Below are 55,786 nucleotides of genomic sequence, written 5' to 3'. Positions count from 1 at the left end.
GATTGCGAGCCTTGTCCAACTGTTTGTCGCTGACGGGAAACCAGCGTCGTGTCTTGAAGTGCTCAACCCAGCGCCCCAGCCACCAGTTCACCACCGAGCCCAGCACATTGCCCAGCGTGGCAATGCCCAGCAACAGCCACAGGCTGTAATGCCCGCTGAGCAGCAAGCCCACCAGCACGGCTTCCGATTGCAGTGGCAGCAGTGTCGCGGCGCCAAAGGCGGCGAAGAATAACCCCAGATAGCCCGCGATCATTGCGCCGGGTATTCAGCCACCACCACGTCTTTGCCCTCGCGGGTCAGGCCGATGACTTGATAGGCCTCGCTGCGGCCTTCGACTTCCATGCCGGGTGAGCCCATGGGCATGCCCGGCGCGGCGACGCCCAGCAGGTCGTCACGTTTGCGCAAGGCCAGCACCTGTTCGGCAGGCACATGGCCTTCGACGAACTTGCCGTCGATCACGGCCGTGTGGCACGAACCCAGGCGCGGCGCCACGCCCAGGCGTTGCTTGACGGCGCTCATGTCGGCTTCGACGTGGTCATTGACCTTAAAGCCATTGCTTTGCAGGTGGCTGATCCATTTTTTGCAGCAACCGCAGTTGGCGTCGCGGTGCACGTCGATGGGGATCAGCTCGGCAGCTTGGGCCAGGGTAGTGGTGAAGAGGGCTGACAGCAGGGCCAGGCGCAATGTGGTTTTCATAGAAACTCGCGTGTAGGAGATGGCCGTTGGGATGGCGGCGATCATGACGCTGTCATCGCAGGCAAGCCAGCGCCTGGCCGGTGGGAATGTTTCCAAATTATACGAAGGGTGGGTTTTCCAACCGGTGTTTGAGCTGATCGAGGGCGACGGCCGACAACTCGATCATGCGCTCATGCAAGGTGGCCAATTGCAGCTCGGTCTCGTAGGTCAGCACCCGCTTGAACAGCGTGCCGCCCTGATGGGGCAGCAGGAAGTAGTGGATGGAACCATCAACGGCCAGGGAGGTGAACACCGTCTTGAATTCGCGAGGGCGCCGGGCGATCTGCACACGGTAACTCATGGGGACGCGGACCCCCAGCAAGTCGATGAACTCGGTGAAGCGCGCACCCGCAGGCAGTGAGCCGGTGGTGCCGGTATCGGCACTGAGGGATGTGGGATGCCATTCGTGCCAGCGATCCGGTTGGGTCACATAGTCATAGACAGCATCGATGGGGGCCTTGATAAAGCGTTCCTGACTGATCCGCTCCAAACGGACCGCCTGCTCGGCAGCTCGCATGGCACACCTCCTGTGTTGCGACTAGGAGCTGTCAGAATAGTCCCACTCCCGCACATTGCACGGGAGTGTTTCAGCCGTTTATCAGCGCACTTTGAATCGACCCATCAGCGCGATTACCCGACCATTCGCATCCAACAGGCTTTGCGTGTTGGTTTCGGTGGCATGGCCGCTCTGCACCAGCTCTTCGACCATTTGTCGGATCTGCACCATGCTTCGGTTGATCTCCTCGGTTACCGCGCTTTGCTGCTCGGCCGCCGTGGCGATCTGGGTGCTGAGGTTGTTGATGTGGCTGACAGAGCCGGCCATTTCATCCAGGCCGGTGTTCACCCGCGCCGTGGCATCCGCCGCCGACTGGCAGCTGGCCTGGGTGTTTTCCATGGCCGCTACCGAGGAGCTGACGCCGGCAGTCAGGCGCGTGAGCATTTCGTTGATCTGCGAGGTGCTGGCCTGAGTGCGTGCGGCGAGCGCGCGGACCTCGTCGGCCACTACTGCAAATCCACGACCCTGCTCGCCTGCGCGCGCAGCTTCGATGGCGGCGTTAAGGGCGAGCAGGTTGGTCTGGCCGGCGATCGCACCGATTACGCCAAGGGTTTCGGTAATGCGCGCCGCGTCCTGGCGCATGTTTTCCACGCTGTGGGTGGCGCTGGACACTTCGCCAATCAAGGCGCTGACGCTGTTGGACGCTTCACCCACGACGACGCGGGAACGGTCGGCATGCTCATTGGCACGCTGGGTGAACGCGGCGGTTTCGGCGGCGTTTTGCGCGACGGTGTCAGCAGTGGAGCTCATCTCGGTGATGGCCGTGACCGTCTGGTCGGTCTCCGAGGCATGCCGCACCAGGATCTGGTTGGTGTGCGCCGAGGTCCGCTGCAGTTGTTCAAGGCTCGACGACATGGCGCCGGTTGCTTGGGTGACTTCGCCAATCATGTTCTGCAGGTAGACGATAAAGCGGTTTACCGAGTGGCCGATGGCACCCAGTTCGTCTTCAGCGCGAATGGTGATGCGTCGCGTAAGGTCGGCATCGCCGGTGGACAGTGCGTCGATATTGGTTTTCAGCGACTTCATGCGCTGCACCAGTTGACGGATCGCATACACGGCGAGCAGCACCAACAACAGCACCATGGGGATTTGCAACAGGGCCAGGGTGCCGAGAACGTCATCGCGCTGGGCGGTAATCAACGCGGTAGGCAGGGCGGTGGCAAGGAACCACGGTGTGCCTGCGATCGGGCGCATATAAAAGGTGCTGGCCACGCCCTGGTTGTCGAACTCGCTGCGTTGCAGCGCCTGGTCGCGTTGGGCCAGGGCTTTGCTGACCTGGGCGGCGAACGCGGAGGTGCCGGTGAGTTCGCTGATGTTCTTGAGCACCACCGGGCTGCTGATACGCGTGCTGTTGCTGATGATCTTGCCGTCGCCTTCGACGATCAGCATTTGCCCGCCGATGTCTTTCTCTTTGCTGGCCACCAGGTCATTGAAAAAGCCCAGGGTCACGTCGATGGTGGCGACGCCATAGGGCACGCCGTCGCGCTGGATGGCCATGGCGCAGTTGGTGCGCGGCTCCTGGCTGGCGTCGTCCTTGTAGGCGGCGGCCCAGGCGCACTGGCCGCGTGGCGAGGCCAGGCCGCCTTTGTACCAGCTCTGGTCGTAGTAGTTGGGGGCGGGGTCGCTGTTCCAGAAGGTATTCACCGCCAATTTGCCCGAGGCGTCGCGGTGCCAGAAGGTGCTGTGTTTGTTGCGCCCCGGTGTGCGCTGGTTAGGCAGCGGCCAGATCCCGCCACCGAAGACTTTCAGCTCGCCATACTGGTCGACCAGGCCAGGCAGGACCTTGTCGATGGCATCGCTGTCGAGCAAAGGAACGGTCTGGGTAATGCTGCGTTGCTGGGACTGAACCTTGTTCAGCTCGCCCTGGATCTGTTCAGCCACCTCGGCGATGCGGTTGAGCACCACCTGCTCTTCGGTGTGACGCAGCGTGGGGGCGACCAACTGGCCGATGCCCACGACGGTCAACACAAATAACACCAGGACGAACAGCACCAGGAACAGGGTATAGCGGGCTTGGATGGAGCGCAGTGGGGGCATGGGGTCGTCCTTACGAAGCGTTTATTATCGACGCGGCTTTGTTAGAGCTTCGTAGGGCTATCGGCCTGGGTGGAAAGAGCTTGAGGTACGATCGTGCAAGAAAAGCGAGCGCCTGTTGAGGGCGCTCCTTCGTTCAGATATCCAGCATGGCCATCACCGCTTCCGGGTAGCGCAGGCCGGCGGTCGCTTCAACGGGGAAGATCGCCTCCAGCGTTGCCAATTCGGCCGGGCTGAGGCTGATCGCGAGGGCTGCCACATTCTCTTCCAGATACTTACGCTGCTTGGTGCCGGGAGTCGGAATGATGAAGTCACCCTGGGCCAATACCCAGGCCAGCGCGAGTTGCCCGGCGCTCACACCTTTGTCGGCTGCCAAGGCCTGTACCTGCTTCACCAACTGCAGGTTTCTGCCGAAGTTTTCGCCCTGGAAGCGCGGGCTGAAGCGACGGTAGTCATCGGCGCCGAAGTCGTCCGGGCTTTGCAGTGCGCCGGTCAGAAAACCACGGCCCAGCGGGCTGTAGGGCACAAACGCAATGCCTAAGCGTTGGCAGGCGGCGAGGCAGCCGTTGTGTTCCTGGTCGCGGCTCCACAGCGAATACTCGCTTTGCAGGGCGCTGATCGGGTGCACCTTGTGGGCGCGCTCCAGGGTGGCGGCCGAGGCTTCGCTCAAGCCCAGGTAGCGCACTTTGCCCTGTTGCACCAGCTCGGCCATGGCACCAACGGTTTCTTCGATAGCAACCTGTGGGTCGATACGGTGTTGGTAGTACAAATCCAGCGTCTCCACACCGAGCCGCTGCAGGGTGCCGTTGATGGCTTCGCGGATGTACTCCGGCCGGCCATCCACGCCACGCGCTGCCGGGTGTGCCGGGTCGCGCACGATGCCGAACTTGCTGGCCAGGAACACTTGGTCACGCTTGCCGGCGATGGCTTTGCCGATTAATTGTTCATTGGTGTGAGGGCCGTACATATCGGCGGTATCGAGAAAGCTGACGCCCAGTTCCAAGGCGCGGTGCAGCGTTGCAGTGGCTTCCCGCGTGTCGCTGCCGGGGGTATAGAAATCGCTCATGCCCATGCAGCCGAGGCCGATGGCGGAGACGAGGGGACCGTTGTTACCGAGTTGGCGAGTGTGCATGGGGGAACTCCTTGTTGAGAAGGCCTGCATTGTCACGCTGGACAAAATCGGGATAAACCGGCTAAAAGCGCTAACACTGTTCGTAATTTCTAAATAATCAGCTCAAGGAGCCGGCGTTTGGACCGTTTCAACGCGATGCGCGTGTTCACCCGGATCGTCGAACTGCGTGGCTTTGCCAAGGCTGCCGACAGCCTGCAACTGCCCCGCGCCTCGGTGACGGTGCTGATCAAGCAATTGGAGGCGCACCTTGGCGTACAGCTGTTGCAACGCACCACGCGGCAGGTCAGCCCTACACTGGATGGGGCCGCGTATTACCAGCGCTGCGTGCAATTGCTGTCGGACCTTGAGGAAACTGAAGCGGTGTTTTCCACCAGCCGCCAGAGTCCACGTGGGACTTTGAGCGTGGATATGCCCTCGGGCATCGGCCGTTTGATCGTGATCCCGGCATTGCCGGACTTCACCGCGCGGTATCCGCAGATCGAGTTGGAGATTGGCCTCAATGACCGCCCCGTGGACCTGATCCGCGAGGGTGTGGACTGCGTGCTGCGCGGTGGCCTGGCCCTGGATGAATCGCTGGTGGCGCGGCCTCTGGCAATGATGGATCAACTGACCCTGGCAAGTCCCTGCTACCTGCAGCGCAGGGGTGTTCCCACGTCTTTTGAAGACCTGGCCAACCATCAGATGGTCGAGTACGTCTCCAGCGCCAGTGGCAAACGGTTTGGCCTGGAGTTCGAGGTGGGTGGCGAATGGCAGACCGTCAACCTGCCAAAGGGCCTGGCGGTGAACAGTTCCGATGGCTACTTCGCGGCCTGCGAGGCTGGGTTCGGCTTGATCCAGGCGCCGCATTATCACGCCATGCGCCAACTGGCCGCGGGGACGTTAGTGGAGGTGTTGCCACGGTTGGCGGTACCGAAAATGGCGCTCTCGGCCCTCTACCCGCCGCATCGTCAACTGTCCCTGCGCGTACGGGTGTTCGTGGACTGGCTGGTCGAACTCTGCGCCACGCCCGGCACCGGGTTGCGGCGCTAAGCCTGTGCCTTGCGATAAGCGCCAGGCTGTTGCCCAGTCACTTTGTGAAACGCCCGGGTAAACGCCGCCACCGACTGATAACCCACCGCCACTGCAACATCCGCCACCGTCTGGTTCTGCTTGAACAACTGGCAGGCATGGCGCATGCGCATCATCAACAGCACCTGCCCCGGCGATTGTCCGCACAGTTCATTGAAGCGCTTGAAAAACGCCGAGCGCGACAACCCGGTGCAGGCGGCCATGCTTTCCAGGGTCCAGGCATCGGCCGGGCGGGCGATCAACTGTTCCAGCAGGTCGGCAAACGCCGGCTGCCGCGCCAGCGCGGCCAGGCCACCCAGTGCGCTGTTGTCCAGCACCTGTTGCCGCAGGACGTACAGAAACAGCAGGTGGCAAAGCCGTTCAAGCAACGCGGAAGAGGGCGCAGGCAAGCGCTCGCATTCTTGCAGGATCAGTTCGAACAGGTTGCGCGCGGCGGTCAGAGAGGGATCGCCCGCACGCAAGATGATCCACGCGGGCAGGGTGTCGACGATCATCGCTGACAAACCGGACTGGAAGTGAAAAAAACCACACACCAGGCCGACGCCATCGTTGGCGGCGCTGTCCAGGGGCACCATTGGCACGCGGGGACATTCCTGCGCGCCCGCCGCCGTGGGTTCGCCGGAGAGGCGATATTCCAAGTCGCGCAACAGGAACACCGCATCGCCGTTGTCCAGCCGATGGGCTGTGGTGTCGCCGTCGATATGCAGCCAGCACCGGCCCTGTACGATCAGGTGGAAACTCGCGCTCGCCAGGCCATGGGTGCTCGCATGCCAATCGCCGCAGTAGCGACCCACATGGAACAGGCTGGTGTCGAGTTCAAGGCTGTCTAATAACCAATCGACAAGTGCACTGGACGAATTCATCTAAGGGAAAGACTCAAGAGCAAGTAATCGCTACTTTAGACTATTGAGGCGATTTTTTATAACCAACAGACTTAGTACACGAACCCATCAGGAGACACCTCCATGTCCCGTGTACCCTTGCTCACCCTTGAAACTGCGCCTGAAGCGGCCAAGCCTTTTCTGGAAAATGCACTTAAGGGCTCCGGCTTCATTCCTAATTTGCTTGCGGTGTTGGCCAATGCCCCGGCTGCATTGGAAACCTACATTACCGTTTCCGGCTTGAACGCCAAGGCCGAATTGAGCCTGGCCGATCGCGAAGTGGTGCAACTGATTGCCGCCACCACCCACGGCTGCGATTTCTGCGTGGCCGGCCACACTGCGGTGGCGCGTAACAAAGCCAGACTGCCTGAAGAGGTCATCGACGCCCTGCGCCAGCGCGGCGAACTGCCCAACGCCCGCTATGAGACACTCGCCGCGTTCACCCGTGAAGTGATCGCCACCCGTGGCGATGTCAGTGACGCAGGCTTCGAAGCGTTCCGCGCCGCCGGTTACACCGAAGGCCAGGCCCTGGAGGTTATCCTGGGTGTGAGCCTGGCCACCCTGTGCAACTTCGCTAACGTGTTTGCGCGTACCCCGTTGAACCCGGAGCTGGCGCAATACCGTTGGGAAAAACCGGCAAGCTGAAGTGGGTCCACCTGCTGCAAAAGGAGAAACAGGAATGCTTGACCCAATCTTGAGCCGTTGGCTCGATGTCCAGGCGCAAGCCTTGGACGTGGGCAGTTGCGATCCACAGGAAGTGCTGCCACGGCTGGCAGAGGCCAACGTATTGCGTATCGGCGTGCCGACTCAACTGGGCGGCCTGGGCGGCGATGTGACGGGGGCGGTGGAAGCCATTGCCAACGTTGCCAGTCATTCCCTGGCGGCGGCATTCGTGTGCTGGGGCCAGCGCTCGTTTATCGAATATTTGCTCCACAGTCCGAATGCGCGGCTGCGTGAACAGCTGCTGCCGGATTTGCTCAGCGGCAAGCTGGCGGGGGCGACGGGGCTATCCAACGCGATGAAGTTCTTGTCGGGCATCGAGACCTTGCAGATCAGCGCCGAACCGTCCAACGATGGCTGGACCCTCAACGGCCGCCTGCATTGGGTGACCAACCTGCGCAGGAGCGGTTTTGTCGCGGCGGCCGCCGTCGAGCTGGCGGAGGGTGGCGCGCCGTTTATCCTGGCGATCCCTGACTCGGTGGCGGGCTTGCAGCGTTCTGGCGACCTGGATCTGCTCGGCTTGCAGTCAAGCAACACGGCCGCACTGGATCTGGAAGGCGTGGAGCTGAGCCGCGACTGGTTGCTGCATGAAGACGCACGCAAATTCCTGCCAGCGGTGCGTCCGGCGTTTCTGGGCTTGCAGTGCGGGATGTCCATCGGATTGACGCGCCGTTCCCTGGCGGAAGTCGCCAACCATTTGGGCGCGACTCGCACGGTGCTTCGCGAAGAGCTGGAAACCCTGCGCGCGACCCTGGATCAGTTGGTCAGCGATTTGAAAAGCGGTCTGCTCGCCGGACGTTTTGCCGCCGAACCGGTGCCGTTGTTCAAGCTGCGCATCGCCCTGGCGGAGACCGCCGCCAGCGCCGTGCAATTGGAGTTGCAAGCCAGCGGCGGCAAGGCCTACCTCACGGCGCACGGCAGTGGTTTTGCGCGGCGGTGGCGCGAGTCGGCGTTTGTGCCGATCGTGACCCCAAGCCTGGTGCAATTGCGTACTGAGCTGCAGCGTCAGGCCAACCTATGACACATGCCGTATTAAGCGCCCAGGGGATTTGCCTGGGGTATGCCAGTGGGCCGGTGTTGCAGGGCTTTGACCTGCACTTGCAGCCAGGCGAAGTGGTGTCGATCCTCGGCCCCAGCGGTGTGGGCAAGTCCAGCCTGTTGCGGGTACTTGCCGGTCTGCAGGCACCCCAGGGCGGCAGTGTGCGCGTGTTGGGCGAGCCCTTGAATGGCCCTCATCCGCGCGTAACGGTAGCGTTCCAGGACCCGAGCCTGCTGCCCTGGCTGAACCTGGAAAAGAACGTCGCCTTCGGCCTGGATTTCGCCCGTCAGCCGCATCTGGATCATGACGAGCGCCGCCGCCGAATCGACCATGCCATCGCGGCTGTCGGCCTGGAACACGCGCGCCAGCAGTTCCCGGCGCAACTGTCCGGCGGCATGGCCCAACGCACTGCATTGGCCCGTTGCCTGGCGCGCCAGCCCCAGGTGCTGTTGCTGGATGAGCCCTTTGGCGCCCTGGATGAAGTGACCCGCGCCGACATGCAGCATCTGTTGCTCAAGGTCAACCGCGAGCAAGGCTCGGCGGCCGTGCTGATCACCCATGACATTGACGAAGCGCTGCTGCTGTCCGATCGCATCCTGTTACTGGGTAACCGCCCGGCGCGGACGTTAGGCGAGTGGCTGATCGACCTGCCGCAACCACGGGAAGAACAGGTGGAGGCCATTGGCGCGCTGCGTATCGACATCCTTAAAACCTTACGGCAGGCGAGCCGCCCTCAATCCAACCCCCTTGATCTGCTGGAGCCTGTCCATGTGCCTGGATGACCTGACTCACTCGCGCCGCGATTTTCTCAAACTCTCCGCCGTGCTCAGCGCAGCCGGCGCCTTACCGCTGCTCAGCAGCTTGCAAGCCCGCGCAGCCAGTGAGCCGGACGCGCCGGTACGCATCGGCTACCTGCCGATCACCGACGCCACGCCGCTGTTGGTGGCGCACAACAACGGCCTGTTCGAAGCCGAGGGCATCAAGGCCGAGCGCCCGGTGCTGCTGCGCAGTTGGGCGCAGGTGATCGAGGCGTTCATCTCGGGCCAGGTCAATGTGATTCACCTGCTGTCGCCGATGACCGTGTGGGCGCGCTACGGCAGCAAGGTTCCGGCCAAGGTCGTGGCGTGGAACCATGTGGGTGGTTCAGGTTTGACCGTGGCGCCGGGCATTACCGACGTGAAACAACTGGGCGGCAAATCGGTGGCGATTCCGTTCTGGTATTCGATCCATAACGTGGTGGTGCAGCAGCTGTTCCGCGACAACGGCCTCACGCCCGTGGCGCGGGCGGCGGGCAGTGTGATTGCGGCCAATGAGGTCAACCTGATTGTGTTGCCGCCTTCGGACATGCCACCGGCCCTGGCCAGCCAGCGTATCGACGGCTATATCGTCGCCGAGCCGTTTAATGCCCTGGCGGAAAACCTCAAGGTCGGCCGTGTGCAGCGCTTTACCGGCGATGTGTGGCGCAACCATGCGTGCTGCGTGGTGTTCATGCACGAACACGACTTGGCCAATCGTCCGCAGTGGTCGCAGAAAGTCGTGAACGCCATCGTCAAGGCGCAGGTCTGGACCCGCGACAACCGCGAAGAGGCGGTGAAGCTGCTGTCCAAGGACGGCCCGAACCGCTACACCCCGCATGCCGAGCCGGTATTGAGCAAGGTGCTGGCGCCGGCCGCCGGCGACCGCGCAGCTTACCTGGCCGACGGTGCTATCCAGCACGGGAATTGGGATGAACACCGCATCGATTTCCAACCTTACCCATTCCCCAGCTACACCGAGGAGCTGGTACGTCGCCTGAAGGACACGCTGATCGAGGGCGACAAGAAATTCCTCGCCGACCTGGACCCGGCATTCGTCGCCAAGGACTTGGTGGACGACCGCTTCGTGCGTAACGCTATCGAGGCTGTGGGCGGCATGAAGACCTTTGGTTTGCCGGACGGCTACGAGCGGCATGAGGAGATCGGCGCTTGAACAACCGTGAACTCCCGGGCTGGTTGCTCGGGCTGAGTGGCCTGGCGGGGTTGTTGTTGCTCTGGTGGCTGGGGGTGAAGGTGTTTGGCGCGACTGACGGGTTGTCTGCGCGTTTTTCCGTGGCCGCGACCTTCACGAGCTTGTGGGAATTGCTGGGGCGCGGTGAGCTGTATCTGCACATAGCGGTGAGCCTCAAGCGTATCTTCGTCGGGCTGTTCCTGGCGTTGCTGGTGGGTGTTCCGCTGGGGTTGGTGGTCGGCAGTTCGCGCAAGCTGGAAGCGGCGACCACGCCGGCCTTTCAATTCCTGCGCATGATTTCGCCGCTGTCATGGATGCCCATCGTGGTGATGCTGATGGGGGTAGGGGACCAGCCGATCTATTTCCTGCTGGCGTTTGCCGCCGTCTGGCCGATCATGCTCAACACCGCTGCCGGCGTGCGCCAGTTGGACCCGCGTTGGCTGCAACTGAGCAGCAGCTTGAGTGCGACGCGCTGGGAAACCTTGCGCCGGGTGATCATTCCCGGTGTGGTCGGGCACGTGCTGACCGGCGTACGCCTGGCCATCGGCATTTTGTGGATCGTGCTGGTGCCCTGCGAAATGCTTGGGGTCAGTGCCGGGCTGGGCTATTACATTCTCGATACCCGTGATCGGCTGGCTTACTCGGAGCTGATGGCGATGGTGTTGCTGATCGGGCTGTTGGGTTTTGCGCTGGATGCCTTGGCGCGCTGGCTGCACCAGCGTTGGGTGCACACTGGCTGATTGCCCGAGCCAAAGTTTTTCATCGCCTGTAACATGAGCGCCTGTCGGACCTGTTTACCCTGGGGTGCAGGGCAGGTTCGGCGCTTCATTTTTCAGGTTCAGGAACCCGTCATGACACAAAAGCAACGTTTGAAATATTCGATTCTGATTGCCCTGGCCGTATTGGCGACGATGTTTGGCCTGTCCTATTTGCAGAACACCGGGGTCATCAGTGAGAAGACGTTCCAGACTATCGCCATTGCCGTTGCAGTGGTCGTGGTGGTGATCAACGGCATCATGCGCCGCAAGGTCAAGCTCTAAAGGGGGTCAGGCCCGGCCTTCGAGCACCTTGGCAGCCTCTTCATGGAGCGTGTAGGTTTTATCCGCATTGAGGGTGATCACGCCCTCGCTGCACAGGCGCTTGAGCACCTCGCGCACGCTGAGAAACGACAATGGGATGCCCAGCTCAAGCAGATGGCTGTGCACACCGCGTACCCCAAGGGTGCGCTGGTTGTCGGCGGCGGTGAGCAGGGCGTCGATGACCTTCAGCCGGATCAGGCTGGTGCGCAAGCCAAAACACTTGAGCAGGTGGCGGATACGCTGGTTGCCTTGCTGTTCGGGCGATTTGTCGAATGCTTGTGCGCCGTTGCCAAAACGGGTCTCGGCAGCCGGTGAATGTCCATCCGTGGGCACTTGCGGGTTATACATGCAAAAACTCCTTATCAGAGCCTGATCAGGAAAAAATGAGCGCTCTTGGTTAATAAGACGAACGAGCGAGCAAAATCATGAAGTCCCGAATGTAGAAATTTTGTCGGTATCGGTTTTGTCACATTCGCGCCGCCTTAAATAAACGCCCCCTCGCGCTAAATTATCCCCGCTGGTTTGCGTTCTTACGGTGGGGTTATTACCCCTTGTGAGACGGTTAAATCTGACGGTGGAGTCTGCGTGATTATTTCCAATGGGTTGTCCAGGGTAGGTATGGTCGGAGTGTTGCTGGGGTTGAGCCTGGCTGCTTCGGCGCGGGAACAGGTGACGCAAGCCTCGGCGGATATCCGTCGCACCAGTTACGGCGTGCCGCATATCCGCGCCAACGATGAGCGTGGCCTGGGCTTCGGCATTGGCTACGCCTACGCCCAGGACAACCTGTGCCTGCTGGCCAATGAAGTGGTCACGGTAAATGGCGAGCGCGCCATGTTCTTCGGCGCCGAGCAGGTGACCCTCGAAGCGCGCAACAACCTGGCCAGTGACGTCTTCTTCACGTGGCTGAATACGCCGGAATCGGTCGCCGCGTTCTGGAAGGCGCAGAGCCCGCAGATCCAGCAGCGCATCGAAGGTTACGTGGCCGGCTACAACCGCTACCTGAAAGAGCAGGGCGCTCCGGCACAGTGCCAGGCCGCGTGGGTGCGGCCACTGGTGCCTGAAGACTTGGTCAAGCTGACCCGTAGGCTATTGGTGGAAGGTGGTGTCGGCCAATTCGCTGAAGCCCTGGTCGGCGCGACGCCGCCCCAAACCACCACCGGTGTAGCGACCAACGCCCAGGCCTTTGAACTGGCCGTCGCCAATCAGCAACGCTTCGCCTTCGATCGCGGCAGTAACGCCGTGGCGGTGGGCCGTGATCGCTCGTTCAATGGACGCGGCATGCTGCTGGCCAACCCGCACTTCCCGTGGGTGGGCGGCATGCGCTTTTATGAAATGCACCTGACCATCCCCGGCCAACTGGATGTTATGGGCGCCGCGCTGCCGGGTTTGCCGGTGATCAATATCGGCTTCAATCAGCATGTGGCGTGGACCCACACCGTGGACACGTCCAAACACTTCACCTTGTATCGACTGACCCTGGACCCGAAGGATTCCACGCGCTATATGCTCGATGGCAAATCCGTTGCCATGGATAAAACCACGGTGACGGTGCAGGTCAAACAAGCTGATGGCAGCCTCAAGGGGCAGTCGCACACCGTCTATAGCTCGCAATTCGGCCCGGTGGTGCAATGGCCGGGCAAACTCGACTGGGACAACCGCTACGCCTTCAGCCTGCGTGACGCCAACCTCGGCAACGACCGCGTGCTGCAACAGTGGTACGCGATGAACCGCGCCGGCAGCCTCGACCAATTGAAAACCTCGGTTCACACCCTGCAAGGCATACCATGGGTCAACACCGTGGCCGCCGACGACCAGGGCCAGAGCCTGTACATGAACCAGTCGGTGGTGCCCAACGTCAGCGCGGCCAAGCTCGCGCAATGCAGCGACCCACGTGCCGGCCTGCAGATGATCATGCTCGACGGCGCCCACAGCGCCTGCGCCTGGGACGTCGACCCGCGCGCCGCGCAGGCCGGCATCTTCCCGGCCGACCAACTGCCGCAGCTGCAACGCACCGACTTCGTGCAGCACTCCAACGACTCGGCCTGGCTGGCCAACCCCAAGGCGCCGCTCACCGGGTTCTCCCCAGTGATCAGCCAGGACCACATCGGCCTCGGCCCGCGTGCGCGTTTTGCCCTGCAGCGCCTGCAGTCCCTGGATAAACCGATCAGCGTCACCGACCTGCAAAACATGGTGATGGACAACGAGGTGTACCTGGCCGGCCAAGTCATGCCGGACCTGCTCGCCTTCTGCGCCACACACCTCGATGCCGACGCCACCACCCTGCAGCCCTTGTGCGCCCGCCTGAAAAGCTGGGACCAACGCGCCAACCTCGACAGCGGCATCGGCCTGGTGCACTTCATTAACCTGGTGGAGCATCTGCAGCAGATCCCCGACGCCTGGCGTGTCGCCTTCGACCCGGCTCAGCCCCTCACCACCCCACGCGGCCTCGCCATCGACCGCACGGATGTCGCCAAAGCCCTGCGCGAAGCCATGCTGGCGTCCACCGCCGACGTCGCCAAACTCGGCCTGACTGCCAACAGCACTTGGGGCGACCTCCAAGTCTCCGGCCAAACCCCGATCCACGGCGGGCCGCAGGAACTGGGGATCTACAACGCCATGCAAACCGTACCCCGCGACGACGGCAAGCGCGAAGTCGTCAGCGGCACCAGCTACCTGCAAATCGTCACCTTCGACGACCAGGGGCCCCATGCCCAAGGCGTACTCGCGTTCTCCGAGTCGAGCAACCCAGCGTCCAAACACGCCAAGGACCAGACCCAAGCCTTTTCCCAGAAAAAACTCAGCCCGCTGCCCTTCACCGAAGCCCAAATCAAGGCCGACCCGCAGTACCAACACCTGCACATCAAAGAGTAGGGCAGCCACGCAACCCCTTGATGCCAATACGAAATATTTTTGAAATCAAGGGGTTGCACGCATTGGCAAATACGTACATAATGGCGCCCATCGAACGCATCGAAGCATTAAAAACTTCAATGTATTCAATGAGTTAGAGTAGAGGCAGGGCTTTACCGTCCACTCAAGTTTTTACGCGGTGAGTGTCAGCAGTCAGGACATTGATCGTTTGAGGCCGAGTAGCAAAATGGTTATGCAGCGGATTGCAAATCCGCCTACGCCGGTTCGATTCCGACCTCGGCCTCCACTCTTAGAAACCCCGTAGATTAACGTCTACGGGGTTTTTTATTGGCTGCGATTTGGGCATCGCTTCCGCAATTTTTCGGATCGCTTCCGTAGCCCTACCTTTTTGTCGGGAAATCTGAGACGCGCTATCGGTATGCCTCTCCTCGATTGGACGTGGGATTGTGCTTGAGACTAAAGAACCTGAGCGTCCACTAACGGCCAGAAGCGGACGTTCACCAAGGCTCTATTTTGAGATTTAGAGGCGCCTACAGAGCCGGGGATAACTCATATAGATATGGCGATTATCAGACCGAGGCAGAAGCTCTTGAACCGGCGTACCACCAAGCACGCCAGCTCATGATCAAGCGACTCAGAATGGGATATCAGTATCCGAACCATCGGCCCCAGCTGAGAATGGCTTAGGAGACTGCGCTACAATGGGGATCACCAAGGACGCAGCAGTGCGCAATGGCTCGACAGCGCCTACGTTACCAGACTCCCCGGAAACAACGATAAGTGCATCCTCCCCAACTGCAGTGCCGCCAGTAATTCCGAACAACTTCTCATCTTCTGGCTCATCCTCTACAGGATCTAAATCAACAAAGTCTCGTCCCATCATCATTTTATAATGAGGCATATGTTCCATAGCCTTAAAGACCTTGAAGAAGATCTTCATATAGCTGTGTGCCATACCATCGCTTATTGCCACGTATAGATCATCTGGCGAATAGTGGGATCCGTCGTTAACCCAACTAATTAATGATTGACACTGAACCTTCTCCTGGCCTTCGAACTTGTCGATGATGATATGCGTATCTATGTTTCCTAAAATTTTGAAGTAGTTCTCCAAAATCCTACGCATGGTATTTTGAATGGTAAGCGCCGGCAATGGTTTTTTCGTCAACTCTGCCCATAGCAACTGATAGGACGTCTTAATCGGATTGTTCTCAAAGCCTTCAATCTTCGAGAAATGATCGGGCTTGCGTACTACCCAAAACGTCTCATCCTTAATAGAAGCATCTCCAGCCCTCTGGGGGTTAAAGGTAATTTCTTTATGAAAGTGGACGTTATGGGTCAGGACAAAGACCTGTTTTAGGTTGTTCCCCTTCTGGCGAACCTCGTGAAAGAGCTTTTTGATCAAGCTGCTCACGATGAACAACACATCGCTATCCAAGCTTGAAACCGGGTCATCAATGACGACTATTCGATCAGTACTGATACCTGAGGTCGAGATACTTCCCCTAAGCAAATGATAGAAGTACAGGAAAGTAACGAAGGTCTTTTCGCCTTCGCTGAGCGTTGCTTTAGCATCAGTTCCATCGCTTCTGATCAGGCGATATGAATTATCGGCACACGCAGGATCTAGGGAGAAGCTCCGAAACCCAAAGTCTTTCAGGATTTTATTGATCGCAATGACAGTAGGTCTCACACTTGTCAGCAAAGTTTCAATCTTTGCAATTTCTGCGTCAACTGTGGATATATCTACCGTTGCCTTATCAACGCTTGCAGTGATGCCATCAATTGCTTTGCCCACGCGACCCACATCTTTAGTGTAATCAGCAAGAGTGTCCTTAAGCTCAACATCCAGAAGATACCGCCACACCGCATCTGTTAACTTATGCTGCTCAACGGAGAACCCGGAAACAAGACGATTATGTTCAGATACCTTGAGGTTAGCTGAATTGATCAGCTCAGAAACTCTAAGCGGAATTTCTGCAAGACCTTCCAACTCCACGTCAATACTAGGGCTAGCCACCTTGTGTTCGATGCGTTGCCTGTTCAGCAACATGATTGCATTCAGGGCCTGCAATTCAAGATCAAGTTTCTCTTTATCTAGATGCGAACAATCCGTGGCCAGGACTGATTGAGCCTGGGCTAACAGACCATCTGCTATTGCGTTATAAGTATCCCGAAACTGCGAAAGAGCTCTAGTTTCAGCTTCGAATGTTTCGTCGAAATAATCCTCAAGGCTTTTTTCGAACTCATGCGGCAATTTCTGTTGACAGAAAGGACAGTCATCGTCGGTATGGCCCAAGTACTTCATACCTTGTCTAATCCAGTCACTGTTCCCCAAGTGCTGGATCATCGCAGATACATTGACATCTTCTTTGCCGACGATTTTCTTACCTAGGACAGGGTTTTGCTCAAGCGCGACCAAGCGAGACAGGTCAAGATCGGAGACAGCATTCATGGGTAATGGTGCGTCACCATAAAGTACGTTTGCGCGTTTGCGCAGGTCTTCGATATCAACCAACGGGGAGGTGTTGCTTTTGCTCTCCTGCAGAACCCTATTTTTGAAGGCCTCCCTGTTATTTCTTAGGCCTTTAAAAGCCCCGTGAAACTCATCATCGTGCTTCTGCTTTTGTTCCCAACACCGTCCTACCAGTTTTTCTTCCAGGGCATTTTTTTCGGCGATCTTCCCGCTCTTACCGTCTGGACCATTCAGGTTTTCTTGCGCTCTGGTTTTGAATAGCGCGTGGCGGTCTCTTTCCTTCTTGAGCTCTTCCAGGTGATCAAGTTGCGACTGCTCGGCCTGGCCCAGCGTGAACACACCTTTGAACTGCTTCGAGTCAGTGAAATTCGAAGCGATGAAATCGTTGTTGTAGACCATTGCCGGAATCGGATCGCCCTTCGCCCACGTGACCCTGGAGGTAGCTGATAGCGCTGGGTTGTTTATCAGCCTGCTGATCGTTGTCTTGCCTGCTCCGTTTGCACCGTAGAAGTAGTTCACAGCCTTCAGGTTTTGAATCGTTTCGGAGGTTACAGGGCTGTAGGTTGCTATGCCGGAAAGGGTGATCGATTCAATCATGTCTCGCATCCGTGGAGAGGAAACGTTAGGGAACAAGCCAAGGGGCGGCCTTAGATATGGCGCACGTCATCCTTGAACTCTGAGTAGGTAGTGGCCTTTTGCTTCCTCAACGTAGACCAATACACCAGCTTGTGAAGACGGTAGCAATCGAAAACTACCATCGCGAACCCAACTGTAGTGATCTACTCCTGTTTTTTGGCAATCTGGGGAGTGGTCAAGCGCGTCCTACGCAACTCGACAACAGCTAGCCACTCTGCATCTTCAACATGCGCATCATCTAAAAGAAACCAGCTCAGATTTATTTTTCTATCGTTGTCCGCTTTTGGCCGATTCCTGCCCGTCACAAACGGCAAAAGTCGGCCGACTGCAGCTATTCGCGACAGGCAGCAGTCGGCCAGAGGCAGACACTTGCGATGAGTCTAGGAATCCTAGGGCGATTCAGCTCGTCGGAACCCGCTCATCAAGTCCCGCGTTAACAATAAGCACTGCACTCTCCGCTATCTGCGCCACGCCGAACGTGCTCTCACGACTTTTTCGCTAGCTCCACCGCCGACGTTATCGCCGCTCGCGCCTGCGGACTGTTTTTCCAACATGTCGACCCTGATGCCGCCGATGCCTGCGCCAGGATGTCACTGACATCCGCTTTCCCCAGGACATCCATCGAATCGATTCCCATCTGCTCCAAACGAGTCACAACGGTGGGGCCTACGCCCTTGAGGGCAAGCAGCGCTGTTCTTTCTTCCAATGAAAATGGCATTCGCACATTCCTTTTTTTAACGCTGTTAATCAGCGTATTTAACCGACCTCGGCCCTGACGATCCTCTGGTCTTTAACCTCTGCTGCATACGCCCCAATTTTCTCCTGCTGCGCCGCCAGCAACGCGCAGACTTTCATCAATGCTGCCGCCTCATCCGGCGTCTTGCCGCTGGCGGCCAAGGTGGTCAGCTCAACCACCGACCACCCAATCACCGCCGCTGCATCCTCCAGGTCGTAAAACAATTCCTGCTGAGCAGTCCTGGGCCCGTCGAGGCCTTTTATCAATTCATCCATTTATGCTGCCTGCCGTTTCAGTTCAAGCGCCCGCTTACGGAACGAGATTGTCGTCGAAGTCTTCACGCTCGAGGGTTGTGTAAGCCTGCTGGCGAATCCCGCCTTCGGAAGAGGTACAGAGTCGACGTGTGGCTTTCTTTCCCTGCGGACGCACGACTATTCCCTCGCTCATCTCGGGGTCGTTGGGTTCTCCGGGGGTAAAGTTTGTGCGCACCATACGGTCGAAAACCGCGTAGGTTACCCCATGATTGGTAAAGCGCAGATGTGCCTCGCCGCCACCTGAGTAGCTCGTGGAGCTGAGCCAGAAGTGACCCTTCGGTGGGCTGGGTGTTTCGGGGTAGGTCAATTCGATTTTGTCGGGCGTGCCAAAGCGGTATTGCACATAGCCGGTTGTCGCTGAGAACCCTTGCGATGCGCAAATCGAGATCATCTTCGACCCGGAGTCGCATCCGAATAATAGTGTTTCTTGCGCCTTACACAGATAGCGCTGTTCCGACGTCCCGGCAAGCGCGTCGAATCCTGTGGCCGCCATCGTCAGCAAGCAAATTCCCTTTAGCGTCGCGACTTTAATTCCCATCAGGGTTCCCGTTTTTTTACTTGGAAAATTGATCAGCAGTTATTCTGACTGGCTGCTTGGCGAGGCAGTGTGGCTTCCCGGTCACGCGTGTGTAAATGCCTTACTTGCCCCCAGTTACATCCAGAAAAGTCCCGGTAATAAACGACGCCTCCGCGCCCGCCAACCACAGCACAGCCCGCGCGACTTCTTCGGGCTCGCCGCCGCGGCCCATTGGGATGCTGTCCTTGACGCGGTCCACGCGACCCGGTTCTCCGCCGCTGGCGTGCATTTCGGTGTAGATATGCCCTGGGCGAACGCAATTGACGCGGATGCCTTCGCGCGCGACTTCCTTGGACAGCCCGATGGTGAAGGTTTCCAGTGCTCCCTTCGACGCTGCATAGTCGACGTACTCGTTGGGGCTGCCCAACCGCGCGGCGCCCGAGGAGACGTTAATCACGCTGCCGCCGTTGCCGCTGTGTCGAAACGACATGCGCTTCACGGCTTGTTGCGCGCAGAGCATCGGGCCGATGGCATTGATCGCGAAGATGCGTTGCATGCGCGCAACGTCGAGGTCTTCAAAACGCGATTGAAGCGCGATGATTGCGGCGTTGTTGACCAGAACGTCGATGCGGCCGAACGTCTCGTCGATGGCTCGGAACAGATGCGCGACCTGTTCCGGGTCGGCACTGTCGGCGCGTATGGCCAAGGCGCGTCGTCCGAGCGCTTGCACGTCAGCCACCACGCCGAGTGCGGCGGCCTCATTGTTGATGTAGCTGATGGCGACGTCGTAGCCTTGCGCCGCCGCGAGCCGCGCCGTTGCCGCGCCTACACCCCGGCTTCCGCCGGTGATCAGAATCAGGGGAGCTGAAGAGCCGGTAGCCATGTCTTGAACCTTTTTGTGAGGGAGGTGAATCTAGCCGATGAGCATCGTGCCGGCGGCAATTACCGCGCACGCCAGGACTTTGCGGACAGTCAGTGCCTCGCCCAGGAAGAAATAACCGATTAATGCCGCAAACAGTACGCTGGTCTCGCGCAAGGCGGAAACCGAGCCCATCGGCGATTCAGACATGGCGTAGATCACAATGCCGTAGGCCAGCAGTGAGACCAGCCCACCCATCAAGGCGGGGATGAGCCCCGGGCGCGGGGCAAACAGGCTGCGGGCACCGCGCAGGCCCATGTAAACCAGTGGCATCAGTACGCCCCAGAGGGCGCACATCCACGCGGTATAGGCCATCGGTGCACCGGAGAGTCGTGCGCCTACGCCGTCGGTCACGCTGTAGGCTGCGATGAAAAATCCCGTGCCCAAGGCGTAAGGCAAGCTGGGGACCGCGAGCCTGCGTTGCCTGAAGGCCAGTGAAATAATGCCGCCCGACACCAGCGCAATGCCGAACAGGGCGCTGGTGCTGAGGGTTTCGCCAGCAAATGCCAAGGCGAACAATGTGATCAAAATGGGCGAGGAGCCGCGGGCGATCGGGTAGGTTTGCCCGAGATCACCCACTTTGTAGCTGCGCACCAGGAACAGGTTATAACCGACGTGCAAGACACCCGAGAGTGCGGCGTAAGGCCAACTGGCGGCGGCGGGCGCTGGAAGGTACAGCGCAACGCCAATGCTGACGAGGGCAACCGACAGACACATCACGGTCATCGACCAAAGCCTGTCGGCGCCGACACGCAACAGCGCGTTCCAGCTGGCGTGCAAGAGGGCGGCGAAGAGGACGAGTATTACGATAGGAAAGGGCATGCGTCATGTTAAGCAAGCTGGCGGTTGGACAACAGCGAAGTCCCTTCATCGTGGCATGAGTCATTGCTCATGCTGTCAACGATAGTGTTGTTGGGCCTGAGTCGACTCCGCCAGCAGCCAGTTGCGAAAGCTGACGATGTGAGGCTGGGTTTCGATCCCTTTGGGGCAGACAAAGAAATAGGCGACCGGTGAGGCAAACGGCACATCGAACAACCTCACGAGGCTGCCATCGTTGATTTCGGCCTCCACGTGGCCGCTACGCGCCAAGGCGATGCCCTGACCCAGCAAGGCCGCTTCTATGGTCATGTTGGTGTCAGCAAACCTGACGCTTTCCTTGAGTGCCGCAACGCTCACGCCGACGTGCTCGAACCAGGCTTCCCACTTGGGCACCAGGTCTGCGCCGTCACGCATCAGTAGCGGGTAACGCAACAATTCGGCGGGCTCGTGCGGGGCGCCAAAACGGTTAAGCAGGTCAGGGCTGGCCACCGGGAAAATTTGCTCCCTGAGCATGAACTCCGAATGCAAGGCCGGGTAATGACCGTTGCCCAGACGAATTGCCACATCTGAATCCGCGCTGGAAAAGTTGATCGCTTTGTCACTGGTTTCCAGCGTGATCAGAATTTCCGGGTGCTGCTGCGACAGGCCTGGCAACCGGGGCAGCAACCATTTCAGAGCGAAAGAATAGGTGGTGCTGACCTTGAGCCGAACCCGGCCTTTTTGTTCTCTAAGGTCCGTCAATGTGGTTTCCAGGTTCACGAAAAACTCGCGCACGATGGGCGCCAGTGCGGCGCCGGCTGGGGTCAACCGCAAAGATTTGCCGCGCTGGAAGAGTTGTAACCCCCAGAGGTCCTCAAGGTGTTTGAGTTGATGGCTGACGGCGCTCTGGGTCACATGCAACTCTTCTGAGGCTGAAGTGAACGTCGCATGTCGGGTCGCGACTTCGAACGCGCGAAGCGTGGCAGTGGGGGGGAGATCTCTCATTGGTGGGTCCCGGCGAGCCTTCTGGCAATCAGTTTTTCCATGAGTGGACGCTCATGCTAATTGAAAGGTGTGCTCTCATTAAAGCCGGACAGCCTGGCAGCGGCCGCAGAACTGACGGCACCTTGTACCGCCGGGCTTACAAACCCTACCATCAGGTTACACGATAGCCATGACGCACTTGAGTTGGCGCTGTCTTACCCAGCGAGAAGTCAATCTCGTCACGTAAGAGAGTGTGGTTATGAAGTTGAGTTATCTAACCAAAGCGGCGGTCGTGGTCGCGCTATTGTCGACCCTGTCAGGCTGCTGGATATTCATGCCACCGGGGGGTGGCGGCGGGCATGGTGGCGGACATGGTCAGGGCGGTGGCCCTGGCCCAGGAGGCGGTCCGCGCTAAGGAACCGAAGCCGGAGGCAAGCCATGCGCAATGGCTTGCCTCTTTTTTTTGCCGTGAGAAATCCCAGGCAAAGAAAAGCCCGCGTGGGGAGCGCGGGCTAAAAGGATGTTTGTTAGGAGCTGGGTTCACCATAGGCCCCCGTCTGTGAAAGGTTTGTGAAAGCTTTGGCAAAAAAAAGTGTATGCCTCAATCGTGAGGTGGCTGTACGGGGCAGGGCAGGCCATAACCCTCTACTGTCGCTGGCATACCCCTGCGTTTGGATGCCGCGTTATGTTCATGTCTACCAGCCTGTTATCAGCCTTTGTGCTGTTTGCCTTCGTGTCCTCGATCACACCGGGGCCCAATAACACCATGTTACTTGCCTCGGGCGTGAACTTTGGGTTTCGCCGATCGATGCCCCATGCCCTGGGGATCAGCATTGGTTTCATGCTGCTGGTGATTTCGGTGGGCCTGGGGCTGGGCGAAGTGTTCAAGGTATTTCCGTGGGCCTACAGTGTGTTGCGCTACGTGGGCGCGGCTTATCTGTTGTACCTGGCGTGGAAGATTGCGACGGCGGGCGGCATGTCCGACAGTTCTGATGAGCAGGGCAAGCCGATGACGTTCCTCGGTGCAGCGGCGTTCCAGTGGGTGAACCCCAAGGCCTGGATCATGGCGCTGGGGGCAATCACGACCTATACGCCGGCCGAAGGTTATGTGACCAATGTGCTGGTGATCGCCCTGGTGTTCGCCGTCGTCAACCTACCCAGCGTCTGTGTGTGGGTCGGATGCGGCAGCAGCTTGCGCAATGTGTTGCGTGAGCCGCGCTGGTTGCGGGTGTTCAATGGGGCGATGGCGGGGTTGCTGGTGCTGTCGTTGTACCCGATGCTGTTTGCCGGCTGAATGTCAGACCGGCGAGATGGTTGCCAGCAGGCCGATGCCGATGGTCAACACCAAAAAGCCGAACAGGAAAAGTGCCATCTTGGTCATAAGGCCTCCAGAGGGAAGGGAGTTGGGATGGCGCTATTGTCCGCCCAGGTGGCGTTTCGATACAGATGCAGATAGTAAAGAAAAAACCGTATCAGATACCTTTGGCCCCGTTAAGCCGGGGGCTTTGATCGTTTGGGTTATTTTCAAGATCAGTGCCTGAGACAGCCAACGCATTTGCCCCTAAGATGGCGCCCATTGCATCAACAATAAGAGTGGGCCAACCCTCGATGGAAAGACGTCAATTCAGCGGTGGCATGAAAGGCAAGAACCTGCGCTACCTCAACGAAACCTCACAGCCGGCGTCGGTTGCCCGCGTTGGCTTCCTGTTGCTCGAACATTTTTCCCTGCCCGCATTCACCCAGACCCTCGACACCTTTGTCACCGCCAACCTGCTGCGTCCCGACCTGTTTGCCTCGCGTACCTTCGGCTGTGACGATGGCGAAGTCATCAGCGACCTTGGCCTGGTGATCCGCCCCGATGCGCGTATCGACGTGGCGGCCCTGCAAGACCTTGAGCTGCTGGTGATCTGCGGCGGCTTTCGCACGGAACTCAAGGCCAGCGAAGACTTCATCCATCTGCTGCGCGGCGCCGCCGAGCAGGGTATCAGCCTCGCCGGCCTGTGGAACGGTGCCTGGTTCCTCGGGCGTGCCGGGTTGTTGCAAGGCTACCGCTGCGCCATCCACCCGGAACATCGCCCAGCGCTGGCTGAAGTGTCCAAGGCGACCCACGTCACCAGCGAACCCTACGTGATTGACCGCGACCGCCTCACCGCCTCAAGCCCGTCCGGTGCCTTCCATATGGCGCTGGATTGGATCAAAGGTTTGCATGGCAAGGCATTGGTCGAAGGCATCGAAGACATCCTGGCCTTTGAAGAATCCCGCTACCGGCGCATCAAACCCACGGAAAACGTCAGCGTCAGCGCGCCCCTGCGTGAAGTGGTGAAACTGATGGACGCCAACCTGGAAGAACCCCTGGAACTGGATCAGCTCGCCGTCTACGCGGGCCGGTCCCGGCGCCAGTTGGAGCGGTTGTTCAAGGAACAACTGGGCACCACGCCGCAGCGCTACTACATGGAACTGCGCGTGACCGAAGCGCGGCGCCTGTTGCAGCATACCGAGCTGTCACAGGTTGAAGTGCTGGTGGCCTGTGGATTTGTCTCGCCGAGTCATTTCAGCAAGTGCTATAGCTCATACTTCGGCTATCGCCCCTCGAAGGAGAAACGGTTGGTCAAATAGCCTGCTCGCTACAAGCGATGTCAGAATCGATCCAGGCGATAAGGCGCCACTGACGGTGCTTGGCCCGTCCTCGCCAACGCCCCAACCCACTCGGCCGTCACCGCCGCCTGGGTCAAACCCAAATGCTGATGCCCAAACGCAAGCAGCACCTTGCCGTCACACACCCGGTCAATCACCGGCAGTGAATCCGGTAGCGACGGCCGAAACCCCATCCATGGTGTTGCACCTTCTGCACTCAACTCCTCGCGAAACAACCCCTTGCTCAACCGATGCAACTGCCAGGCGCGCGCCATATTCGCCGGGCGATCAAGGCCGGCGAATTCCACCGTGCCAGCCAGGCGCAGCCCGTCGGCCATGGGCGTCATGATGAATTTGCGCTCCAGGGAGGTGACGGCAAACGGCAGGCGATTGTGTTCATGGGGCAGCATCAGGTGGTAGCCGCGCTCGGTGTCCAGTGGGACTTTTTTGCCGGTCAGGGCGGCGGTCAGTCTGGCCGAGTGGGCGCCACAGGCGATCAACACCTGGCGCGCGCTCAGCGGTCCCTGATCGGTGGTGAGTGAGACGCCGTGCGCGTCGACGCGGCCATCCAGCACCTGGCGTTTAAGAAATTGCACACCACTGGCCTTGGCCGCGTGCACCAGTTCGCAGACCACGTGGTAGGGATCTAGAAAGTGCCCGGTACCTGGGAAAAACAGCCCGCCCTGGAGGTTGTCGCTCAACTGCGGTGCGGCTTGGCGAATGGCGTCGCCAGACCAGAAATCCACCGGCACCTGCTGCTGTTGCATGCGCTGCTGCAAGGCATTAAGGGCGTCCCGTGAATCCGCGCGCTCAAATACCAGCAGCGAGCCGTCCTCACGTAGCAACTGCGGATGCCCGATGCTGTGCAGCAGGCGCTGCCACGCCCCCAGGCTGCCTTCATTGAGCGTGCGAATTCCCGCCACGGTGCGCTGATAGCTCGCCGGGCGCAGGTTCAACAGCAGGCGCAAGAACCAGGGCAGGGCGTGCGGCAGGTATTTCCAATCCAGGCGCAGCGGGCCCATGGGGTCCAGCAGCATGCCGGGCAACCGCTTGAGGATCGACAGGTCGGCGATGGGGAACACCTGTTCGGTCGCCAGGTGCCCGGCGTTGCCATACGACGCGCCCATGCCGGGTTCCTGTTGGTCGACCACCCACACTTGCTGGCCTTGGCGCGCCAGTTGCAGGGCGCAGGCGACGCCGATGATACCGGCGCCGACCACTACGATATCGGGATCGGACATGGCCTACGCCTCCCTCTGGCCATCAAGCAGGCGCCGCAGCAGCAAAGGGTTACCGTGCTGGAGCGCGTCAGGCAGCAGTGCATCGGGGAAGTCCTGATAACACACCGGTCGCAAAAACCGCTGGATCGCCGCCGTGCCCACCGACGTGCTACGTGAGTCCGACGTGGCGGGGAATGGGCCGCCATGAACCATGGCATCACAGACTTCCACACCCGTCGGCCAGCCGTTGACCAACAGGCGGCCGGCCTTGCGCTCAAGCACCGGCAGCAGGGCTTTGGCGCTTGGCAAATCGTCGTCATCCAGATGCAGGGTGGCGGTGAGTTGACCTTCCAGGTGTTCGGAAACCTGATACATCTCTTCGTTGCTGGCGCAAACGACTATCAATGAGGCTGCGCCGAACACTTCAGCCTGCAACTGTTCATTGGCTAAAAAATCCTTCGCCGGGGTCACAAAAAGGTGAGCCTGGCCCTGGTTGGGACCTTCTGCTGCCAACCCTTTCGCCGACACCCTGGCGTGTTCAGTCAGTGCTGTCACGCCTGAATCGAAGGCCTTGAAAATACCGGGGGTCAGCATGGTCTGCGCCGCACAGGTGGGCAGCAGCTCACTGGCCGTGCTGATGAAGCGATCCAGCGCAGGCCCTTGTACGCCAATCACCAGGCCTGGGTTGGTGCAGAACTGCCCGGCACCCTGGGTCAACGACCCCACGAAGCCTTTCGCCAACCCTTCGCCGCGCGCCGCCAACGCGGCTGGAAACAGGTACACCGGGTTGATCGAGCTCATTTCTGCATACACCGGAATCGGTTCGGGCCGTGCCTGCGCCGCCTGTGTCAACGCCACGCCACCGCTGCGCGAGCCGGTAAAGCCAACCGCCTTGATCCGCGGATCGGTGACCAGTGCAATCCCCACTTCGCGGCCCGAACCGTAAAGCAACGAAAACACACCCTCGGGTAAACCACAGGCCTGGATGGCCTGCGCCACCGCCCGGCCCACCAGTTCACTGGTGCCCGGATGCGCGCCATGGGCCTTGACCACCACCGGGCAACCGGCGGCGAGTGCGGAGGCGGTATCGCCCCCCGCTACGGAAAAGGCCAGGGGGAAGTTGCTCGCACCAAACACGGCCACCGGGCCCAGTGCAATATGGCGCTGGCGCAGGTCTGGACGAGGCAGAGGCTGGCGCTGCGGCTGTGCAGGATCCACCCGCACATCCAGCCATTCCCCGGCGCGTACGGTGCGGGCGAAGGTGCGCAGTTGGCCGCAAGTGCGCCCGCGCTCGCCTTGGATACGCGCACGTGGCAGGCCGGTTTCGGCGACGGCGCGCTCGATCAGTTCATCACCCAGGGCTTCAATGTGCGCGGCGATGGCTTCAAGGAAGGCGGCCCGAGCTTCCAGCGAGGTTTCGCGGTACCCATCAAACGCCGCCCACGCCAAGGCGCAAGCCTGGGCGACATGTTCGCGGTCGCCGCCCGGATAGGCCGGTTCCATGGGGGTATCGGTTGCGGGGTTAACCGCCCGGATCGCCTCGCGATTGCCGGTAGTGGCGTGCTGACCGATCAGCATCTTGCCCGTCAGAGTCATGGGATCGTCCTGGTAGAAAAGAGGGTGGCCGCTGCGAGAACCGCAGCGGCGCGCAAGGGAGTCAGGCGACGTTCTGTTCCGCCGACCAGTTGGCGTACCACTGGCGGAACAGCGCGTACTGGTGTTCGGCGTAACGGCGTTGCGCCTCGCTGAGTACGTCGGTCTCGTTGAAGTGCAGGGCATAGCCCTGGTCGCCGTTCAGCACCATCAAATGCTTGTAATACAGCACCAGGTCGCAGCCTTCATCGAAGGACGACAGCACCGCCAGCGCAGCCTCCAGCTCACGGGCCTGGCGACGGGCCTTGGCATCGCCCTTGGCGGCCTTTTTGCTCAATGCCACCAGTTGCAGCACTTCCCGTGGCAAGGCGTTACCGATGCCGGTGATGGCGCCGGTGGCGTTGCAGTTGACGAAACCGTGTACCACCTGGGTGTCCACGCCGACCATCAAGGTCACATTATCGTCCTGGGAGGTGATGTGTTCGGCGGCGTAGCGCAGGTCGGCACCGCCGCCGAACTCCTTGAAACCGATCAGGTTCGGGTGTTCGCGGCGCAGTTCGAAGAACAGGTCGGCGCGGGTGGCGAAGCCGTAGTAGGGGCTGTTGTAGATCACTGCCGGCAGGTCTGGCGCGGCCTTGAGGATCGCCGAGAAGTGCGCCTTTTGTGCGGTGGCGGATGCACCACGGGACAGCACGCGAGGAATCACCATCAGGCCATGGGCGCCGACCTTGGCGGCGTGGGCGGCATGGGCCACGGCTTCGCGGCTGTTGACTGCACCGGTGCCGACGATGGTCGGTACACCGGCGGCCACCAGACGTGCCACGCCTTCCTGACGTTCGGCCTCGGTGAGCAACGGCCAGTCGCCCATGGAACCGCAGTACACCACGGCGCTCATGCCGATATCGATCAACTCGCGGCCCTTGGCGACCAGGGCGTCGAAGTCCGGCTTGCGCTCAGCGGTGCACGGGGTCATCAGGGCGGGGATGCAGCCGGTGAAGATGTTGTCGCTCATTGTTCTAGCTCCTTGGAACGTTCAGTACAAACAGGGGAGGGCTCAGATGCCCCAGGCAAAAGGGTCGCGCTCGTCGATCAGCAAGGTGCTGTCGGCGGTCATGTACGCGTTGCCAGTGATGAAGGGGCGTACGCGCTCGCCGTCCCATTCATAGTGGCCGTCGAATTGGCTGCCGGTGATGCTGGCTTGGGTCCAGGTTTCGCCGGGCTTGAGTGTGCCATCGGCGGCCAGGCAGGCCAGTTTGGCGCTGGTACCGGTGCCACAGGGCGAGCGGTCGTAGGCCTTGCCGGGGCACATGACGAAGTTGCGGCTGTCGGCCCGGTCGTCATCGGCGAACAACTCGATGTGGTCGATCAGTGCGCCGTCTGCACCGTGAATGCCTTGATCTTCCAGGGCCTTGAGCATCGCCCAGGTGTAGTCGGTGAGCGCATCCACGTTGTCCATCTGCAGGCGTTGACCATGGTCCGACACCAGGAAAAACCAGTTGCCGCCCCAGGCGATATCGCCGTAGACCACGCCGTGGCCGGGCACCTCCACCGGCACCTGTTGGTGCAAGCGATAGGCGGGCACATTGCGCAGGGTCACGGCGCCGTCTTCGTGCAGCGTTGCGGCAACCGGGCCGACGGGTGTGTCGATGGTGTGCACGCCGGGCTGGATGCGTCCCAAGTGGTGCAGCGACGCGACCAGGCCGATGGTGCCGTGGCCGCACATGCCGAGGTAACCGGCGTTGTTGAAGAAGATCACACCGCAGATCGCGCCCGGCGTGACGGGTTCGCAATACAGCGCGCCGACCAGTACGTCATTGCCACGCGGCTCAAGCAGGCAGGCGCGGCGCCATTGATCATGCTCGGTGCGCAGGCTGTGCAATTGATCGGCAATCGTGGCGCCGCTCAGCGCCGGGAAACCGCTCATGACCAGGCGCGTCGGTTCGCCGCCGGTGTGGGAGTCGATCACATGCAGTCGCTTCATAAAATGCTCCTGAATCAGTAGGTCGCGGGCGTCAGCGGGGCGTGAGGCTCGTCAACTGCTTCGCTTTCATCGGCTTCGTGTTCCAGCCGTATCAGGTGAGCCGGTACGCCCGTCGCGGCGCCCCAGTAATAAATGCCCAGTGCGCAAGCCGCGACGACTATTGTGTCGAGCGGATGGCCGATCACGCCGATGCCGCCGAAACTGCCGAGCTTGGAGAGCAGGATGGTCACCGCGTAGAAGCCGATCAGCCAGGCAGACGAGCGCACTTGTTGCTTGATGTTGAGGTGTGCGGTTGGCACCCAGCGGGCACACAGCAGGTACACCACGAACATCAGGATCTGCAGGCCGAGCAGCCAGGAAACCGTGTTCCAGCCGGACCAGTACACAATCAGCGCGGCGATGATGAACGACAGCGGACCCAGCACCGCCATGCCCTTGACCCGGAACGGCCGCGCCATCTGTGGCGCATTGCGACGCAGTGCAGCGACGGTGACCGGCGCCACGGCGTAGCTGAGGATCAAGGCTGCGGACACCACGTTGATCAGCGCTTCCCAGGACGGAAACGGCAGGGTCCAGAACACTGACAAGGCGAAGGTGAGCCATAGCGCCGGGCGGGGAATGCCGGATTTCTCATCGATACGCGTGAAAATCTTGAAGAACGTCCCGGTCTGCGCCCAGCCATACACCACACGGGGGGTCGCGTTCATGTAGATATTGCCGCAGCCGCTGGGGGAGATCACCGCGTCGGCCACCACCAGGTAGGCCAGCCAACCGACGCCCAACGCCAGGGCAATGTCCCGATAAGGCAGCGCCAGTTCCTTGCTGATCCCGGCCCAGCCGTTGGCGAGCATTTCCGTGGGCACGCCACCAAGGAAGGCGGTTTGCAACAACACGTAGATCGCTGTCGACAGCAGCACGGAAAGGATCAAAGCAATCGGAATCGTGCGTTGTGGGTTCTTCACTTCACTGGCCACCGAGATGATCGGCGTCAGCCCCAAGTAGGCAAAAATCACCCCGCCGGCCGACACCGCCATCTCGATGCCCGACAGCCCAAACGGCGCGAAACCCTGGACCTGGAAGTTCGCCGGTTTGAAGAAGGTGAACAGCACACCAATCACCAGCAACGGCACGATGAATTTGAATACGCTTACCAGATTGTTGGCGATGGCGAAGGTCTTCACGCTGCGGTAGTTGAGCACGAAGAACAGGCACAGCAGGGCGAATTGCACCAGCCAGCCAAGGGGCGTCGGGGCGCTGGAACCGGCCTTGGTCAGCTCTGGAAACCACGCCGCGGCGTATTGGCGCGAGGCGACGACTTCGATGGCCACCAGGCTGGAAAACGCGATCAGGGTGATGAAGCCCATCAGATAGCCCAGCAGCGGGCCGTGTGAGTAAACCGGGTAGCGCACAACGCCGCCGGCGCGCGGTAATGCCGCGCCCAACTCACAGTACACAATGCCCAGCAGCAGCACCGCGAACCCGCCGATGAGCCAGGAAATGATGCCCGCAGGACCCGCAATTGCAGACACGTGACTGGCTGCGAACAACCAGCCCGAACCAAAGATGGCACCCAACCCGATAAAGGTCAGGTCCATCAGGGAAAGCTGTTTCTTGAACTTGCCTTGAGCTGACATAGCGTCGCCTTCTTGTGAGTTATTGGATAGGCATGCAGTGGCCATACAGTGAACTTCCAGACGGCGGCGCGATTGATGTTTTTTGCCGGCATCGATGACGAAATCAGCACAGTTTTGCTTTCTCGACAGGGGGGCGAGCATCGGGCAATCTGCTACCCGTGAAGGCAACCAGTGGGGATCAACCGTCATGATGCAGAGCGCGTTTGCGACCCTTTGCCAAGGGAGCAGCCCCCAAGACATCGAACAGTTATTGGGCAGTGTCGCGCAGCTATTGCCGATGCTGGACGTGATCCCCAATGCCGCGATTTTCATCAAGGACACCCACGCCCGATACGTGCTCGCCAACCGCACCCTGGTGCAGCGCTGTGGCCTCAAGCAGTTGCAACCGCTGTTGGGCAAGACCAGTGCCGAAGTCTTTCCCGCGCAATTGGGGCCGGGCTACACCGAGCAGGACCGACGCGTGCTGGAGCAGGGATTTGTGCTGGAAGATCAGCTGGAACTGCACCTGTACGGCACCCGCGAACCCGGCTGGTGCCTGACCCACAAGTGGCCGCTGTACAACCACACGGGCGCGATCATTGGCCTGGCCGGTATCTCGGTCGACCTGCAAACCGCCAGCGAAAGTCACCCGGCGTACCAGCGCCTGGCCGCCGTGGACGCGCACATCCGCGCGCACTTCAACCGTCGCGTGACCCTGGGTGAATTGACGCGGATCGCCGGCATTTCAGTGGCGCAGTTGGAGCGCTACTGCAAGCGCGTGTTCCACCTCACGCCTCGGCAGATGATCCAGAAAGTGCGGCTCGAGCACGCGCACCGGCTGTTGCACACCGACCTGCCGATCACGGAAGTCGCGTTGCAGTGCGGGTATACCGACCACAGCGCCTTTACCCGCCAGTTCAAGGCGTCGACGGGGTTTACGCCGAGGCAGTATCGGGATACCCGTTAGTATCCGGTGGGCGCTTTGCTGTGGGAGCTGGCTTGCCTGCGATGCAGACGCCCAGAGGGATCAGGTACATCCGGTAGACGCCTTCGCAGGCAAGCCAGCGCCCACATTTGATTGCGCCCAGTCTGTGAAAGGGGGCTCATTCCAATGCAACGAATGGCCCACACCACCCTCATATGTTCACGAGCAATGCTTTACGACAACAGGTACCAGACTTATGACGGCGGCTGAAAACAACCATGTGAACTGGCTGGTGGAACAATCGATGCTGCACGCGGCACGCCAGCGCGCCAGGCTCTATTCGGGCCAGGGCCGGTTGTGGCAGCAGCCATACGCGCAGACTCGGCCCCGTGATGCCACGGCCCTGTCGTCAGTGTGGTTTACGGCGTACCCGGCGTCGATCGTGACCCGCGAGGGCGGCACGGTGTTGGAGGCGCTGGGGGACGAGGCGCTGTGGCATGCCTTGTCGAAGATCGGTATCCAGGGTATTCACAATGGCCCGCTGAAGAAGTCTGGTGGCCTGAAGGGCACGCAGCACACGCCGACCATCGATGGCAACTTCGACCGCATCAGCTTCGAGATCGACCCCGAGTTGGGCACCGAGGCCCAGTTGCAGGCGTTGACGCGCATGGCCGCGGCGCACAATGCGGTGATCATCGACGATGTGATTCCTTCGCACACCGGCAAGGGCGCAGACTTTCGACTGGCCGAGATGGCGTATGAGGACTATCCCGGCCTGTACCACATGGTGGAAATCCGCGAAGAAGACTGGGCGTTGCTGCCGGACGTCGTCGAAGGCCGTGATGCGCAGAACCTCAGCCCCGCCCAGGTCGACGCGTTGCGTGACAAACACTACATCGTCGGCCAGTTGCAGCGGGTGATCTTCTTTGAGCCCGGCGTCAAGGAAACCGACTGGAGCGCGACAGACGTGGTGCAGGGCGTGGATGGCAAGCCGCGCCGCTGGGTGTACCTGCATTATTTCAAGGAGGGCCAACCGTCGCTGAACTGGCTGGACCCGACCTTCGCCGCACAGCAGATGATCATCGGTGATGCGCTGCACGCCATCGACGTGATGGGCGCGAAGATCCTGCGCCTGGACGCCAATGGTTTCCTGGGGGTGGAACGCAAGCTGGACGGTACGGCCTGGTCCGAGAGCCATCCGCTGTCGATTACCGGCAACCAGTTACTCGGCGGCGCGATCCGCAAGGCCGGCGGCTTTAGCTTTCAGGAGCTGAACCTCACCGTGGATGACATCGCGTCCATGTCCCATGGCGGTGCCGACCTGTCCTATGACTTCATCACCCGACCGGCGTACCAGCACGCGCTGCTGATGGGCGATGCCGAGTTCCTGCGCCTGATGCTGCGTGAAATGCACCGCCAGGGCATCGACCCAGGCTCGCTGATCCATGCGCTGCAGAACCACGATGAATTGACCCTGGAACTGGTGCACTTCTGGACGCTGCATGCCCATGACACCTTTCTGTACCAGGGCCAGACGTTTCCCGGCAACATCCTGCGCGAGCACATCCGCGAGCAGATGTACGAGCGCCTGGCCGGCGAGCATGCGCCGTACAACCTCAAGTTCGTGACCAATGGCGTGTCGTGCACTACGGCCAGCATCATCACGGCGACGCTGGGTATTCGTGATCTGGAGGCGATCACAGCGGCGGATATCCAGCAGATCCGTCAGATCCATTTGCTGCTGGTGATGTACAACGCCATGCAGCCTGGGGTGTTTGCCTTGTCGGGGTGGGACTTGGTGGGCGCGCTGCCGCTGGCGGCTGAAGAGGTCGAACACCTGATGCAGGATGGCGACACCCGCTGGATTCACCGTGGTGCCTATGACCTGGTGGATCTGAACCCGGATGCGCAGCTTTCGGCGGGCCATATGCCGCGTTCGAATAGCCTGTATGGCAGCTTGAACACCCAGTTGCAGGACCCCGAATCCTTTGCCTCGCAACTGCAGAAAATCCTCGCGGTACGCCGTGCCTATGACATCGCCGCCAGCCGCCAGATCCTGGTGCCAGAGGTGGAAAACTCGGCGCTGCTGGTGATGGTCCACGAATTGCCGGCCGGCAAAGGCACACAAATCACTGCGTTGAATTTCGGTGCCACGGCGATCACCGAAACCCTGCACTTGCCGGATATTGCTGCCGGAATGGTGGTGGACATCATCAACGAGCGGGTGGAGGGCGACCTGACGGCGGAGGGGGCATTTACCATTACCCTGGATGCGTATGAAGGGTTGGCGCTGCGGGTGGTCAGCAGCTCGCCCCTCTAACGTTGACGCATCCTTTTGTGGTGAGCGCGCTCACCACAAAAGATCGCAAGTTGTTTCGGAGTTTCCTTACGTTGCCTGAATAAAGTCGCATGTTAGTGTCCTGTTCATTACGTGCCTCTTATTAGTATGGCGACTCAAAGGAACAGGAATGCGATCTCTGTCGGTATCCAGTGAAGAACAGTTAACTGCACAACTTCCGCGTGCAGCATTAGTGGTCAGTCTCGCCACTCGGCAAGAAGAAATACGTGAGGTGCAACGCCTGCGTTATCGAGTATTCACCGAAACGTTCCAGTTGTCTGAACTCGAAAATCCAGAGGCGTTGAATACCGATGAGTTTGATGACTACTGCGACCACTTGCTGGTCCGCGACGCCAGTACTTCAGCCGTGGTCGGCACCTACCGCTTGATGGGCCCGGCCGCTGCACAGCGCATGGGGCACTACTATTCGGAAAGGGAGTTCGATCTCAGTGGGTTGGCGTCGTTGCGCGCCAGGACAGTCGAAGCCGGGCATGCCTGTGTTCACCCCGAGTACCGCAGCGGCAGCGTGATCATGATGTTGTGGTCGGGCCTGGCGAAGTACATGGAACGCGAGGGTTGTGATCATTTGATGGGCTGCGCAAGCGTGAGCCTGTCCGACGGCGGCCACGATGCGGCAGCGTTGTATCGCGGCTTTACCGCGCAGAATCTGGCGCCCGCCGACTATCGCGTAACGCCCCACCTGCCTTTCCCCCTTGATACGTTCGAGCCCGGACATGTACCGCGCGTCCCCCCGTTACTCAAAGGTTATTTACGCAGCGGGGGTTGGGTCTGTGGTGCGCCGGCCTGGGATAAGGAATTCAATGTAGCGGACTTCTTTATGTTATTGCCGCTGTCGAAGTTGGACAGTCGTTATGCGCGACATTACTTGAAGCCTAAACAATCATAAGGGTTGATCAATATGTTCCTGAGTGAAGAAAGAAATGCGGCTTTAGCCTGTATTCCGGACGTGGTGGCTGTTCTAGAAAAGACCTCGCTTATTGAACTTGAACGCGGTGACTCGAAACAACTGGCCACGTTATTTAGAACTGTCGGCGCTCCAGGGCTTTCCATCGCCAAGGCACTTGGCGGTGGAGGGCTTAGTGCCGTCAACTTGGCCCAGGTGCATACCTGGGTCGGCGCCCATTGCCCTTCATTGGCGGTGATGATGACCATGCACCATCACACGGTGGCCGGCATGATGGCAGCCAGTCGTTTCTTTCCCGATATTCAGGGGGTGCTAGGCCTGGTCGCCCGCGACAACCTGTTGGTTGCCTCGGGTTTTGCCGAGGGCCGGGCGCACGCCAATATCCTTGAGTCCACGCTGTCCGTTGAAAAGACCGCCGCGGGTTATCTGGTGAGCGGCAGCAAGAAGCCGTGCACGATGACCCATCACTTTGACGCGATCACCTTTGGCGTCAACTACGTCGACCCGCAAGGTCAGACGCACATCGGTATCGGCCTGGGGTTGGCGGGTGATCCGAACATCCAGCGCAACAAGTTCTGGTCGGTGCCGCATTTGCAGGCAGCCGATAGCCATGAAGTGATCTTCAACAAGCTCTTGGTGCCAGAGGCGATGATGTATTTCAGTAAAGCCGTGGATCACCAACTGGACGATGTGCAGCAGGGCACCGGTGAGCACTTGTTTGCGATCTGGTTCCAGCTGCTCGCCTCGGCGTCCTACCTGGGCATGGCGTCTGCGCTGGCGTCGAAGGCATTGGCGTGCAACAAAGGTTCGCAGGATGATCGCGCAATGCTGCTGATCGATCTGCAGGGCGCCACGATGGCGATACGTGGGCTGGCGGACGCGATCGACCAGAACCGGTTCCTGCGCGCTGACCTGGCGCGCGCGCAAGCCACGCGGTTTGCCGTGCAGGAGGCGATCAACCGTATCAGTACGCGGGCGTTCGAAATCCTCGGAGGCATGGCGTTCATGTCCTCCGAGGAAGTCGCTTACCTGTTGGTGGCAACACGGGTACTGGCGTTTCATCCGACTTCACGGCTCGCCAGTGTGCCGTTCCTGTGTGAACAGCTGAGTTAGTAACGTTGCGGCACGATGAGTTCGGGTGGCGTCGGGCTGCGGGAGTAATCCTCCTGCCGCACGCGCTGCGGCAGTTCGATCACCGGTAACTCGACCTCTTCATATGGCATCTGCCCGAGCAAGTGGTGGATGCAGTTGAGGCGAGCCTTCTTCTTGTCATCCGCCTGCACCACCCACCACGGCGCTTCGGCGATGTGGGTGCGTTCGAGCATGATTTCCTTGGCCTTGGTGTAGGCCTCCCAGCGCCGACGCGACTCCAAGTCCATGGGGCTGAGCTTCCATTGCTTGAGCGGGTCGTGAATGCGGCTGAGAAAGCGCAGGTGTTGTTCCTGATCGGAAATCGAAAACCAGTACTTGATCAACTGAATACCGGAGCGGGCAAGCATGCGCTCGAACTCCGGCACGGTGCGGAAGAACTCTTCATACTGGTCCGCGTTGCAAAACCCCATGACTTGCTCGACGCCGGCACGGTTGTACCAGCTGCGATCGAACAGCACGATTTCGCCTGCGGCCGGCAGGTGTGAAACGTAGCGCTGGAAGTACCATTGGGTCTGTTCGCGGTCATTCGGCGCGGGCAGGGCGGCGACCCGGCAGACCCTGGGGTTCAGGCGCTGGGTGATGCGCTTGATGACACCTCCTTTGCCGGCGGCATCGCGTCCTTCGAACAGGATCACCACCTTGTGGCCGGTCTTGACCACCCAGCTCTGCAATTTCACCAGTTCGCCCTGCAGGCGGAACAGTTCGCTGAAATAAATCCTGCGCGCGGCTTTTTCACTGCTTTCACCCTCGTGCTCGTCAAACAGCGCGTTGAGGTCGTGCCCATCTTCGGACAATTCCAGTTCCAGCTCTTCGTCACTGTGATCCAGCAGCTCACGGTGGATGCGCTGCATCAAGGCGTCTTCTATGGAGGACATGGGGCGGAACTCGCGTGGGGGGGATGGCAAAGTCTTAGTCGCATTTTGTTACTAACCAATGACATCAAATCCCGTCATTGCGGGGGGAGAGGGGGACAAACAGGCGTTTTGCCACTCCACGTTCATAAAACCGTAACAAGATTGTTGCAGAGTTGCCGGGCCCGAAATCACAAGGATTTTCCTTAATGAAACGTCTGATGAAGTCTGCTGCACTCGCCGTTGCGGTTTCTCTCAGTGCCACCTCGGTGTTTGCTGCCGAGAGCATCCGCCTGACCGGTTCCGGTGCGAGTTTCCCGGCACCGATCTACCTCACTTGGTTCAAGGATTTCAGCAAGAAAACCGAGGGCGTCACCGTTGACTACCAATCCAAGGGTAGCGGTGCGGGTGTACAAGACTTCCTGAACAAAACCGTCGACTTCGCCGCCAGCGACTCGGCCATGAAAGACGAAGACATCGCCAAGGTGGCCGAAGGCGCGCAACTGCTGCCGATGACGGCCGGTGAAATCGTGTTGGCCTTCAACCTGCCGGGCAATCCTAAAGAGCTCAAATTGCCTCGCGATGTGTACTCCAACATCTTCCTGGGCAAGATCACCCAGTGGAACGATCCTAAGATCGTCGCCGCCAACCCAGGCGTGAAACTGCCTGACATGCCGATCACCGTGGTCGTGCGCGCCGACTCCAGCGGCACCACCGCTGTGTTCACCAAGCACTTGGCCGCGATCAACCCTGAGTTTCAGAAAGACCTGGGCGAAGGCAACACCGTCAATTGGCCAGCCAGCGACAAATTCATCAAATCGCCGAAGAACGACGGTGTGACCGCCACTGTGCGTCAGACCCCAGGCGCGATTGGCTACATCGAATACGGCTTCGCCAAACTGGCCAAGGTTGACTTTGCCCAGTTGCAGAACAAGGCCGGCAAGTACGTCGTACCGAACGCCGAAAGCGGCGCAGAAGCCCTGGCTGCGGTGAAAATGCCGGAAAGCCTGGTGGCCTGGCTGCCGGATCCGGATGGCGCCAAGTCCTACCCGATCACTTCCTACACCTGGATGATCTTCCGCAAGGACAACGGCAACCCGGCCAAAGCCAAGGCCATGCGTGAAATGGTTGAGTACAGCCTGACCGAAGGCCAGAAAATCGCCGACTCGATGGGCTACATCCCACTGCCGCCATCGGTTGTCGATCAAGTTCGTAAAGCTTCCGCCAACATCCAGTAAGGCCGCCAGGCGGTTCCCGGCATGGGCTTTCAGCCATGCCGGGAGCGTTCCCCCCTTGTTCCGGAATTAGCCAATGAACACACCTTTTGTCGTACCGGTTAACCCGGATTCTGCGTGCCAGCCACCCTCTACGAAGGATTTCCTGGTTGACCGCACCTTCCGTGCACTTGCACGCATAGGCGTAGTGCTGGTGCTGGCGCTGGTTTTCGCGCTGGTCTTCGAAGTAGGGCGCAAGGCACTTCCCGGCATGGAAAAGCACGGTTTTGATGTGCTGTTCGGCAGTGTCTGGGACGTTAACCAAGGTAAATACGGCATTCTGCCAGCTATTTGGGGCACGCTTTACAGCGCCTTTATCGCGTTGCTGATCGCAGGTTTTTTCGGCGTCAGCATGGCGATTTTTCTCACCCAGGATTTCCTGCCGGCAAAACTCGCGGCGGTGTTTCGCACCATCGTTGAATTGCTCGCCGCCATCCCCAGCGTGGTCTATGGCCTCTGGGGCATTTATGTGGTCATCCCGGCCATCCGCCCGCTTACCGCGTGGCTGAACACCGAACTGGGATGGATCCCTTTTTTCGGCACGTCCCTCAGCGGGCCGGGCCTGCTGCCGGCGGCGCTGGTACTGGCGATCATGATTCTGCCCACCATCGCCGCCGTTTCCCAGGACGCCCTCACCGGTGTGCCGATGAAAACCAAGCAAGCTGCCTACGGCATGGGGACCACGCACTGGGAAGCGATTCTCAAGGTGATGGTGCCATCCGCCGCCACCGGCATCTTCGGTTCCCTGGTGCTCGGCCTCGGTCGCGCCTTGGGTGAAACCATGGCCCTGGCCATGTTGGTAGGTAACGCGAACAACATTTCCCTCTCGCTGTTTGCACCGGCCAACACGCTGGCGGCCTTGTTGGCACTGAACTTCCCCGAAGCCGGCCCGAATGAGATTGAAGTGTTGATGTATGCCGCACTGGTCCTGATGTTTATCACGCTGCTGGTAAACATCATCGGTTCGATGATCATGGTCTACGCCCAGCGGGGTACCAAATAATGACTGATCTCTCTACGCCCATCGTCGCCATGCCGAGCCTGCAGCGGCGGTTCGAAGGCCGTGCCTTGCGCAGCCTGGTGCTGACCACGCTGGTGTGGTTCGGCGCGCTGCTGGCCGCCGTCCCGCTGATTTCCGTGCTCTACATGCTGATCACCCGTGGCGGCGCGCGCCTGAGCCTGGAAGTGTTCACCGAGCTGCCGCCCACCGGCTTCGAGACCGGCGGCGGCTTCGGCAATGCCATGGCTGGTACGTTCGTGATGGTCGGTATCGCTGCCGCCATTGCCGTGCCGGTCGGCATCCTGGCCGCGATTTTCCTCGCGGAGCTGGGGCCGGACAGCAAACTGGCGAACGCCTCGCGCTTCGCCGCGAAGATGCTCACTGGCTTGCCGTCGATTCTGGCGGGTGTTTTCGCCTACGCCCTGGTGGTGATGACCACTGGGACTTATTCGGCACCGGCCGGTGGCGTGGCGCTGGCCGTGCTGATGCTGCCTATCGTGGTGCTGACGGCTGAAGAGTCGATGAAGATGGTGCCCAAGATCATGAAGGATGCCGCCTACGGTATGGGTTGCACCCGTTCGCAGGTGATCTGGAAAATCGTCTTGCCCACCGGCATGCCGGCGATCCTGACCGGTGTGATGCTCGCCGTTGCACGTGCTGCCGGCGAAACCGCACCGCTGTTGTTCACCGCGCTGTTCAGCAACTACTGGATCTACCACGACGGCAGCCTGGCAGTCATGAATCCGACGGCATCCCTTGCCGTGTTGATTTACAACTTCTCCGGCATGCCTTTCGATAACCAGCTCGAGCTCGCATGGGCGGCCTCGTTGGTGCTGGTAATGATCGTGCTGGTCGTGAATATCGTGAGCCGTATCTTCGGCAAGCCCAAGTACTAAGAACGGGAGCACCTGAATTTTGAACGTATCAACTGCGCAAAAAGCCGCTCCGTTTGTCACCCAGGCGCCTGTGGTCATGGACTGCAAGCTGGACAAGATTTTCTACGGCAACTTCATGGCGGTGCGTGATAGCCATGTGCCGATCGAGAAGAACAAGATTACCGGCTTCATCGGCCCGTCCGGCTGCGGCAAGTCCACCGTGCTGCGTAGCCTCAACCGCATGAATGACCTGGTAAAGGGCTTCCGTTTCGAAGGCCATGTGCATTTCCTTGGCCAAGACGTTTACGGCAAGGGCGTGGACCCTGTGGTCGTGCGCCGTTATATCGGCATGGTGTTCCAACAGCCCAACCCGTTCTCGATGAGCATCTTCGACAACGTGGCCTTCGGCTTGCGCCTGAACCGCTACAAAGGCGACCTGGGCGACCGCGTCAAACACGCGTTGCAAGGCGCGGCGCTGTGGGATGAGGTCAAGGACAAGCTCAAGGTCAGCGGCCTGTCGCTCTCCGGCGGCCAGCAACAACGCCTGTGCATCGCCCGTGCCATCGCAACCGAACCGGAAGTGCTGTTACTGGATGAACCGTGTTCGGCACTGGACCCGATTGCCACGCGCCGTGTCGAAGAGCTGATGGTCGAGTTGAAAAAGGATTACACCATCGCGCTGGTCACCCACAACATGCAGCAAGCGATCCGTGTGGCGGATACCACCGCGTTTTTCTCGGTGGACATTTCCCAGGGCACCCGTACCGGTTACCTGGTGGAAATGGGCCCGACCGCGCAGATCTTCGAGAACCCGCGTGAGCAAATGACCGGGGACTACATCAGCGGCAAGTTCAGCTGACCCATGCGGCGTTTTTCAGGATTGCCAATGCCTGCAACACATCGTCTTGACCTGGCCGCGATTGAACGCGCACTGCGTGAGGTCCAGTCGCGTTTTGCCCAGCTCAGCCAGGACTTCACCGAGCCACGCGACCCATTCACAAACGAAGTGCTGCAGAATGTGCTTGAAGGTTATGCCCTGATTGACGACTATGTTGCGCGCGGTGTCGACCTGTTTGACCTCCAGCAACTGAACCTGATGCTGGAGATCAATGCCACGGTACTGTGTGGCAGCGACCCGGTACGCCGGCAGGAATACGCGCAGCACCTGGCGGCGACCGAAGTGCACTTTTTCAACAATGTCGAAGGTGGCATCAAGGATCTGTACAACTGGTATTGCAAGCACCATAACGAATCCGTATGGAAGCGAGCCGCCGGTGTTTACGTCCGGGTCCTGAGCAAGCCGCAGTTGTTCATTGAAGGCAATCACCGCAGCGGGTCGCTGATCGTCAGCTACCTGCTGATGCGCGAGGGGTTGCCGCCTTTCGTGCTGACGCTGGACAACGCCGAGGGCTATTTCAACCCGTCCTCGGTGATACGCAACTCCGCCAAGCATGGCGTGATGGCTTTGTACGAATTGCCCAAGATCAAGAAAAAATACGCAGCGTTCCTGGAAGATAATGCTCCAGATCCAACAGAATTTTTCCTGAGCGACACACCTGCGCCCGCCCATCAGGGGGGCCGTTGATGGGAAGGTACCCAGTGCTCGACACGATCAAGCGTGTGTTCAAGCGTCAGCGAATCCGTATTTCGTTCGACATCGACGACACACTGGCCTGCCAGCTCCACCACAGTGCGACCGAACACAGCCGCTTGCCGGCGTGTGTGCACCGTTGGTTGGGCGAACCCCTGCGCAGCGGCACTCGTTCCCTGACCCGCGAGCTACGTCGCCAGGGCTGCAGTGTCTGGGTCTACACCTCATCCGGCCGCACCCCGTCCTACATCCGCCGCTGGTTGTTGCTGTACGGCATCCACGTCGACGGCGTGGTTAACAGCGTGCGCCATAACCAGGCACTCACGGAGCGCGGGTTGACGAGCACCCCGTCGAAATTTCCGCCGGCCTTCGACATCGACTTGCACGTCGATGATTCTGAAGGCGTTCAGCTTGAAGGTTTCGACCACGGGTTTCGTGTGGTGGTGGTTGACCCGCAAGACGAGCAATGGGCGCAACGGGTGTTGGAGGCTGTTGCACAGGTCCAGGCACAATTGGCTCGCCAACAGCCGCAGAGGCACAAGGTGCCGGTGCGGGCTTATCCAGGCCTGACGGTGAACGGTTGAAGCAAAAAGGGGCAACTGTTGGGTCAGTTGCCCTTTTTGCTTACTTGGCGTTCAACGCCTCAAGAAACTCGGTATGCCGTAACACCTTCGAAAACATCGGCAGTGTGAAGTTTTCCGCCGCTTTTTGCTGTTCGTCGGTGAACGTCGCTGTACAGTCGGCCAGAGTCACCACGTTATAACCCTTTTCATAACCTGATCGAACCGTGCCTTCGACGCAGCAGTTGGTCAGGAATCCTGCCACCAACAGGTTGTGGATGCCATTGTTGCGCAACACCAAGTCCAGTCCAGTGGTAGCAAAACCATCCAGGCCGCGCTTGCCTTCCACAAGAATATCGCCAGGTTCACGGCTGATCGCATCGGTGATGTCTGCGCCCCAACTGCCGGTGCGGAACGCGCTGCCATCGGCAACGCCCTTTAAAATCCCGTAGTCGCGTGTCGTCAGCTCCGGATAGCCCTCCGCGAACTGAATCGGCAGGTGAATGATCTTCACGCCCAGTTGGCGCGCCTGTTGCACCGTGGTTGCGGTATTGGCCAGCATGTCGGTCGCGTGCATGACGTCTTTGACGGCGTCATGGAAGACGCCACCGGGAGTGGTGAAATCGTTCTGGAATTCGATCAGGACAAGGGCGGTGGCGTGGGGATTCATGGTGCGTCTCCGATAGGTGGGTTCAAGCACTGGGTTCGGGTGTCAAGCATAGAGCCGGGATCGCAGTCTGGCCGATTTTGTAACGCGCATACCACCGGTTATACACCGGATTGATCACCCGCAACGGCACCCGGTGGTGGTGACGAGGCCACAGGCGCAGCGTTCACCATTCGTCTAATGCCCGGCACTCTGAAGAATGTACTGTCTCTGAATAATAAGCACGGATACCCCGAGCGTAAGAAAGGAGAGCCCGTATGGAAATCAATGAAAACGCCCCAGGGAATATTTCACAGCAAGCAGTAACCCGCGGCACAGATAATGAAACAGGGCACGATCCAAAGCGCGATGACGACAATATCCCGCTGCCGCCGGACGACGAGGCACCGCTTGAAGAGGATATGTCTGACGTGGACGCTGCCGATTCGGTAGCGAGCGAGCATCCCGACCACTGATGTGCCTCCCAGCACAACAATTCCGACGTGTGCGTCGGGATTGTTGTTTATGCCCGTGGGGAGGGCATCAGGATCGCCGAGCAAGGGCCCAAGTGACGCCCATGAGCCGGCTGTTTTCCTCTGGATGCTACCTAGATCACTGATCTACCGAGCTTTTTCGCCAGCCTCGCAGCGCGAGAAAGCTGTCGTTCGACCTTGCGTCAAAGCGACTGGATCTATATATTCCCAACCCTGCAACACGCGCTGCCGCCCGAATGGCGAAACTGGTAGACGCATGGGACTTAAAATCCCCCGCTCGTAAGGGCGTCCCGGTTCGATTCCGGGTTCGGGCACCATCATTTGGTTTCACGACCTCTCAGGACGTCGCTGCAACCCGCATAGAACCTGCCTTGTGCAGGTTTTTTTGTGGTCCGGTTTTTTGCCGAATGTACGCCCTGTGCGCGGGGCGCTGTAGCGCTGCAACAGGCGATTGCGAACCTTGCGGGCAAATGGCAGGTGGCCCCGTGGCGCCATGATTACACGAACGGCTGACCACTGAACCCGCGCGGCAAACGCTGCAAGCCTGGCAAGTCGGTAAGGCGCTGCGTCCAGGCACTGCGCCAGTCGATATTGGTGTGGATCTTGGCTTTGCGATTAACGCGTCGGGCCGCATTGCGCTGGGTGCGGCGGGCATCCTTGTAGGCGTCAGTGTTGCGGCAGGTACGACATTTGACTCGGTTCAGCTCGGTGCTGGAAGGGAGGTTGGTGCCGTGGTGACCACAGGCCAAGTGACCTGCAACCTTGAAGTGAATGACCATGTAAGCGTCTCCTTCTCGGGGGTACGCACATCGCTAGACCCTCAATGCGCGCGGGGAGGGCGGGGCGGTAAAAACCTCGACACCTAGGATTAGGACCCCAACAACCAGGCAGCGTTCGGTTTGGGCGACAGACCTGTTCAAGTCTGGCACCTGAGGCTAACCTGAGACGCTACCCATCAATAATAAGGAAGCAATGATGAGCGTCGACACCCTGCCATATGAGGGCAGCTGCCGTTGTGAGCGTGTGCGTTTCACCGTGAGTGCCGCCCCGGTGATCACCATGGCCTGTCATTGCACGGGCTGCCAGAAGATGTCTTCCAGTGCGTTCTCACTGAGCGCATTGATTCCCGCCAGCGGTTTCACGGTTACCCAGGGCTGCCCTGTGATCGGCGGCCTGCAGGGCGTGGATCGCCATTATTTCTGCCCCCATTGCATGAGCTGGCTGTTCACACGGCCCCATGGCATCGATGAATTCGTCAATGTCCGCGCCGCGTTGCTGGATAACGCCAGCGGTTACGTGCCTTTCATGGAGGCTTGGACCCGCGAGAAGCTGCCCTGGGCATCCACCCCGGCCGTGGAAAGCTTTGCACAGTTGCCCGAGCCGCACGAGTTTGCGCGCTTGATGCAGGCCTATGCCGAGTTCAGTCGATCAGCGCCAGCAAGTCCGTAGTGCCCACATCCAGCCCCGCCTGGGTCAGCAACGTCGTGGCCTGGCCCCGGTGGTGGGTCTGGTGATTGAAAAAGTGCACCAGCAGGCTGAAGAAATCCTTGTCGGCGCTCACGCCGCGCATATTGCGGTAATGCAGGCGATGGTCCAGGTCGGGCTCCTGCACGCTGTGGCTCCAATCGACAATCAACTGATCCAGCCAGGTGCGATGGGCTGCCAGCTCACGTATATCAGCAAAAGCCAATTGTTTGAGATCGGCAGGCGTAGCAATAACGTGCAGCGGAGCCAGCGCTGTGAAGCCTGCTGGATGCTGCGCAAAACGCTTGAGCCAGACGGTGTCGCCCAGGACCAGATGGTTCAGCGTGCCGAGGATCGAGCCGAAAAACGCCTGTCGATCCATCGCCAGTTCCGCGTCCGTCAGTGTCTGGGCCGCGTCATAGAGCTTGCGGTTCATCCACTGGTTGTAATTCGCCATCAGCGCGATGTGCTCAGTCCGGTTCACTTGGGTTTTCTCTCAAAGTCGCGGTAACGCCATGATAGGCCGTGCCCGCCCGGCGGTCATGGTGTTCCGGCAGTGTCGGGCTATGGTTGTTAGACGCCAACACTGCGCCCTGGGAGGGTGACACCATGAACACCAGTGATTTACTTGAACAACTTTTGCGCGCTGGGCAAGGCGGCAGTGCATCATCCGGCGGACTGGGTGGGCTGCTCGGTGGGTTATTGAAAGGCACCCGCACTGGCAATGCATCGGCCGGTGGCGGTCTGGGTGATCTGTTGGGAGGCCTGGGTGGGATGTTGGGCGGCACAACCGCTACTCGTCCCGCTCAAGGGCGTTCCGGTGGGATGAACTACGCGGCGTTGGCCTCGCTGGGAATGGCCGCGTTTCAGGCCTATCAAGCCTGGCAGCGCCAACAAGCCAATGCGCCGCAACAAGCCTTGCAGACAGTCGACCAGCTCGACGGCCCCGCAGCCGAGGCCCACAGCCATGCGGTATTGCGTGCCTTGATCGCCGCTGCCAAAGCCGACGGCCGTATCGATGAAAATGAGCGGCAACTGATTTCCAATGAGCTGGGCCGGCATACCGAGGACCCGCAACTGCAGCAGTGGCTCGACGCTGAAGTCGCCAAGCCGCTGGATGCTGCGGATTTCGCCGAGCTTGCCAGCGACCCAGCCGTGGCGGCCGAGGTGTACCTGGCCAGTGTGATGATGGTGGACGATCAGCAGGACGCCGAACGCCATTACCTGGATGAGCTGGCCGGGCAGTTGCAAATCGACCCGCAATTGCAACTGCACCTGGAGCAACAAGCCAAGGCCTAGAACCGCAGCGTGGCGCCGGTGGTAAGCCATTGCGTGTGGTCACCGACCAGGCTGCGTCCAACCACCAGGTCCACATCGACCCGCTCGCCGACATGAAACCTGGGCCCAGCCTGCCACGCCTGGTCGCCGCCATCCTGGCCGTAGCGCTCGGCGACCAGCGTCAATGAATGCGCCACCTGGTACTCAACGCCGGTGCCCCAGGTCAGTCGGTGTTTTTGGTCTCCGTCGTTGTAGGTGTGGGACCAACCGGCATTCAAATTCAGGCGCACGGGTGCCAACGGCTGCCACGTCAACGGGATGTTGAAGTCGGTGCCTTCAAAGCCGTGCCGACGGCCTTGTGCAAAGTGCGCGCCGGCCGACACGGCCATTTCCAGTCCCAGGTCTTCCCGCGACCAGACGTGTGCCTTGAGCTGTGGGTTCACCTGGGTTTCACCCTTGTCTGCGCTGGTGGCGCGGGAGAGGGCTGCGCCCCATTGCACCGAAGGCAGCGCGGCAAAGGTGCAGGCAGGCGACAGCGTTTCAGTGTGAGTGCTGCCATCGTGTCGGTTAGCGGTGTGCCAGGCATCAACGTTGCATTCGCCTGGCACATTGATCGCGCCGTCGTCGACCACATAAGAACCGCCGGCCGCGTGGGCCTTTGACAACAAGGCAATCGTCAACAGGAAGCCCAGGGTCAGCCCGATAAAGATCAGGTTGCGCCGCAACGCGCGACGCTTGGCCGGTGGTAGTAACAACAGGGTGGGGCGTGCGCCGTGGTAGCGACGCGCTCGGTATTTGGCAAACCCGTCCTGGCGGGCTGGGGTGTGTTTTTTGTGCATGATGCACCTCGCATGAATTCAGCTTTCTACGCTCAGCACCGAAATGCCGCTGGCTTTGGCCTGGCAGACCAACTCGCAGGTGTCGTCCCCGCCGGGTAGGGCGATGACCACGTCTGGGCGGCTGTCGGCCAGCATGAAATGGTTGCGCTGGCGTTCCGCCTGCTTGCCGTGGCGTTGCCAGTTGGGCGGGTAGCGCACCACGTCGATACCCAATTCTCGGGCCCAGTCCTCAACGTCACTGCCGAGGAATTGATTGCCCCCGTGGATCAGTACCTGCACCGGGCGCAGGCGGTGGTAAGCGTCCAGCACTTGGCGGGACATTTTGGTGTCGGCGTAATGACGACCTGCACAGATCAAGACGCGCATAAGGTGATTCCTTGTGTTGCACGGTGGCGGCCGGGCGACCGCCACCGTTTAAACGGCGGGGGAGATCAGTACCACTGCTTGAAGCGGCGGATGTAGATCGTCTTCATCAGTTGGGCCACGCAGCAGTAGCTGATCAGGGTGCCTACCAGCCATGGGAAATACGCCATTGGCAGCGGTTGCAGGCCCACCAGGGTGCCCAGTGGCGAGAACGGCACGTAGATCCCCAGCACGATCACCACGCAGGTCATCATCAACACCGGCCAGGCGGCGGTGCTCTGGAAGAACGGGATCTTGCGGGTCCGCAGCATGTGCACGACCAGGGTTTGCGAGAGCAATCCCTCGATGAACCAGCCGGATTGGAACAGGGTCTGCACTTCCACACTGTTGGCCGCGAACACGAACCACATCAGCGCAAAGGTGGTGATGTCGAAGATCGACGAGGTCGGCCCGATCCAGATCATGAACCGACCGATGTTCTTCGCATCCCACTTGCGCGGCTTGGCCAGGTACTCCTTGTCCATCTTGTCCCACGGCAAGGCCAGCTGGGAGATGTCGTACATCAAGTTCTGCAGCAGCAAGTGGATCGACAGCATCGGCAGGAACGGAATGAACGCACTGGCCACCAGCACCGAAAATACGTTGCCGAAGTTGGAGCTGGCGGTCATGTTCAGGTACTTCATGATATTGCCGAAGGTTTCGCGGCCCTTGAGCACGCCTTCTTCCAGCACCATCAGGCTCTTTTCCAGCAGGATGATGTCGGCCGATTCCTTGGCGATATCGGTCGCTGTGTCGACCGAGATACCCACGTCGGCATCGCGCAAAGCCGGTGCATCGTTGATCCCATCACCCAGGAAACCCACAGTGTGGCCGTTGGCTTGCAGCGCCTTGAGCACGCGGGACTTCTGCAGCGGCGTCAGCTTGGCGAACACGGTGCGTTCTTCTACGCGGCGCAGCAGCGTCGCGTCGTCCATGGCTTCGATTTCGGCACCGAGCAGCGGCTGGCCTGGCTCGAGACCGACCTGACGGCAGATCTTGCTGGTGACCACGGCGTTGTCGCCGGTCAGCACCTTGATCGCCACGCCGATCTGTTGCAGTGCAGCAATCGCAGGGCCGGCGGTTTCTTTCGGTGGATCGAGGAAGGTGAGGAAACCCTGGATCACCAGGTTGCGCTCATCGGCGGTGGTGTACTGCTGGCGCGCCATCGATTTAGGGATGTGGCGGGTGGCGACCACCAGCACACGGAACCCGTCTTCGTTGTAGTCGTTGGCAATCGCCAGCAGTTCTTCACGGCGACGCTCGTCCAGCGGCACGGCGGCGCCCGCTTCCATGACATGGCTGGAAATGCTCAGCATCTCTTCCACGGCGCCTTTGCACACCAGCAGTTGGTCGTCGGCGGCATCCTTGACCACGATCGACAGGCGACGGCGGACGAAGTCGAACGGCAACTCGTCGATCTTGCTGTAGGCGAACGGCACCTTGAACTTCGGGTTCTGCTCCGAAAATTCCACCACCGCCTGATCCATCAGGTTCTTCATGCCACTTTGATGATGGCTGTTGAGCCAGGCCAGGGACAGTACGGCATCATCACGCTGGCCAAAGGCGTTGACGTGATGTTCGAGGATGATCTTGTCCTGGGTCAGGGTACCGGTCTTGTCGGTGCACAGTACGTCCATCGAACCGAAGTTTTGGATCGCGTTGAGGCGTTTGACCACCACCTTGCGCTTGGCCATGGCGGTGGCGCCCTTGGCCAGGTTGGCACTGACGATCATCGGCAGCATTTCCGGGGTGAGGCCGACGGCCACCGCCAGGGCAAACAGGAAGGCGTCGCCCCAGTCGCCCTTGGAGAAGCCATTGAGCAGGAACACGATCGGCACCATCACCAGCATGAAGCGGATCAGCAACCAGCTGACGCTGTTCACCCCACGGTCGAACGCAGTTTGCACCCGGGAACCGACAATCGCCTTGGCCAGGGAGCCAAAGTAGGTGCGTGGTCCGGTGGCGACCACCACGGCTTTTGCACGGCCGCTGACCACGTTGGTGCCCATGAAGCAGATGTTCGGCAGGTCCAGCAGGTTGCCTTGGTCAGCGGTCACCGGTCCGGCTGATTTTTGCGTGACGTTACCCAGGGTGTCGTACTTTTCCACCGGCAAGGCTTCACCGGTCAGCACGGCCTGGCTGATGAACAGATCGCGGGATTCGATCAGACGGATGTCCGCCGGAATCATGTCGCCGGCCGACAGCTGCACGATATCGCCAGCCACCAACTCGCGCATCGGTACTTCGCGCAGGGTGGGTGGCGAGCCCACTTGTTCACGACGCAACACGGTGGCCGTGGTGCGTACCATGGCTTTCAAGGCTTCGGCGGATTTGGCCGAGCGGTGTTCCTGCCAGAACCGCAGCAGGCTGCTGAGCAGCACCATGGTCATGATGATGATGACTTTGGTCGGGTCAGCCTCTTCGCCTTCCTGCATCGGCAGCCAGCAATCGGTGAAGAAACTGATGCCCCCCAGGGTCAACAGCACATAAATGAACGGGTTGTTCAGTGCCTGCAGGAACTGGACGATGGCGTGAGGTGGCTTGTCGTGGGCGACTTCGTTATAGCCTTCGCGTTGCAGGCGGCCGCAAGCGTCCAGTTCGGTCAAGCCGTCCTGGGTGGCACGCACGTTCGCCAGGGTGGCCGACAGGCCGTTGTGGGCTTCGCGGGCGGCACGCATCGACAGTTTGGTGTCGGCGTCAGTGCCATTCTTTTTGTGCAGAGGCGTGTTTTTTACGGCGCTCATTGTCTGTACTCCTGTCGCCAATTTTCGACAAAACATACCCGGTACTTACCTGAGGACAGGCGAGCGAAAGCATGCCGAGTCGCTAACTTCGCGATCGGTTTAAATAAGGTGTTCATCTAACTTCTACAGGGCCCGCTAACAGTGCGTTAGTTAACTAGCGCGCAGCGGGCTACTACTGGACGTGTTCATAAAGAACTCCAGGAAATTGATCAGGAAGTTGCTGTTTCCAGCCGGGTCAGGTGGCGCGAGCGCTCACATAAAGACCGAGCATCAAGCTGGCTTGTGCCAGGCTGGAAACCTTGGGTCTCTGCGGGTCTTGAGGGTCGGGGTGATCCCAGTGCTGCACCCGTTGGCCGCTGTCCGGGCAGATACGCCAGTGCGCCAGCGGGTAAGCCGGGCGCACTTGAGGGGAAGGTGCTGCAAAAGCGGAGCGGGTAGGGGAAAAGCCTACGGGCTCACGGCACAGCTTGGCGCGCAGGGCGGCCGCTAGTGCGCGTACATCAGGCAAAACAAGGGCTTTGAAGGTCATAACACACCTCGGGACCGGACGGGCGACCGGCGAGGCAGTTACGGTGGAGCATCGAGCTCTAGCGCAGCTTACCGGACCGGTGTGGCGAGTCCTGTCATATTCTGGGTTTGGCGCCCGATGCCCGCAGAGGCGGTGCTCGGACAGCGACTAGATACTGTGTCCATTGGCTTCTTTTGTGAGGTTTAAAAAAGGCCCCAGTTGCGGGCACGGGCAATCTACTCAGACGCTTACAAAATGTCAACGCATGATTAATTAAATTGTCCGGTGTTCAGAGTTCATTCAGACAATCGGCATTCGAAAGTTAGTGGATATATAACTTATATACCCTGTGCGGCGAGAACGGCCAGATAGATCAATACCACGCCACAGGTGCCATAACTGATACGTTGCCACAACGGTGATGCGTTCTGGCGCAACACATTGACCAGCGCCGCGATCAGAAAGCACGACAGCACCGACGCCAACATGAACCCGGCAAAGAACATCAGCGTCTGCCCGTGGCTGGGCGTGGTGCCGACGATGCCTGACAACGCGCTGCCCAACGCGCCCCAGTAGACGATGTTTTTCGGGTTGGCCAGTGAGATCGCTGCGCCAACTGCCAGCGCATTTTGCCGGGTGCTGGCGGGTGCAGCGTCTGACTCAGGCAGCTTCCAGGCGTCGATCAGGCTGCGGATGCCGAGCCACGCCAGGTACAGCGCACACACCACTGTCAGCGGCACGCGCACGGCATCATGCTGGATCAGCAGGGCGATGCCGGTCAGGCCGATCACCGCCCACACCGCATCGCCCACCAGTGAGCCAAACTGCACCAGCAAGGCCGGTGTGAAGCCATGCAGCAAGCCACGGCGCAGGGTCTCTGCCAGCACCGCGCCGGGCGAGAGGCAGAACACAAAACCAAATACCAGTGCGTAGAAAAAGATCGTCAGCATGCCCACATTCCTTCAAGCGATGGCGGGCAGTGTGAGGACGCGCCGAAGCGCTGTCTTGGATCAGATTGCGCTGTTCAGCGCGTCACCGCGCGTTGATAAACGCCCGGCGTAATGCCGTAAGCCGCGCGAAAATGCCGGTTAAGGTGACTTTGGTCGGCAAAGCCCAGGGTATGTGCGGCCGCGCTGGCGGGCACCCCATTGCGCAGGAGACCTTTGGCGCGACGGGTGCGCAACTGCATGGCCCACTCACGGGGCGTCAGCCCGGTTTCTTTCTGGAAGGCGCGCAGCAGATGGAATTTGGACAGCCCCAGTTCGACGCCAAGATGATCGAGGGTCAGCGGCTGATGCAATTGTGCGGCGAGCAGCTCCTGGGCGCGGTTGATCAGCGGCTTGCCGGTGTTGGCGCTGCCTGGCAGGCGCACACCGCTGGTGTTCACCACTTGGCCCAACAGGAGCACCAACGCCTCTTCATTCAGTTCGCGAACCAGTGTGTCGGTACTCAGTGCCCCCTTGATCGCCGCCGCCAGTCGCTGCGCGAGGTCGGGCTGGAAGCACAACGACCGATCAAACTCCAGGTGCGCCAGCCCAAGGTCCGCCGCCAGTTGATCTGCGGTGGCATACAGGCTCACAAAGTGCCAGGGCGCGCCCTCTGCTGCGCCGCCGCCCTGAATCTGGCCGGGGTTGTACAGGGTGATGGAGCCGGGCCCTGCGTCGAACTCCCGACGGTCGAGCCAGACTTTTTCTTCGCCCAGCAGGTTCACGCCGATCACGCATTCATCATGGCTGTGGCGGGCAAAGGTCAGGCCGGTGCAGGCGGTACTGCTGATTTCATAGTTGCCCAGCCAGGCGTGTCGCACGGCGCTCATCGATTCAACTCAGTCAGGGGGCAGGTACGAGCATACGCTGGCAGGCGGGCTCAGATCGACCGTTGATTGACGCGGTGCGAGAGTTCTTCGGCGCTTTCCTTGCGCTCCGAATAGCGGTCCACCAGATCCGGACGTTCGCGCAGCAGCAGGGTGAACTTCATCAGTTCTTCCATCACGTCCACCACGCGGTCATACAGGGCGGAAGGCTTCATGCGGTCCTGATCATCGAACTCCATGAATGCCTTGGGCACCGAGGATTGATTGGGGATGGTGAACATGCGCATCCAGCGCCCCAGCACTCGCAACTGGTTAACCGTATTGAACGACTGGGAGCCGCCGGACACCTGCATCACCGCCAGGGTTTTGCCTTGGGTCGGGCGCACCGCACCAAGGGCCAGCGGCACCCAGTCGATCTGCGCCTTGAATACCGCTGACATCGAACCGTGGCGCTCGGGCGAACACCAGACCTGGCCTTCGGACCACTGCATCAGTTCCAGCAGCTCTTGGACTTTTGGGTGGTCACGCGGTGCATCGTCGGGCAGTGGCAAACCGCTGGGGTTGAAGATGCGCGTTTGCGCACCGAAGTGCTGCAGCAGGCGTGCGGCTTCCTCCACCAGCAGGCGGCTGAACGAGCGCTCCCGGGTCGATCCGTAGAGCAGCAGGATGCGCGGTGGCTGGGCCACACCGTCCGGTTTTGGCGAGATCAGTGACGGGTCCAGATTGGGCAGGGTGGTCATGGGGCCTCCGACTGCAACTGTGCAATGCGAGCGAGTTCTGTCTTGAGTTCGGCAGGGCTGAGCTCGGCAAAAGGCAGGATGAAAAACGCCCGGCAGCGGGTGGCAATGATCTTTAACGTGGCGTCGAATGCCGCCTGCACACTCGCGTCGTCACCCTGCACGTCCGAAGGATCTTCCAGCCCCCAGTGCGCCTTCACCGCAGGCCCGAAATACACCGGGCAAGCCTCGCCGGCGGCCTTGTCACATACGGTGATCACCACGTCCGGTGGGCTGCCTTCGAACGCGTCGTTGCCTTTGCTGTACAAACCTTCGGTGCTGATGCCGGCGGCCTGCAACGTGCTCAGGCTGCGCGGCAGGACCTGGCCCTTGGGAAAGCTGCCGGAGCTGATCGCCTCGAAACCTTGTGGCGCCAGGTGGTTGAACATCGCTTCGGACAAGATGCTGCGGCAGCTGTTGGCGGTACACATGAACAGGACTTTCATCGAGGTGACTCCGTTAGAAACTCAGGCGCAAAGCAAGGGCGGCGAGGGTGATCAACAGCACTGGCAGGGTCAGTACAATCCCGACCTTGAAGTAGTAGCCCCAGGTGATGGTGATGCCCTTGCGTGCCAGGATATGCAGCCACAGCAAGGTGGCGAGGCTGCCAATCGGGGTGATTTTCGGGCCCAGGTCGCTGCCGATCACGTTGGCGTAGATCATGGCCTCCTTGATCACGCCCACGGCATGGCTGGACTCGATGGACAGCGCGCCGATCAACACCGTCGGCAAGTTGTTCATCGCCGAGGACAGCAGCGCCGTCAGCACACCGGTGCCCATGGCTGCGCCCCACACGCCATAAGTGGCGAAGGTATCGAGCCAGGTCGCCAGGTAGGTGGTGAGGCCGGCGTTACGCAAGCCGTAGACCACCAGGTACATGCCGAGGGAAAAGATCACGATCTGCCAGGGTGCTTCCTTCAGTACTTTGCGCGTGGAGATCTTGTGGCCCTTGGCGGCGATCACCAGCAGGAGCAAGGCGCACACGGCGGAAATCGCGCTGATCGGAATGCCCAACGGTTCCAGGGCAAAGCAGCCCACCAGCAGGATGCCCAGCACCCACCAGCCGGCGCGGAAGGTGGCGCGGTCGTGGACCGCACTGGCAGGGTCGTCAAGGTCGGCGGGGTCGTAGGTCTGCGGAATGTCGCGGCGGAAGAACCACAACAGCACCGCCAGCGTGGCCGCGACGCTGACGAAGTTAACCGGCACCATCACGGCGGCGTATTCGTTGAAGCCAATCTTGAAGTAGTCGGCCGAGACAATGTTCACCAGGTTCGACACCACCAGCGGCAGGCTTGCCGTATCGGCAATAAAGCCTGCGCCCATGACGAACGCCAGCGTGGCCGCCGGAGAAAAACGCAGCGCCAGCAGCATCGACATCACGATCGGCGTCAGGATCAGCGCCGCACCGTCGTTGGCGAACAGCGCCGACACCAGTGCGCCGAGCAACACCATATAGGCAAACAACCGTCGGCCGCGCCCGCGCCCCCAGCGCGCTACATGCAGGGCGGTCCAGGCAAAGAAGCCGGCCTCGTCCAGCAACAGGCTGATGATGATCAGCGCGACAAAGGTCCCGGTGGCATTCCAGATGATGTGCCACACCACGGGAATGTCCGCCAGGCTGATCACGCCGCAGGCCAAGGCCAGGATCGCGCCCATGGTGGCGCTCCAGCCAACGCCCAAACCTTTGGGCTGCCAGATGACCAGGACGATGGTGAAGATAAAAATGGCAATTGCGACAAGCATGAATAAAGGCTCCGGTGGCTCAGCAGCAGGTGCTGGCCCGTTGTGGTCTGTCGCCCATTGCATCCAGACGCTGTGCGTCGCTGTGCAACCATGGCTGGTTGGCTTGCTGGGTGATGTGCAGCACCTGTGTCACCCACTCGGGCAGCGCAGGGTTGATGCGGTAGTAGATCCATTGACCCTGACGGCGGTCCAGCAGTAACCCGCAACTGCGCAGTTGCGCCAAGTGGCGGGAGATTTTGGGCTGGCTGTCGTCCAAGGCATGGATCAGTTCGCACACGCAAAGTTCGCCTTCGCGCAGGATCAATAACGTCAGGCGTGCACGGGTGGCATCGGCCAGGCATTTGAACAGGGTGGGGGGGGAGATGGCGTCCGACATGGCCAAGGCCTTTGCATATTGAGTTATTCGAATATACGAATATCCATATATACAGTCAAATCCTGTTTCAATTGACATGGATCAAATGCCTTGAAATCCGCCACAAGTGTTTGAAATTAAAATGAAACACGAATGTCCTAAAGTGCCTGCCCATTGCTGAAGAAGGATAAATCCGCGTGACCCGTGCCACTCGCAACCTGCGCAAGACCCTCGATTCCGTCGCGGACAATAACGAAACCGCCGCGTTCGACCTGATGCGCGCCGTTGAAAAACTCGGCGATGAAGTGCTGCGCCAGCGTTTGCTCAACACGATTCACCGGCTCAACCAGGATGCCTATGAGCTGCGTGAGGCGCGCGACTCGGTGGAGCAGGTGTCGGTGAGGCTGGCCTGAGCAAGATCGTTCAAGACAAGCCCGTTGTTGCGCTGGCATGCTTGTCGACTGTTTGTCGATGAGCCGTTTCCATGCCCACTGCCTTACCTCATTACGCCTTCGCTCGCGGCGCCATCGCCGTCATTCCCCTGTCCCTGGCCTGTGCGCCCTGGGGGCTGCTGGCCGGTTCCATGGCCATCGATGCGCAATTCAGCCCTTTGCAAGCCCAGGGTTTGTCCGCCATTGTGTTTGCCGGTGCTGCGCAACTGGTCGCCATCGGTATGGTCAAGAGTGGCGCCAGCCTGATTTCCATCGTGTT

Annotated in this window: 58 protein-coding genes and 2 tRNA genes (2 of these 60 cut by a window edge); 27 read left to right on the top strand and 33 right to left on the bottom strand. The window is 60.1% G+C overall.

Annotated features, from left to right (window positions below; all coding sequences use genetic code 11):
• The 5 genes from BMZ57_RS18500 to BMZ57_RS18480 form a co-directional block, all read right to left on the bottom strand.
• Nucleotides 1-253 carry the 5' portion of a YqaA family protein gene (locus BMZ57_RS18500; RefSeq protein WP_010210225.1) on the bottom strand. It extends 191 nt beyond the left edge of the window, so 253 of the gene's 444 nt are visible here — the first part of the coding sequence; it begins with the start codon at nt 251-253; the stop codon falls past the left edge of the window.
• Entirely contained in the window at nt 250-696 is a 447-nt protein-coding gene (locus tag BMZ57_RS18495; RefSeq protein WP_044287248.1) for a DUF411 domain-containing protein, read from the bottom strand. The genes BMZ57_RS18500 and BMZ57_RS18495 overlap by 4 nt, the downstream gene beginning before the upstream one ends.
• 97 nt (nt 697-793) lie before the next feature.
• A complete protein-coding gene (locus tag BMZ57_RS18490; protein ID WP_044287247.1) occupies nt 794-1,252 on the bottom strand; it encodes an SRPBCC family protein in 459 nt (152 codons plus the stop codon).
• 81 nt (nt 1,253-1,333) lie between these two features.
• The gene (locus BMZ57_RS18485; RefSeq protein ID WP_010210236.1) at nt 1,334-3,328 is read right to left on the bottom strand and encodes a methyl-accepting chemotaxis protein; all 1,995 of its coding nucleotides are present in this window, start codon (nt 3,326-3,328) and stop codon (nt 1,334-1,336) included.
• A 133-nt stretch (nt 3,329-3,461) separates the two neighbouring features.
• Nucleotides 3,462-4,457 carry an aldo/keto reductase gene (locus tag BMZ57_RS18480; protein ID WP_069673016.1) on the bottom strand — a complete coding sequence of 332 codons (996 nt, stop codon included), beginning with the start codon at nt 4,455-4,457 and terminating at the stop codon, nt 3,462-3,464.
• A 117-nt stretch (nt 4,458-4,574) separates the two neighbouring features.
• Between BMZ57_RS18480 and BMZ57_RS18475 the strand changes: the two genes are divergently transcribed.
• Nucleotides 4,575-5,486, top strand: coding sequence for a LysR family transcriptional regulator (locus BMZ57_RS18475; protein WP_042572296.1), 912 nt, complete (start codon nt 4,575-4,577; stop codon nt 5,484-5,486).
• On the opposite strand, the gene BMZ57_RS18470 is transcribed toward BMZ57_RS18475, so the two are convergent.
• Entirely contained in the window at nt 5,483-6,388 is a 906-nt protein-coding gene (locus tag BMZ57_RS18470; protein ID WP_069673017.1) for an AraC family transcriptional regulator, read from the bottom strand. The genes BMZ57_RS18475 and BMZ57_RS18470 overlap by 4 nt on opposite strands.
• A gap of 102 nt (nt 6,389-6,490) precedes the next feature.
• On the opposite strand from BMZ57_RS18470, the gene BMZ57_RS18465 reads away from it, so the two are divergent.
• The 6 genes from BMZ57_RS18465 to BMZ57_RS18440 all read left to right on the top strand — a co-directional run bounded on the left by BMZ57_RS18465 (nt 6,491) and on the right by BMZ57_RS18440 (nt 11,191).
• Nucleotides 6,491-7,051 carry a carboxymuconolactone decarboxylase family protein gene (locus BMZ57_RS18465; RefSeq protein ID WP_069673018.1) on the top strand — a complete coding sequence of 187 codons (561 nt, stop codon included), beginning with the start codon at nt 6,491-6,493 and terminating at the stop codon, nt 7,049-7,051.
• Nucleotides 7,052-7,085: 34 nt separating this feature from the next.
• Entirely contained in the window at nt 7,086-8,147 is a 1,062-nt protein-coding gene (locus BMZ57_RS18460) for an acyl-CoA dehydrogenase family protein (RefSeq protein WP_069673019.1), read from the top strand.
• On the top strand, nt 8,144-8,947 hold the full coding sequence (locus tag BMZ57_RS18455; RefSeq protein ID WP_069673020.1) for an ABC transporter ATP-binding protein: 804 nt from the start codon (nt 8,144-8,146) through the stop codon (nt 8,945-8,947). Before BMZ57_RS18460 ends, BMZ57_RS18455 begins: the two co-directional genes overlap by 4 nt.
• Complete coding sequence (locus BMZ57_RS18450) at nt 8,934-10,133, top strand: ABC transporter substrate-binding protein (RefSeq protein ID WP_044287244.1); 1,200 nt, start codon at nt 8,934-8,936, stop codon at nt 10,131-10,133. Before BMZ57_RS18455 ends, BMZ57_RS18450 begins: the two co-directional genes overlap by 14 nt.
• On the top strand, nt 10,130-10,891 hold the full coding sequence (locus BMZ57_RS18445) for an ABC transporter permease (protein WP_010210249.1): 762 nt from the start codon (nt 10,130-10,132) through the stop codon (nt 10,889-10,891). Before BMZ57_RS18450 ends, BMZ57_RS18445 begins: the two co-directional genes overlap by 4 nt.
• Before the next feature lie 111 nt (nt 10,892-11,002).
• Nucleotides 11,003-11,191 (top strand): hypothetical protein, encoded by a 189-nt coding sequence (locus BMZ57_RS18440; RefSeq protein WP_010210250.1) that lies wholly within the window; start codon nt 11,003-11,005, stop codon nt 11,189-11,191.
• 6 nt (nt 11,192-11,197) lie between these two features.
• Here BMZ57_RS18440 and BMZ57_RS18435 read toward each other — a convergent pair whose 3' ends face one another.
• Nucleotides 11,198-11,578 carry a hypothetical protein gene (locus BMZ57_RS18435; protein WP_010210251.1) on the bottom strand — a complete coding sequence of 127 codons (381 nt, stop codon included), beginning with the start codon at nt 11,576-11,578 and terminating at the stop codon, nt 11,198-11,200.
• Nucleotides 11,579-11,815: 237 nt separating this feature from the next.
• Here BMZ57_RS18435 and pvdQ point away from each other — a divergent pair, with 237 nt between their 5' ends.
• A complete protein-coding gene (pvdQ, locus tag BMZ57_RS18430; protein WP_069673021.1) occupies nt 11,816-14,101 on the top strand; it encodes a bifunctional acylase PvdQ in 2,286 nt (761 codons plus the stop codon).
• A 212-nt stretch (nt 14,102-14,313) separates the two neighbouring features.
• A tRNA-Cys gene (locus BMZ57_RS18425) sits at nt 14,314-14,387 on the top strand.
• Nucleotides 14,388-14,735: 348 nt separating this feature from the next.
• On the opposite strand, the gene BMZ57_RS18420 is transcribed toward BMZ57_RS18425, so the two are convergent.
• The 7 genes from BMZ57_RS18420 to gcvA all read right to left on the bottom strand — a co-directional run bounded on the left by BMZ57_RS18420 (nt 14,736) and on the right by gcvA (nt 21,502).
• The gene (locus BMZ57_RS18420) at nt 14,736-17,174 is read right to left on the bottom strand and encodes an AAA family ATPase (RefSeq protein ID WP_010210254.1); all 2,439 of its coding nucleotides are present in this window, start codon (nt 17,172-17,174) and stop codon (nt 14,736-14,738) included.
• 523 nt (nt 17,175-17,697) lie between these two features.
• A complete protein-coding gene (locus BMZ57_RS18415) occupies nt 17,698-17,931 on the bottom strand; it encodes a hypothetical protein (RefSeq protein ID WP_010210255.1) in 234 nt (77 codons plus the stop codon).
• 38 nt (nt 17,932-17,969) lie between these two features.
• Entirely contained in the window at nt 17,970-18,224 is a 255-nt protein-coding gene (locus tag BMZ57_RS18410; RefSeq protein WP_010210256.1) for a hypothetical protein, read from the bottom strand.
• 34 nt (nt 18,225-18,258) lie between these two features.
• Entirely contained in the window at nt 18,259-18,801 is a 543-nt protein-coding gene (locus tag BMZ57_RS18405) for a hypothetical protein (RefSeq protein WP_021493075.1), read from the bottom strand.
• 100 nt (nt 18,802-18,901) lie between these two features.
• Nucleotides 18,902-19,663: an SDR family oxidoreductase gene (locus BMZ57_RS18400; RefSeq protein ID WP_010210261.1), complete on the bottom strand. Its 762-nt coding sequence runs from the start codon at nt 19,661-19,663 to the stop codon at nt 18,902-18,904.
• 30 nt (nt 19,664-19,693) lie between these two features.
• Entirely contained in the window at nt 19,694-20,521 is an 828-nt protein-coding gene (locus BMZ57_RS18395; protein ID WP_021493077.1) for an EamA family transporter, read from the bottom strand.
• Between the two features lie 75 nt (nt 20,522-20,596).
• Nucleotides 20,597-21,502, bottom strand: a complete 906-nt coding sequence (gcvA, locus tag BMZ57_RS18390; protein WP_021493078.1) for a transcriptional regulator GcvA — start codon at nt 21,500-21,502, stop codon at nt 20,597-20,599.
• 664 nt (nt 21,503-22,166) lie between these two features.
• On the opposite strand from gcvA, the gene BMZ57_RS18385 reads away from it, so the two are divergent.
• Together BMZ57_RS18385 and BMZ57_RS18380 are read left to right on the top strand one after the other, a co-directional pair.
• Complete coding sequence (locus tag BMZ57_RS18385) at nt 22,167-22,775, top strand: LysE family translocator (protein ID WP_047541938.1); 609 nt, start codon at nt 22,167-22,169, stop codon at nt 22,773-22,775.
• A 314-nt stretch (nt 22,776-23,089) separates the two neighbouring features.
• Nucleotides 23,090-24,097 (top strand): GlxA family transcriptional regulator, encoded by a 1,008-nt coding sequence (locus BMZ57_RS18380; RefSeq protein WP_074900581.1) that lies wholly within the window; start codon nt 23,090-23,092, stop codon nt 24,095-24,097.
• 20 nt (nt 24,098-24,117) lie between these two features.
• Here the strand turns inward: BMZ57_RS18380 and BMZ57_RS18375 are convergent, their stop codons facing one another.
• The 5 genes from BMZ57_RS18375 to BMZ57_RS18355 form a co-directional block, all read right to left on the bottom strand.
• Nucleotides 24,118-25,356 carry an NAD(P)/FAD-dependent oxidoreductase gene (locus tag BMZ57_RS18375; RefSeq protein ID WP_044287240.1) on the bottom strand — a complete coding sequence of 413 codons (1,239 nt, stop codon included), beginning with the start codon at nt 25,354-25,356 and terminating at the stop codon, nt 24,118-24,120.
• Nucleotides 25,357-25,359: 3 nt separating this feature from the next.
• Nucleotides 25,360-26,931, bottom strand: a complete 1,572-nt coding sequence (locus BMZ57_RS18370) for an aldehyde dehydrogenase (NADP(+)) (protein WP_069673022.1) — start codon at nt 26,929-26,931, stop codon at nt 25,360-25,362.
• A 61-nt stretch (nt 26,932-26,992) separates the two neighbouring features.
• Complete coding sequence (locus BMZ57_RS18365) at nt 26,993-27,940, bottom strand: dihydrodipicolinate synthase family protein (RefSeq protein ID WP_010210276.1); 948 nt, start codon at nt 27,938-27,940, stop codon at nt 26,993-26,995.
• Nucleotides 27,941-27,982: 42 nt separating this feature from the next.
• Nucleotides 27,983-28,909 carry a 4-hydroxyproline epimerase gene (locus tag BMZ57_RS18360; RefSeq protein ID WP_010210279.1) on the bottom strand — a complete coding sequence of 309 codons (927 nt, stop codon included), beginning with the start codon at nt 28,907-28,909 and terminating at the stop codon, nt 27,983-27,985.
• 14 nt (nt 28,910-28,923) lie between these two features.
• On the bottom strand, nt 28,924-30,543 hold the full coding sequence (locus BMZ57_RS18355) for an APC family permease (RefSeq protein ID WP_069673023.1): 1,620 nt from the start codon (nt 30,541-30,543) through the stop codon (nt 28,924-28,926).
• Between the two features lie 187 nt (nt 30,544-30,730).
• On the opposite strand from BMZ57_RS18355, the gene BMZ57_RS18350 reads away from it, so the two are divergent.
• From BMZ57_RS18350 to BMZ57_RS18335, 4 genes are all read left to right on the top strand, one after another.
• Complete coding sequence (locus BMZ57_RS18350) at nt 30,731-31,489, top strand: AraC family transcriptional regulator (RefSeq protein ID WP_010210281.1); 759 nt, start codon at nt 30,731-30,733, stop codon at nt 31,487-31,489.
• 214 nt (nt 31,490-31,703) lie between these two features.
• Complete coding sequence (gene treS, locus BMZ57_RS18345; RefSeq protein ID WP_021493084.1) at nt 31,704-33,767, top strand: maltose alpha-D-glucosyltransferase; 2,064 nt, start codon at nt 31,704-31,706, stop codon at nt 33,765-33,767.
• Nucleotides 33,768-33,915: 148 nt separating this feature from the next.
• Nucleotides 33,916-34,692: a GNAT family N-acetyltransferase gene (locus BMZ57_RS18340; RefSeq protein WP_021493085.1), complete on the top strand. Its 777-nt coding sequence runs from the start codon at nt 33,916-33,918 to the stop codon at nt 34,690-34,692.
• Nucleotides 34,693-34,755: 63 nt separating this feature from the next.
• Nucleotides 34,756-35,823, top strand: a complete 1,068-nt coding sequence (locus tag BMZ57_RS18335) for an acyl-CoA dehydrogenase family protein (protein ID WP_139136465.1) — start codon at nt 34,756-34,758, stop codon at nt 35,821-35,823.
• On the opposite strand, the gene ppk2 is transcribed toward BMZ57_RS18335, so the two are convergent.
• A complete protein-coding gene (gene ppk2, locus BMZ57_RS18330; protein ID WP_010210290.1) occupies nt 35,820-36,737 on the bottom strand; it encodes a polyphosphate kinase 2 in 918 nt (305 codons plus the stop codon). The genes BMZ57_RS18335 and ppk2 overlap by 4 nt on opposite strands.
• Nucleotides 36,738-36,922: 185 nt before the next feature.
• Between ppk2 and pstS the strand changes: the two genes are divergently transcribed.
• The 6 genes from pstS to BMZ57_RS18300 all read left to right on the top strand — a co-directional run bounded on the left by pstS (nt 36,923) and on the right by BMZ57_RS18300 (nt 42,037).
• A complete protein-coding gene (gene pstS, locus BMZ57_RS18325; RefSeq protein WP_010210291.1) occupies nt 36,923-37,951 on the top strand; it encodes a phosphate ABC transporter substrate-binding protein PstS in 1,029 nt (342 codons plus the stop codon).
• A gap of 73 nt (nt 37,952-38,024) precedes the next feature.
• The gene (pstC, locus tag BMZ57_RS18320; RefSeq protein ID WP_010210292.1) at nt 38,025-38,990 is read left to right on the top strand and encodes a phosphate ABC transporter permease subunit PstC; all 966 of its coding nucleotides are present in this window, start codon (nt 38,025-38,027) and stop codon (nt 38,988-38,990) included.
• The gene (gene pstA, locus BMZ57_RS18315; protein WP_010210293.1) at nt 38,990-39,883 is read left to right on the top strand and encodes a phosphate ABC transporter permease PstA; all 894 of its coding nucleotides are present in this window, start codon (nt 38,990-38,992) and stop codon (nt 39,881-39,883) included. The genes pstC and pstA overlap by 1 nt, the downstream gene beginning before the upstream one ends.
• Nucleotides 39,884-39,959: 76 nt before the next feature.
• Complete coding sequence (gene pstB / locus BMZ57_RS18310; protein ID WP_010210300.1) at nt 39,960-40,721, top strand: phosphate ABC transporter ATP-binding protein PstB; 762 nt, start codon at nt 39,960-39,962, stop codon at nt 40,719-40,721.
• 27 nt (nt 40,722-40,748) lie between these two features.
• Nucleotides 40,749-41,447 carry a hypothetical protein gene (locus tag BMZ57_RS18305; RefSeq protein ID WP_010210302.1) on the top strand — a complete coding sequence of 233 codons (699 nt, stop codon included), beginning with the start codon at nt 40,749-40,751 and terminating at the stop codon, nt 41,445-41,447.
• Nucleotides 41,447-42,037, top strand: a complete 591-nt coding sequence (locus BMZ57_RS18300; protein WP_029529138.1) for a hypothetical protein — start codon at nt 41,447-41,449, stop codon at nt 42,035-42,037. The genes BMZ57_RS18305 and BMZ57_RS18300 overlap by 1 nt, the downstream gene beginning before the upstream one ends.
• Nucleotides 42,038-42,077: 40 nt before the next feature.
• On the opposite strand, the gene BMZ57_RS18295 is transcribed toward BMZ57_RS18300, so the two are convergent.
• The gene (locus BMZ57_RS18295; protein ID WP_069673024.1) at nt 42,078-42,683 is read right to left on the bottom strand and encodes a cysteine hydrolase family protein; all 606 of its coding nucleotides are present in this window, start codon (nt 42,681-42,683) and stop codon (nt 42,078-42,080) included.
• A 254-nt stretch (nt 42,684-42,937) separates the two neighbouring features.
• Between BMZ57_RS18295 and BMZ57_RS18290 the strand changes: the two genes are divergently transcribed.
• Both BMZ57_RS18290 and BMZ57_RS18285 read left to right on the top strand, forming a co-directional pair.
• Nucleotides 42,938-43,135: a hypothetical protein gene (locus BMZ57_RS18290; RefSeq protein WP_021493090.1), complete on the top strand. Its 198-nt coding sequence runs from the start codon at nt 42,938-42,940 to the stop codon at nt 43,133-43,135.
• Nucleotides 43,136-43,383: 248 nt separating this feature from the next.
• Nucleotides 43,384-43,470: transfer RNA gene (locus BMZ57_RS18285), tRNA-Leu, on the top strand.
• 180 nt (nt 43,471-43,650) lie between these two features.
• On the opposite strand, the gene BMZ57_RS18280 is transcribed toward BMZ57_RS18285, so the two are convergent.
• Entirely contained in the window at nt 43,651-43,932 is a 282-nt protein-coding gene (locus tag BMZ57_RS18280; RefSeq protein WP_069673025.1) for a hypothetical protein, read from the bottom strand.
• A 196-nt stretch (nt 43,933-44,128) separates the two neighbouring features.
• Here BMZ57_RS18280 and BMZ57_RS18275 point away from each other — a divergent pair, with 196 nt between their 5' ends.
• A complete protein-coding gene (locus BMZ57_RS18275; RefSeq protein WP_069673026.1) occupies nt 44,129-44,602 on the top strand; it encodes a GFA family protein in 474 nt (157 codons plus the stop codon).
• On the opposite strand, the gene BMZ57_RS18270 is transcribed toward BMZ57_RS18275, so the two are convergent.
• On the bottom strand, nt 44,574-45,101 hold the full coding sequence (locus tag BMZ57_RS18270) for a DinB family protein (protein WP_010210313.1): 528 nt from the start codon (nt 45,099-45,101) through the stop codon (nt 44,574-44,576). The two genes, BMZ57_RS18275 and BMZ57_RS18270, sit on opposite strands and share 29 nt — an antisense overlap.
• A gap of 125 nt (nt 45,102-45,226) precedes the next feature.
• Between BMZ57_RS18270 and BMZ57_RS18265 the strand changes: the two genes are divergently transcribed.
• Entirely contained in the window at nt 45,227-45,916 is a 690-nt protein-coding gene (locus BMZ57_RS18265; RefSeq protein WP_069673027.1) for a tellurite resistance TerB family protein, read from the top strand.
• Here the strand turns inward: BMZ57_RS18265 and BMZ57_RS18260 are convergent.
• The 10 genes from BMZ57_RS18260 to BMZ57_RS18215 all read right to left on the bottom strand — a co-directional run bounded on the left by BMZ57_RS18260 (nt 45,913) and on the right by BMZ57_RS18215 (nt 55,096).
• Complete coding sequence (locus BMZ57_RS18260; protein ID WP_069673028.1) at nt 45,913-46,734, bottom strand: PA4824 family protein; 822 nt, start codon at nt 46,732-46,734, stop codon at nt 45,913-45,915. The genes BMZ57_RS18265 and BMZ57_RS18260 overlap by 4 nt on opposite strands.
• An 18-nt stretch (nt 46,735-46,752) precedes the next feature.
• Nucleotides 46,753-47,100, bottom strand: coding sequence for a DUF2493 domain-containing protein (locus BMZ57_RS18255; RefSeq protein WP_010210317.1), 348 nt, complete (start codon nt 47,098-47,100; stop codon nt 46,753-46,755).
• 65 nt (nt 47,101-47,165) lie between these two features.
• Nucleotides 47,166-49,880 carry a magnesium-translocating P-type ATPase gene (mgtA, locus tag BMZ57_RS18250; protein WP_010210318.1) on the bottom strand — a complete coding sequence of 905 codons (2,715 nt, stop codon included), beginning with the start codon at nt 49,878-49,880 and terminating at the stop codon, nt 47,166-47,168.
• A 235-nt stretch (nt 49,881-50,115) separates the two neighbouring features.
• Nucleotides 50,116-50,409 (bottom strand): hypothetical protein, encoded by a 294-nt coding sequence (locus tag BMZ57_RS18245; protein ID WP_074900577.1) that lies wholly within the window; start codon nt 50,407-50,409, stop codon nt 50,116-50,118.
• Between the two features lie 317 nt (nt 50,410-50,726).
• On the bottom strand, nt 50,727-51,338 hold the full coding sequence (locus BMZ57_RS18240) for a LysE family transporter (protein ID WP_021493096.1): 612 nt from the start codon (nt 51,336-51,338) through the stop codon (nt 50,727-50,729).
• A gap of 74 nt (nt 51,339-51,412) precedes the next feature.
• Nucleotides 51,413-52,204 (bottom strand): AraC family transcriptional regulator, encoded by a 792-nt coding sequence (locus BMZ57_RS18235; protein ID WP_010210322.1) that lies wholly within the window; start codon nt 52,202-52,204, stop codon nt 51,413-51,415.
• A 50-nt stretch (nt 52,205-52,254) separates the two neighbouring features.
• A complete protein-coding gene (arsH, locus tag BMZ57_RS18230) occupies nt 52,255-52,941 on the bottom strand; it encodes an arsenical resistance protein ArsH (protein ID WP_069673029.1) in 687 nt (228 codons plus the stop codon).
• Nucleotides 52,938-53,423 (bottom strand): arsenate reductase ArsC, encoded by a 486-nt coding sequence (locus BMZ57_RS18225; RefSeq protein ID WP_021493099.1) that lies wholly within the window; start codon nt 53,421-53,423, stop codon nt 52,938-52,940. The genes arsH and BMZ57_RS18225 overlap by 4 nt, the downstream gene beginning before the upstream one ends.
• Before the next feature lie 13 nt (nt 53,424-53,436).
• On the bottom strand, nt 53,437-54,720 hold the full coding sequence (locus BMZ57_RS18220; RefSeq protein ID WP_038453268.1) for an arsenic transporter: 1,284 nt from the start codon (nt 54,718-54,720) through the stop codon (nt 53,437-53,439).
• A gap of 19 nt (nt 54,721-54,739) precedes the next feature.
• Complete coding sequence (locus tag BMZ57_RS18215; RefSeq protein ID WP_021493101.1) at nt 54,740-55,096, bottom strand: metalloregulator ArsR/SmtB family transcription factor; 357 nt, start codon at nt 55,094-55,096, stop codon at nt 54,740-54,742.
• A 176-nt stretch (nt 55,097-55,272) separates the two neighbouring features.
• Here BMZ57_RS18215 and BMZ57_RS18210 point away from each other — a divergent pair, with 176 nt between their 5' ends.
• On the top strand, nt 55,273-55,488 hold the full coding sequence (locus BMZ57_RS18210) for a hypothetical protein (protein ID WP_010210327.1): 216 nt from the start codon (nt 55,273-55,275) through the stop codon (nt 55,486-55,488).
• Between the two features lie 71 nt (nt 55,489-55,559).
• Nucleotides 55,560-55,786: the beginning of an AzlC family ABC transporter permease gene (locus tag BMZ57_RS18205; protein WP_021493102.1), read on the top strand. The gene runs 469 nt beyond the window's last position; only the first 227 of its 696 coding nucleotides appear in the window; the start codon lies at nt 55,560-55,562; its stop codon lies beyond the right edge, outside the window.

The organism is Pseudomonas simiae (assembly GCF_900111895.1).
Lineage (GTDB): Bacteria > Pseudomonadota > Gammaproteobacteria > Pseudomonadales > Pseudomonadaceae > Aquipseudomonas > Aquipseudomonas simiae.
This window is presented reverse-complemented; position numbering and strand designations above follow the sequence as displayed.

Coding starts and splice junctions, on each gene's coding strand:
- treS (WP_021493084.1), top strand. CDS start 31,704: ATGACGGCGGCTGAAAACAACCATGTGAACTGGCTGGTGGAACAATCG.
- BMZ57_RS18380 (WP_074900581.1), top strand. CDS start 23,090: ATGGAAAGACGTCAATTCAGCGGTGGCATGAAAGGCAAGAACCTGCGC.
- BMZ57_RS18350 (WP_010210281.1), top strand. CDS start 30,731: ATGATGCAGAGCGCGTTTGCGACCCTTTGCCAAGGGAGCAGCCCCCAA.
- gcvA (WP_021493078.1), bottom strand. CDS start 21,502: ATGAGAGATCTCCCCCCCACTGCCACGCTTCGCGCGTTCGAAGTCGCG.
- BMZ57_RS18340 (WP_021493085.1), top strand. CDS start 33,916: ATGCGATCTCTGTCGGTATCCAGTGAAGAACAGTTAACTGCACAACTT.
- BMZ57_RS18370 (WP_069673022.1), bottom strand. CDS start 26,931: ATGACTCTGACGGGCAAGATGCTGATCGGTCAGCACGCCACTACCGGC.
- BMZ57_RS18365 (WP_010210276.1), bottom strand. CDS start 27,940: ATGAGCGACAACATCTTCACCGGCTGCATCCCCGCCCTGATGACCCCG.
- BMZ57_RS18415 (WP_010210255.1), bottom strand. CDS start 17,931: ATGCCATTTTCATTGGAAGAAAGAACAGCGCTGCTTGCCCTCAAGGGC.
- BMZ57_RS18385 (WP_047541938.1), top strand. CDS start 22,167: ATGTTCATGTCTACCAGCCTGTTATCAGCCTTTGTGCTGTTTGCCTTC.
- ppk2 (WP_010210290.1), bottom strand. CDS start 36,737: ATGTCCTCCATAGAAGACGCCTTGATGCAGCGCATCCACCGTGAGCTG.
- BMZ57_RS18225 (WP_021493099.1), bottom strand. CDS start 53,423: ATGAAAGTCCTGTTCATGTGTACCGCCAACAGCTGCCGCAGCATCTTG.
- BMZ57_RS18220 (WP_038453268.1), bottom strand. CDS start 54,720: ATGCTTGTCGCAATTGCCATTTTTATCTTCACCATCGTCCTGGTCATC.
- pstA (WP_010210293.1), top strand. CDS start 38,990: ATGACTGATCTCTCTACGCCCATCGTCGCCATGCCGAGCCTGCAGCGG.
- mgtA (WP_010210318.1), bottom strand. CDS start 49,880: ATGAGCGCCGTAAAAAACACGCCTCTGCACAAAAAGAATGGCACTGAC.
- BMZ57_RS18490 (WP_044287247.1), bottom strand. CDS start 1,252: ATGCGAGCTGCCGAGCAGGCGGTCCGTTTGGAGCGGATCAGTCAGGAA.
- BMZ57_RS18465 (WP_069673018.1), top strand. CDS start 6,491: ATGTCCCGTGTACCCTTGCTCACCCTTGAAACTGCGCCTGAAGCGGCC.
- BMZ57_RS18300 (WP_029529138.1), top strand. CDS start 41,447: ATGGGAAGGTACCCAGTGCTCGACACGATCAAGCGTGTGTTCAAGCGT.
- BMZ57_RS18455 (WP_069673020.1), top strand. CDS start 8,144: ATGACACATGCCGTATTAAGCGCCCAGGGGATTTGCCTGGGGTATGCC.
- BMZ57_RS18260 (WP_069673028.1), bottom strand. CDS start 46,734: ATGCACAAAAAACACACCCCAGCCCGCCAGGACGGGTTTGCCAAATAC.
- BMZ57_RS18410 (WP_010210256.1), bottom strand. CDS start 18,224: ATGGATGAATTGATAAAAGGCCTCGACGGGCCCAGGACTGCTCAGCAG.
- BMZ57_RS18295 (WP_069673024.1), bottom strand. CDS start 42,683: ATGAATCCCCACGCCACCGCCCTTGTCCTGATCGAATTCCAGAACGAT.
- BMZ57_RS18420 (WP_010210254.1), bottom strand. CDS start 17,174: ATGATTGAATCGATCACCCTTTCCGGCATAGCAACCTACAGCCCTGTA.
- BMZ57_RS18480 (WP_069673016.1), bottom strand. CDS start 4,457: ATGCACACTCGCCAACTCGGTAACAACGGTCCCCTCGTCTCCGCCATC.
- pstC (WP_010210292.1), top strand. CDS start 38,025: ATGAACACACCTTTTGTCGTACCGGTTAACCCGGATTCTGCGTGCCAG.
- BMZ57_RS18290 (WP_021493090.1), top strand. CDS start 42,938: ATGGAAATCAATGAAAACGCCCCAGGGAATATTTCACAGCAAGCAGTA.
- BMZ57_RS18280 (WP_069673025.1), bottom strand. CDS start 43,932: ATGGTCATTCACTTCAAGGTTGCAGGTCACTTGGCCTGTGGTCACCAC.
- BMZ57_RS18495 (WP_044287248.1), bottom strand. CDS start 696: ATGAAAACCACATTGCGCCTGGCCCTGCTGTCAGCCCTCTTCACCACT.
- BMZ57_RS18240 (WP_021493096.1), bottom strand. CDS start 51,338: ATGCTGACGATCTTTTTCTACGCACTGGTATTTGGTTTTGTGTTCTGC.
- BMZ57_RS18265 (WP_069673027.1), top strand. CDS start 45,227: ATGAACACCAGTGATTTACTTGAACAACTTTTGCGCGCTGGGCAAGGC.
- BMZ57_RS18435 (WP_010210251.1), bottom strand. CDS start 11,578: ATGTATAACCCGCAAGTGCCCACGGATGGACATTCACCGGCTGCCGAG.
- BMZ57_RS18405 (WP_021493075.1), bottom strand. CDS start 18,801: ATGGGAATTAAAGTCGCGACGCTAAAGGGAATTTGCTTGCTGACGATG.
- BMZ57_RS18440 (WP_010210250.1), top strand. CDS start 11,003: ATGACACAAAAGCAACGTTTGAAATATTCGATTCTGATTGCCCTGGCC.
- BMZ57_RS18470 (WP_069673017.1), bottom strand. CDS start 6,388: ATGAATTCGTCCAGTGCACTTGTCGATTGGTTATTAGACAGCCTTGAA.
- BMZ57_RS18360 (WP_010210279.1), bottom strand. CDS start 28,909: ATGAAGCGACTGCATGTGATCGACTCCCACACCGGCGGCGAACCGACG.
- BMZ57_RS18375 (WP_044287240.1), bottom strand. CDS start 25,356: ATGTCCGATCCCGATATCGTAGTGGTCGGCGCCGGTATCATCGGCGTC.
- BMZ57_RS18395 (WP_021493077.1), bottom strand. CDS start 20,521: ATGCCCTTTCCTATCGTAATACTCGTCCTCTTCGCCGCCCTCTTGCAC.
- BMZ57_RS18355 (WP_069673023.1), bottom strand. CDS start 30,543: ATGTCAGCTCAAGGCAAGTTCAAGAAACAGCTTTCCCTGATGGACCTG.
- BMZ57_RS18460 (WP_069673019.1), top strand. CDS start 7,086: ATGCTTGACCCAATCTTGAGCCGTTGGCTCGATGTCCAGGCGCAAGCC.
- arsH (WP_069673029.1), bottom strand. CDS start 52,941: ATGACCACCCTGCCCAATCTGGACCCGTCACTGATCTCGCCAAAACCG.
- BMZ57_RS18400 (WP_010210261.1), bottom strand. CDS start 19,663: ATGGCTACCGGCTCTTCAGCTCCCCTGATTCTGATCACCGGCGGAAGC.
- BMZ57_RS18245 (WP_074900577.1), bottom strand. CDS start 50,409: ATGACCTTCAAAGCCCTTGTTTTGCCTGATGTACGCGCACTAGCGGCC.
- BMZ57_RS18485 (WP_010210236.1), bottom strand. CDS start 3,328: ATGCCCCCACTGCGCTCCATCCAAGCCCGCTATACCCTGTTCCTGGTG.
- BMZ57_RS18235 (WP_010210322.1), bottom strand. CDS start 52,204: ATGAGCGCCGTGCGACACGCCTGGCTGGGCAACTATGAAATCAGCAGT.
- BMZ57_RS18215 (WP_021493101.1), bottom strand. CDS start 55,096: ATGTCGGACGCCATCTCCCCCCCCACCCTGTTCAAATGCCTGGCCGAT.
- pstB (WP_010210300.1), top strand. CDS start 39,960: ATGGACTGCAAGCTGGACAAGATTTTCTACGGCAACTTCATGGCGGTG.
- BMZ57_RS18275 (WP_069673026.1), top strand. CDS start 44,129: ATGAGCGTCGACACCCTGCCATATGAGGGCAGCTGCCGTTGTGAGCGT.
- BMZ57_RS18255 (WP_010210317.1), bottom strand. CDS start 47,100: ATGCGCGTCTTGATCTGTGCAGGTCGTCATTACGCCGACACCAAAATG.
- pstS (WP_010210291.1), top strand. CDS start 36,923: ATGAAACGTCTGATGAAGTCTGCTGCACTCGCCGTTGCGGTTTCTCTC.
- BMZ57_RS18305 (WP_010210302.1), top strand. CDS start 40,749: ATGCCTGCAACACATCGTCTTGACCTGGCCGCGATTGAACGCGCACTG.
- BMZ57_RS18450 (WP_044287244.1), top strand. CDS start 8,934: ATGTGCCTGGATGACCTGACTCACTCGCGCCGCGATTTTCTCAAACTC.